At 64.6% G+C, this 56,856-nt stretch carries 50 protein-coding genes and 1 pseudogene; 21 read left to right on the top strand and 30 right to left on the bottom strand.

Translation table 11 applies throughout. The features are described from left to right. Nucleotides 1-130: 130 nt before the first annotated feature. Complete coding sequence (locus YWC_RS0120595) at nt 131-742, top strand: phosphatase PAP2 family protein (RefSeq protein WP_027867091.1); 612 nt, start codon at nt 131-133, stop codon at nt 740-742. Nucleotides 743-870: 128 nt separating this feature from the next. Here the strand turns inward: YWC_RS0120595 and YWC_RS0120590 are convergent, their stop codons facing one another. Together YWC_RS0120590 and YWC_RS0120585 are read right to left on the bottom strand one after the other, a co-directional pair. After that, nucleotides 871-1,308: a hypothetical protein gene (locus YWC_RS0120590; RefSeq protein ID WP_027867090.1), complete on the bottom strand. Its 438-nt coding sequence runs from the start codon at nt 1,306-1,308 to the stop codon at nt 871-873. Nucleotides 1,309-1,403: 95 nt separating this feature from the next. Then, nucleotides 1,404-2,441, bottom strand: a complete 1,038-nt coding sequence (locus YWC_RS0120585) for a lipid A deacylase LpxR family protein (protein ID WP_027867089.1) — start codon at nt 2,439-2,441, stop codon at nt 1,404-1,406. 131 nt (nt 2,442-2,572) lie between these two features. Between YWC_RS0120585 and YWC_RS0120580 the strand changes: the two genes are divergently transcribed. Further along, nucleotides 2,573-3,841: an RtcB family protein gene (locus YWC_RS0120580; RefSeq protein WP_051306618.1), complete on the top strand. Its 1,269-nt coding sequence runs from the start codon at nt 2,573-2,575 to the stop codon at nt 3,839-3,841. On the opposite strand, the gene YWC_RS0120575 is transcribed toward YWC_RS0120580, so the two are convergent. The 9 genes from YWC_RS0120575 to blaOXA all read right to left on the bottom strand — a co-directional run bounded on the left by YWC_RS0120575 (nt 3,831) and on the right by blaOXA (nt 13,540). Further along, on the bottom strand, nt 3,831-4,469 hold the full coding sequence (locus YWC_RS0120575; protein ID WP_027867087.1) for an HAD hydrolase-like protein: 639 nt from the start codon (nt 4,467-4,469) through the stop codon (nt 3,831-3,833). The two genes, YWC_RS0120580 and YWC_RS0120575, sit on opposite strands and share 11 nt — an antisense overlap. A 12-nt stretch (nt 4,470-4,481) precedes the next feature. After that, nucleotides 4,482-5,222 (bottom strand): SDR family oxidoreductase, encoded by a 741-nt coding sequence (locus YWC_RS0120570; protein ID WP_027867086.1) that lies wholly within the window; start codon nt 5,220-5,222, stop codon nt 4,482-4,484. 47 nt (nt 5,223-5,269) lie between these two features. After that, nucleotides 5,270-5,731: a hypothetical protein gene (locus YWC_RS31740; protein ID WP_051306617.1), complete on the bottom strand. Its 462-nt coding sequence runs from the start codon at nt 5,729-5,731 to the stop codon at nt 5,270-5,272. Continuing rightward, on the bottom strand, nt 5,728-6,579 hold the full coding sequence (locus YWC_RS0120560) for a type II secretion system protein (protein WP_036215249.1): 852 nt from the start codon (nt 6,577-6,579) through the stop codon (nt 5,728-5,730). Before YWC_RS0120560 ends, YWC_RS31740 begins: the two co-directional genes overlap by 4 nt. Continuing rightward, nucleotides 6,576-7,049: a type IV pilus modification PilV family protein gene (locus YWC_RS0120555; RefSeq protein ID WP_051306616.1), complete on the bottom strand. Its 474-nt coding sequence runs from the start codon at nt 7,047-7,049 to the stop codon at nt 6,576-6,578. The genes YWC_RS0120560 and YWC_RS0120555 overlap by 4 nt, the downstream gene beginning before the upstream one ends. Before the next feature lie 4 nt (nt 7,050-7,053). Continuing rightward, the gene (locus YWC_RS33395) at nt 7,054-7,521 is read right to left on the bottom strand and encodes a pilus assembly FimT family protein (RefSeq protein ID WP_169728141.1); all 468 of its coding nucleotides are present in this window, start codon (nt 7,519-7,521) and stop codon (nt 7,054-7,056) included. Next, a complete protein-coding gene (locus YWC_RS32965; RefSeq protein WP_156923819.1) occupies nt 7,518-10,541 on the bottom strand; it encodes a polymer-forming cytoskeletal protein in 3,024 nt (1,007 codons plus the stop codon). The genes YWC_RS33395 and YWC_RS32965 overlap by 4 nt, the downstream gene beginning before the upstream one ends. Nucleotides 10,542-10,678: 137 nt before the next feature. Next, entirely contained in the window at nt 10,679-12,358 is a 1,680-nt protein-coding gene (leuA, locus tag YWC_RS0120540) for a 2-isopropylmalate synthase (RefSeq protein WP_027867082.1), read from the bottom strand. A 399-nt stretch (nt 12,359-12,757) separates the two neighbouring features. Continuing rightward, complete coding sequence (gene blaOXA, locus YWC_RS0120530) at nt 12,758-13,540, bottom strand: class D beta-lactamase (protein ID WP_027867081.1); 783 nt, start codon at nt 13,538-13,540, stop codon at nt 12,758-12,760. Between the two features lie 339 nt (nt 13,541-13,879). Here blaOXA and infA point away from each other — a divergent pair, with 339 nt between their 5' ends. The 4 genes and pseudogenes from infA (at nt 13,880) to YWC_RS0120510 (ending at nt 17,459) form a co-directional block, all read left to right on the top strand. Beyond that, nucleotides 13,880-14,143 (top strand): translation initiation factor IF-1, encoded by a 264-nt coding sequence (infA, locus tag YWC_RS0120525; RefSeq protein WP_027867080.1) that lies wholly within the window; start codon nt 13,880-13,882, stop codon nt 14,141-14,143. Nucleotides 14,144-14,234: 91 nt separating this feature from the next. After that, nucleotides 14,235-14,450: pseudogene (locus tag YWC_RS0120520) on the top strand (acyl-CoA desaturase); the annotation flags it as partial. Between the two features lie 181 nt (nt 14,451-14,631). Beyond that, nucleotides 14,632-16,281, top strand: coding sequence for an ATP-binding domain-containing protein (locus YWC_RS0120515; protein WP_027867078.1), 1,650 nt, complete (start codon nt 14,632-14,634; stop codon nt 16,279-16,281). Nucleotides 16,282-16,364: 83 nt separating this feature from the next. Next, nucleotides 16,365-17,459: an NHL repeat-containing protein gene (locus YWC_RS0120510; RefSeq protein ID WP_027867077.1), complete on the top strand. Its 1,095-nt coding sequence runs from the start codon at nt 16,365-16,367 to the stop codon at nt 17,457-17,459. Nucleotides 17,460-17,482: 23 nt separating this feature from the next. On the opposite strand, the gene YWC_RS31730 is transcribed toward YWC_RS0120510, so the two are convergent. Beyond that, a complete protein-coding gene (locus YWC_RS31730; protein WP_027867076.1) occupies nt 17,483-17,983 on the bottom strand; it encodes an NMCC_0638 family (lipo)protein in 501 nt (166 codons plus the stop codon). Nucleotides 17,984-18,124: 141 nt separating this feature from the next. Here YWC_RS31730 and YWC_RS0120500 point away from each other — a divergent pair, with 141 nt between their 5' ends. Next, nucleotides 18,125-18,691, top strand: coding sequence for a flavin reductase family protein (locus YWC_RS0120500; RefSeq protein ID WP_027867075.1), 567 nt, complete (start codon nt 18,125-18,127; stop codon nt 18,689-18,691). Here the strand turns inward: YWC_RS0120500 and YWC_RS32215 are convergent. Beyond that, nucleotides 18,648-19,382 (bottom strand): HNH endonuclease, encoded by a 735-nt coding sequence (locus tag YWC_RS32215; RefSeq protein WP_084416506.1) that lies wholly within the window; start codon nt 19,380-19,382, stop codon nt 18,648-18,650. The genes YWC_RS0120500 and YWC_RS32215 overlap by 44 nt on opposite strands. Before the next feature lie 247 nt (nt 19,383-19,629). Here YWC_RS32215 and YWC_RS0120495 point away from each other — a divergent pair, with 247 nt between their 5' ends. Together YWC_RS0120495 and YWC_RS0120490 are read left to right on the top strand one after the other, a co-directional pair. Next, complete coding sequence (locus tag YWC_RS0120495) at nt 19,630-20,931, top strand: MFS transporter (RefSeq protein WP_027867074.1); 1,302 nt, start codon at nt 19,630-19,632, stop codon at nt 20,929-20,931. A 14-nt stretch (nt 20,932-20,945) separates the two neighbouring features. Then, the gene (locus tag YWC_RS0120490) at nt 20,946-21,233 is read left to right on the top strand and encodes a hypothetical protein (RefSeq protein ID WP_156923818.1); all 288 of its coding nucleotides are present in this window, start codon (nt 20,946-20,948) and stop codon (nt 21,231-21,233) included. A gap of 78 nt (nt 21,234-21,311) precedes the next feature. Here YWC_RS0120490 and gyrB read toward each other — a convergent pair whose 3' ends face one another. The 3 genes from gyrB to dnaA all read right to left on the bottom strand — a co-directional run bounded on the left by gyrB (nt 21,312) and on the right by dnaA (nt 26,724). Continuing rightward, a complete protein-coding gene (gene gyrB, locus YWC_RS0120485; RefSeq protein ID WP_027867072.1) occupies nt 21,312-23,813 on the bottom strand; it encodes a DNA topoisomerase (ATP-hydrolyzing) subunit B in 2,502 nt (833 codons plus the stop codon). Between the two features lie 186 nt (nt 23,814-23,999). Beyond that, the gene (gene dnaN, locus YWC_RS0120480) at nt 24,000-25,106 is read right to left on the bottom strand and encodes a DNA polymerase III subunit beta (protein ID WP_027867071.1); all 1,107 of its coding nucleotides are present in this window, start codon (nt 25,104-25,106) and stop codon (nt 24,000-24,002) included. 217 nt (nt 25,107-25,323) lie between these two features. Continuing rightward, nucleotides 25,324-26,724 (bottom strand): chromosomal replication initiator protein DnaA, encoded by a 1,401-nt coding sequence (gene dnaA, locus YWC_RS30155; RefSeq protein ID WP_036215220.1) that lies wholly within the window; start codon nt 26,722-26,724, stop codon nt 25,324-25,326. Nucleotides 26,725-27,091: 367 nt separating this feature from the next. On the opposite strand from dnaA, the gene rpmH reads away from it, so the two are divergent. The 10 genes from rpmH to YWC_RS32205 all read left to right on the top strand — a co-directional run bounded on the left by rpmH (nt 27,092) and on the right by YWC_RS32205 (nt 39,745). Further along, a complete protein-coding gene (gene rpmH, locus YWC_RS32210) occupies nt 27,092-27,226 on the top strand; it encodes a 50S ribosomal protein L34 (RefSeq protein WP_040378179.1) in 135 nt (44 codons plus the stop codon). Nucleotides 27,227-27,256: 30 nt separating this feature from the next. Further along, complete coding sequence (gene rnpA / locus YWC_RS0120465) at nt 27,257-27,655, top strand: ribonuclease P protein component (RefSeq protein ID WP_084416504.1); 399 nt, start codon at nt 27,257-27,259, stop codon at nt 27,653-27,655. Continuing rightward, a complete protein-coding gene (gene yidD, locus YWC_RS0120460; RefSeq protein WP_027867069.1) occupies nt 27,652-27,921 on the top strand; it encodes a membrane protein insertion efficiency factor YidD in 270 nt (89 codons plus the stop codon). Before rnpA ends, yidD begins: the two co-directional genes overlap by 4 nt. A 10-nt stretch (nt 27,922-27,931) precedes the next feature. Then, nucleotides 27,932-29,608: a membrane protein insertase YidC gene (gene yidC, locus YWC_RS0120455; RefSeq protein WP_027867068.1), complete on the top strand. Its 1,677-nt coding sequence runs from the start codon at nt 27,932-27,934 to the stop codon at nt 29,606-29,608. A 72-nt stretch (nt 29,609-29,680) separates the two neighbouring features. Then, nucleotides 29,681-31,057: a tRNA uridine-5-carboxymethylaminomethyl(34) synthesis GTPase MnmE gene (mnmE, locus tag YWC_RS0120450; RefSeq protein ID WP_027867067.1), complete on the top strand. Its 1,377-nt coding sequence runs from the start codon at nt 29,681-29,683 to the stop codon at nt 31,055-31,057. Between the two features lie 83 nt (nt 31,058-31,140). Further along, on the top strand, nt 31,141-36,546 hold the full coding sequence (locus tag YWC_RS0120445) for an AAA domain-containing protein (RefSeq protein WP_084416503.1): 5,406 nt from the start codon (nt 31,141-31,143) through the stop codon (nt 36,544-36,546). Then, nucleotides 36,543-37,568: a hypothetical protein gene (locus YWC_RS0120440; RefSeq protein WP_027867065.1), complete on the top strand. Its 1,026-nt coding sequence runs from the start codon at nt 36,543-36,545 to the stop codon at nt 37,566-37,568. The genes YWC_RS0120445 and YWC_RS0120440 overlap by 4 nt, the downstream gene beginning before the upstream one ends. A gap of 26 nt (nt 37,569-37,594) precedes the next feature. Next, a complete protein-coding gene (locus YWC_RS0120435; RefSeq protein ID WP_027867064.1) occupies nt 37,595-38,572 on the top strand; it encodes a hypothetical protein in 978 nt (325 codons plus the stop codon). A 136-nt stretch (nt 38,573-38,708) separates the two neighbouring features. Beyond that, nucleotides 38,709-39,227, top strand: coding sequence for a DUF1439 domain-containing protein (locus tag YWC_RS0120430; protein ID WP_229413152.1), 519 nt, complete (start codon nt 38,709-38,711; stop codon nt 39,225-39,227). A 296-nt stretch (nt 39,228-39,523) separates the two neighbouring features. Beyond that, nucleotides 39,524-39,745, top strand: a complete 222-nt coding sequence (locus YWC_RS32205; RefSeq protein ID WP_036215213.1) for a hypothetical protein — start codon at nt 39,524-39,526, stop codon at nt 39,743-39,745. A 19-nt stretch (nt 39,746-39,764) separates the two neighbouring features. On the opposite strand, the gene YWC_RS0120425 is transcribed toward YWC_RS32205, so the two are convergent. Both YWC_RS0120425 and YWC_RS0120420 read right to left on the bottom strand, forming a co-directional pair. Beyond that, nucleotides 39,765-40,379: an Hpt domain-containing protein gene (locus YWC_RS0120425; protein ID WP_229413151.1), complete on the bottom strand. Its 615-nt coding sequence runs from the start codon at nt 40,377-40,379 to the stop codon at nt 39,765-39,767. Further along, nucleotides 40,376-41,332 (bottom strand): CAP domain-containing protein, encoded by a 957-nt coding sequence (locus tag YWC_RS0120420; RefSeq protein WP_027867061.1) that lies wholly within the window; start codon nt 41,330-41,332, stop codon nt 40,376-40,378. Before YWC_RS0120420 ends, YWC_RS0120425 begins: the two co-directional genes overlap by 4 nt. A gap of 142 nt (nt 41,333-41,474) precedes the next feature. Here YWC_RS0120420 and pssA point away from each other — a divergent pair, with 142 nt between their 5' ends. Next, complete coding sequence (gene pssA / locus YWC_RS0120415; RefSeq protein WP_027867060.1) at nt 41,475-42,260, top strand: CDP-diacylglycerol--serine O-phosphatidyltransferase; 786 nt, start codon at nt 41,475-41,477, stop codon at nt 42,258-42,260. Between the two features lie 123 nt (nt 42,261-42,383). Here pssA and YWC_RS0120410 read toward each other — a convergent pair whose 3' ends face one another. From YWC_RS0120410 to YWC_RS34205, 12 genes are all read right to left on the bottom strand, one after another. Further along, on the bottom strand, nt 42,384-42,695 hold the full coding sequence (locus tag YWC_RS0120410) for a metal-sensitive transcriptional regulator (protein ID WP_027867059.1): 312 nt from the start codon (nt 42,693-42,695) through the stop codon (nt 42,384-42,386). Between the two features lie 18 nt (nt 42,696-42,713). After that, nucleotides 42,714-43,640: an aldo/keto reductase gene (locus tag YWC_RS0120405; protein ID WP_027867058.1), complete on the bottom strand. Its 927-nt coding sequence runs from the start codon at nt 43,638-43,640 to the stop codon at nt 42,714-42,716. Between the two features lie 107 nt (nt 43,641-43,747). After that, the gene (locus YWC_RS0120400) at nt 43,748-44,893 is read right to left on the bottom strand and encodes a D-alanyl-D-alanine carboxypeptidase family protein (RefSeq protein ID WP_027867057.1); all 1,146 of its coding nucleotides are present in this window, start codon (nt 44,891-44,893) and stop codon (nt 43,748-43,750) included. Nucleotides 44,894-45,006: 113 nt separating this feature from the next. Continuing rightward, nucleotides 45,007-45,627 carry an alpha/beta hydrolase gene (locus tag YWC_RS0120395; protein ID WP_027867056.1) on the bottom strand — a complete coding sequence of 207 codons (621 nt, stop codon included), beginning with the start codon at nt 45,625-45,627 and terminating at the stop codon, nt 45,007-45,009. 25 nt (nt 45,628-45,652) lie between these two features. Beyond that, nucleotides 45,653-45,985 carry a (2Fe-2S) ferredoxin domain-containing protein gene (locus YWC_RS0120390; RefSeq protein WP_027867055.1) on the bottom strand — a complete coding sequence of 111 codons (333 nt, stop codon included), beginning with the start codon at nt 45,983-45,985 and terminating at the stop codon, nt 45,653-45,655. Nucleotides 45,986-46,036: 51 nt separating this feature from the next. Beyond that, on the bottom strand, nt 46,037-47,215 hold the full coding sequence (locus tag YWC_RS0120385; RefSeq protein WP_027867054.1) for a VanZ family protein: 1,179 nt from the start codon (nt 47,213-47,215) through the stop codon (nt 46,037-46,039). After that, nucleotides 47,212-47,853: an ABC-type transport auxiliary lipoprotein family protein gene (locus YWC_RS0120380; protein ID WP_307176774.1), complete on the bottom strand. Its 642-nt coding sequence runs from the start codon at nt 47,851-47,853 to the stop codon at nt 47,212-47,214. The genes YWC_RS0120385 and YWC_RS0120380 overlap by 4 nt, the downstream gene beginning before the upstream one ends. A gap of 8 nt (nt 47,854-47,861) precedes the next feature. Next, nucleotides 47,862-48,809 (bottom strand): MlaD family protein, encoded by a 948-nt coding sequence (locus tag YWC_RS0120375; protein ID WP_027867052.1) that lies wholly within the window; start codon nt 48,807-48,809, stop codon nt 47,862-47,864. 2 nt (nt 48,810-48,811) lie between these two features. After that, nucleotides 48,812-49,666, bottom strand: a complete 855-nt coding sequence (locus YWC_RS0120370; protein WP_027867051.1) for an ABC transporter ATP-binding protein — start codon at nt 49,664-49,666, stop codon at nt 48,812-48,814. Continuing rightward, complete coding sequence (locus tag YWC_RS0120365) at nt 49,666-50,814, bottom strand: MlaE family ABC transporter permease (RefSeq protein ID WP_027867050.1); 1,149 nt, start codon at nt 50,812-50,814, stop codon at nt 49,666-49,668. Before YWC_RS0120365 ends, YWC_RS0120370 begins: the two co-directional genes overlap by 1 nt. Nucleotides 50,815-50,880: 66 nt before the next feature. Further along, nucleotides 50,881-52,365, bottom strand: a complete 1,485-nt coding sequence (locus YWC_RS0120360; protein ID WP_027867049.1) for a B12-binding domain-containing radical SAM protein — start codon at nt 52,363-52,365, stop codon at nt 50,881-50,883. 102 nt (nt 52,366-52,467) lie between these two features. Further along, entirely contained in the window at nt 52,468-53,592 is a 1,125-nt protein-coding gene (locus YWC_RS34205; protein WP_051306623.1) for an OmpA family protein, read from the bottom strand. Nucleotides 53,593-53,940: 348 nt separating this feature from the next. Here YWC_RS34205 and YWC_RS0120350 point away from each other — a divergent pair, with 348 nt between their 5' ends. Next, nucleotides 53,941-56,352: a penicillin acylase family protein gene (locus YWC_RS0120350; RefSeq protein WP_051306613.1), complete on the top strand. Its 2,412-nt coding sequence runs from the start codon at nt 53,941-53,943 to the stop codon at nt 56,350-56,352. Nucleotides 56,353-56,856 lie beyond the last annotated feature (504 nt).

Below are 56,856 nucleotides of genomic sequence, written 5' to 3'. Positions count from 1 at the left end.
GAGCTGAAGCAGTCGCACGCGACATTGTCGGGGAATTGTCACAATCTGTTGCACTTCTTGAAAAGTGCGTCAGCCGGGCTCGGCTAAGCTACAGGAAAGCTTATCAATATTTTATCTTCGAGCTGGCGCCATGTTCGAGCACCTCAACCTGATCCTGTTCTCCACCCTCAACGCCCAGGCCGGCCTGACCGGCTGGCAGTTGATGGCTGCCATCTTCGCCGCGCAGTGGCTGATCTTCGTGATGCCGCTGTCGCTCGTCATGCTGTGGCTCGGCGGCGGGCCCGGGCGCGAGGTCGCGCTGCGCGCCTTCATCGCGGCCGGCTGTGCGCTCACGCTGAACGCGCTGATCGGCCATTTCTGGTACAGCCCGCGGCCCTTCGTCGCCGAAGTCGGCCAGACCTTCCTGCTGCATGCCCCGGACAGCTCCTTCCCGAGCGACCATGCCACCAGCATCTTCTCGGTGGCCCTGGTGCTGGCGTTCAGCCGGGTGCAGGAAGCGCGCCGCGTCGGATGGATGCTGCTGCTGCTGCCGCTGGCGCTGGTAGTGGCCTGGTCGCGCGTCTACCTGGGCGTGCACTGGCCGAAGGACATGGCGGGAGCGCTCCTGATGTCGGCGTCGATGGCCTTGCTGGTGCAGACGCCGGCCGTGCGCGCGGCATGCGCACAGGTGCTGCCTGTGGTGGAAAACCTGTACCGCCGCGTACTGGCGGTACCGATCGGGCGCGGCTGGCTGCGCCCTTGATGATGTCGATGATGGCCGGGTAGGGCGGCGCGGCCGGCAACGACCTGGTCGCCACCTGCGTCGGGCGAGGAATCCAACGCACGCAGGACGCGTGGACGGTTTCCTGCGCCGGCCGCGCTTTCCTACGCTTATTGTTCCGCAGGAGTACCGGCAGCGGCGGCGGCCTCGAAGACCAGCTTGTCGTGTTCGTCGAGGTGGAAGCTGCCCAGCGCCTGGCCGGTGACCGCATTCGCTTCCGGCGCTTCCAGTTCGGTACAGCCCTGGGTTTCCACCTGCCAGACATCCTCGCCCGAGCGCAGCGTATATACGTCGGGCCCGCTTGCGAACAGCTCGATCTCCAGCCCCGACAATGACACCTTGCCCAGCTCCAGCTGGCGCTGGCAGTCCGGCATGCGGGCGACGATGAGGCGCAGCGTCGCCTCCTTGCGCCAGAAATAATCCTGCAGCACGCGCACGCTGAGCGCATGTTCCTTGCCCGCGATCGGGTAGCTGGCCGAATCATTGACGCAGCCGGCCAGCAGCAGTGGTGCAAGAAGTGCAGGGAGCAGGTAGAAGGGCTTGCGCATGGCGGTTCCGTGGTCAGATGATGCGTAAAGGCATTGCCTGACGGAGTATAGAAGCGGCATGGGGCGGGCGCAACTGCGCGTCCCCTCCCGCCCGTTCAGAAATCGGTACCCAGGGTGAGCGACGCGACGGTATGGCGCGGCACTGGCAGCGACGCGCGGAACTCGGCGCTGCGGCGGATGGCCCGCAGTTGCGCGAACCAGGGACCGTGCTCCCGGCCGCGGGTGCCGGGAAAATCCAGCCGCAGCCCGGCACTCAGCTCGCCGACCCAGCGCCGCGGCTTCACGCCAGGGTCGTCCTTCCACGGCCGGCCTTCGAGGAACAGGTTGTACGCCATGCCGCGCGCCTCCGCGCCCAGCACCAGCGTGCACTGGACCCAGCGCCGCAGGCAGATCGTGTCCAGGGGCCCGAGCCGGTTGACGATGCCCGGCGGCGCTGGCGCGACAGGCGGCAGGTTCTTGCCGATCGTGACGCTCACGGCGCCGGCCGCATAGCTCATGATGCTGCCGAGCGCGAGCCGCCAGTGGCCGGCCGTGCGCAGCTGCACGTCGCCCACCAGGTCGCCCGACAGGCCTGGACAGGCCGAGCGCCGCTCCACCGATACCAGCACGGCCAGGGTGTTGCCGACCTGGTGGTCCCAACCCTGCGGCCGCGGACGGTCGAGGATGCGGTGGAACAGTTTCTGCGCCGGTTCGGCCAGCGACAGCCTGCCGGTCACACCGGCCTGGGCCGTCAGGGTCGTGATCGATGCGCCCTCCGGCGCCAGGAGCAGCCACTGGCGCTCCACGTAGAGCAGGCCGGCCCAGGGGCGGTCGAGGGGCTGGGGCGCGGCCACGGTGATGTCGCCCGGGGTGTACATCAGCTGGCCCAGGCTGTGCTGGGAAAACAGGAAGCGCGCGTCGCCGCAGCCGAACAGGCGGCAGGCGGTACCAAGCAAGCGCCGGGTGAGCGCACCGCGGTCGTCTTCCGTACTACGCGAGACGAACTGGATGCCGTTGGTGTAGTAGCGGTCGGTATTGAAGCGGCTGTCGTTTTCCCAGACCAGAAAGCCTGCCGTGGCTGGCGTTTCCTGGCCGCTGCAGGGAAGCATGACAAGGAAGGCGGAAAATGCGAGAAGGCTGCCGATGGCGCGCATGGGTCGTCCTTTCTTATTCGAAACATCCTCCAGTCTTGTGCTTGCGTTAAAGCGCTTCTTGATCCACGGCAGGAAGCCTGCAGATTCGAGGCGCGCAACGCCGTTTTCGGATTTGCGCGAAGATAGGGCGCATGAAACAGAACGACACCAAGCAAGAGACCAGCACGCCATCCGGCATCGAGCTGCTCTCGCCCGAAGGCGGCAAGCCGGTCAAGATGTGGACGCAGGGCGTGCCCGTCGAGCGTGAAGCCAAGGAGCAGCTGGAAAAGCTGGCGCAACTGCCTTTCGTCTTCCACCACGTCGCCGTGATGCCGGACGTCCATGTTGGCAAGGGCTCGACCATCGGCAGCGTGATCCCGACCCTGGGCGCGGTGATTCCCGCCGCGGTCGGCGTGGACATCGGCTGCGGCATGATGGCGGCCAAGACCACCCTGCGCGCCGGTGACCTGCCCGATAACCTGTCCGGCCTGCGCAGCGCCATCGAGCAGGCGGTGCCGCACGGCATGTTGCCCAAGGTCCGCAACAACAAGGGCAGCCGCGATGTCGGTTCCTGGAACACCCCGCCGCCACCGGTCGATGCCGGCTGGGCCAAGCTCAAGGACGAGTTCGACGCCATCTGCCGCAAGTACCCGAAGCTGCGCGGCACCAACAACTACAAGCACCTGGGGACACTGGGCAGCGGGAATCACTTCGTCGAGGTCTGCCTGGACGAGGAAGGCTCGGTGTGGGTAATGCTGCACTCCGGTTCGCGCGGGGTCGGCAATGCCATCGGCACCCACTTCATCGAGCTGGCGCGCCAGGACATGCGGCGCCACATGGTCAACCTGCCCGACCAGGACCTGGCCTACCTCAAGGAAGGTACGCAGCACTACGACGACTACGTAGAGGCGGTCGGCTGGGCCCAGAAGTTCGCGCGCATCAACCGCGAAGTGATGATGCACAACGTGATCCGCGCGATGCGCGAGGTGATTCCGAAACGCTTCGAGACGCACGTGGAGGCAGTCAATTGCCACCACAACTATGTGCAGAAGGAGAAGCACTTCGGCAAGGACGTGTTCGTCACCCGCAAGGGCGCGGTGTCGGCGCGCGAAGGCGAGCTCGGCATCATCCCGGGTTCGATGGGCGCCAAGAGTTTCATTGTGCGCGGCAAGGGCAACCCGGAAAGTTTCAACAGCTGCAGCCACGGCGCCGGGCGTGTCATGAGCCGCACCGAGGCCAAGCGCCGCTTCACGCGCGCCGACATGGAGCGCGCCACGCAAGGAGTGGAATCGCGCAAGGACGAAGGCGTGATCGACGAGATCCCGATGGCCTACAAGGACATCGACGCCGTCATGCATGCGCAGCGCGACCTGGTCGAGGTTGTACACACCCTCAAGCAAGTGGTGTGCGTCAAAGGCTGACGCTTTTGGCGATGTGCAGCAGCTCGGCCGGCGTGCCGAACTCACGGTCGGGCGCCACCCGCCGCAGCGCCTCGATCGGCGCATAGCCCCAGCTCACCGCGCCGAAGGCCACCCCGGCCCGGCGCGCGGCATCGGCGTCCAGCGCCTGGTCGCCCACATAGAGCGCATGCGCCGCCGGCACCGCCGCGCGTTTCACCACCTTGCGGATGCGCCCGGCCTTGCCGAACATCGACATCCCGCATTCGTAGTGGCCGAACAGGGCGCTCAGCCGCGGGCCAAGCACCAGGCGCACGTTCTGCTCCGAGTTCGAGGACACGATCGCCAGCCGCACGCCTTCGCGGTCCAGCGTGTGCAGCACCTCGCCGATGCCGTCGAACAGCGGGATGCGCGCCGCGTTCTCGCGCATCAGCCCGATGAAGCTGCGCGAGGCCAGCGGCAGCTTCCATGCCGGCATGCCGACGTGACGCATGATCGTGCGGGTATCGTGGTGGCGCAGCTGCTGGGCTTCTTCCGCGGCGATGCGGCGAAAGCCGAGCTCGTCGGCGATCTGGTTGAACACGCTGATGAAGAAGGGGAAGGAATCGGCCAGCGTGCCGTCGAAGTCGAAGATGGCGAGACGGTAGGACATGGGGGGCAATCTTCAGGCGGTTCCGCCGTTGGCGCGCAGCACCTGGCCGTTGACCCAGCCCGATTCCTCGCTCACCAGGAAGGACACGATGCGCGCGATATCGCCCGGCTCGCCCAGCCGCTCGAGCGGCGGCAGCTTGGCAAAGTGATCGATCTGCTCCTGGGTCTTCCCTGAGAAGAACAGCTCGGTGGCAACCGGCCCCGGTGCCACGGTGTTGACGCGAATGCGGCGTCCGCGCAGCTCCTTGGCGAACACCGCGCCCATCGCCTCCACCGCGGCCTTGCTGGCGCTGTAGATGGCGTAGCCGGGCAGCTTCATCGCCAGCACCGTGGTGGAGAAATTCACGATGCGCCCGCCGTCGTTCAGGCGCCGCGCCGCTTCGCGCAGGGTGTTGAAGGTGCCCTGCACGTTGACGCCGAAGGTCTGGGCGAACAGCTCGTCGGAGGTATCGGCCAGCGGTATGGTCTTGAGTACGCCGGCATTGTTGACCAGCACGTCCACCTTGCCCAGCTCGCGTTCGGCAGCGTCGAACAGCGCACGCACTTCCTCCGGGTTCGCCACGTCGGCCTTCACCGCGACCGCCTTGTGGCCGCAGGCATGCAGGGTGGCGACCACGCGCTTGGCCTCGGCCTCGTTGCTGGCGTAGTTGACGACCACCTGGTAGCCGTCCTCGGCCAGCCGCTGGGCCAGGGCGGCGCCGATGCCACGCGAGGCGCCGGTGACGATCGCGACTTGTTGAGCGTCCTTGTTCATGCTGTCTCCTGTGGTGAGTGGATACCTGCATGATGCACCAGGATCGATCAACAGAGCCCGGACTTGTCCATGATGCAGGTTGTAGCCACGCGGCGGCGCTCCACGTAGTCAGGCTGGGTCAGGATGGCCGGATCCTCGCTGGGACAGTCGCCGCCGCTATTGCAGGAGATCGCCTCGAGCTGCACCACCTCCTTCGCGATCGCGGCGCCGGCGCCGTCCTCGCCCTCGTTGAAGCTGCGTTTCGTGCAGCGTACCGTTACCCGAAAGCCGCTATCGGCTGCGAAGTCGGCCAGTGTCGTTGTTGCGCAGTTTCCCTTGCTCAGCTGGTAGAAGCCCCACTCGAGGCCGCCGCGCGCGGCCAGGCTGGCGCGCGCGCCGAGCAGGGCGCTGTCGACCGTGGCCTGCTGCGTGCCGGTCATCCGCAGCAGCGCCACGCATATGCCGGCCACGACCACCAGCAGCACCACCGCCGCGATGTAGGCGAAGCCCGATTGGCCTGTTCGTTTCATGGCACGTTGCTCACATGGGCGCCCAGCGTCAGCGCGACCGATTCGCCGCCGTCGGCCAGGGTCAGCTGCAGCTGGACGAAGCCGCTCTGCTGGGTCGCGCCCTGGTTGGGCGAGTAGACGAAGGCACAACTGGCGACCTTCGAGGCCAGCACCGGCGCGTCTTCCGGTACTGTGCAGCTCTCCGCCTGCGCAAGCGTGCGGGCGACGCGATACAGCACGCCCTGGCCGCGCCCGTCCTTCAGCCCGGCGTCCTTGCACACGTAGCTGACCACCTGCTCGCCGCCAGGCACCACGACGAAGCGTCCATCTTCGTAGCCGAAGGGAATGCGCGTCGGCGTCACGCCCAGGCGGTACGTGCCCTTCCAGGCATCCGGTCCCTGAGCGTCATGGGTGGTGACCGAGGTGATGGACGAGACGTTGCTACCGCCGTAAACGTCCTCCGGGTTCTGGTTGCCGATCACGACCAGGTCGCCCACGGCCGGGCGCGTGGTGAAGGGCGTCATCACGTCGAACTGTGTGGCGGCGATGTCGTGGTCCAAGTAGGCATCGCCGCTGCGCCCCGGCACGACGTCGGGCCCGGCGCGGAAGCGCCCGCCGTCGATGGTCGGGACCAGCTCGAGGCATCGCGCATTGCCGAGCCTGAGCGAATTCGGCACCGCCGCCCGCACTTCCTGCACGATGCGGCGCAGGGCGGTATCGGCCTGGTCGGTCAGCGCGGCGCGCCGGCCCACCGCGAGATAAGCCTGCATGGTGGGAGCGATCTGCAGCGCCAGGATGCCGCCCAGCACGCCGACCAGCACCATCACGATGACCAGCTCGACCAGGGTAAAGCCATGCTGGCGTTTCATGGCGTCTTCCACGGGCGGGTGCGCCAGCCGCTCAGCGACAGCTGCCGGTCGCCATGGGTGACGGTGACCGTGACGCGCAGTGCGTCCCCGGCCGGAATGCCCTCCAGGACCACGCCATTCGATTCGACCCGCACGCTGACGCCATAGGCTTCCAGTCCGTCGATCGGCTCGCCGTCGATGTCGCGGATGCCGCTGCTCGCATAGCCGGGGTTGGCGTCGTCCAGGCGATCGTAATCGCGCACGTCGTTGAACTGGGCGCGGGCCGGTTCCGCGACCTCGTCAGCGGTGACGTCGAAGGGCTTGAGCAGCACCTCTTCCAACATGCTTTCACCGATGGCCAGCATCTGCTGGGTGATCACCGGATCGGCGCTGGCCAGGTTGGCGCGCGTGAAAGCCGCCACCAGGCCGCCCAGCGCGGCGCCGATGATGACGATGGCGACGATCAGTTCCACCAGGGTGACCCCTGCCATGCGCCTATTGAACATAGCCGGTGCTCCCTTCGAACACGATGCGGCGGCGCTCCTTGCCATCGAGGTGGATGAGGACGGCGCCGCGCACGCTGTCGCGGCCGGCCGCGCTTCCTGTTATCAGGCCGTTCGGCTGGAAGAACAGGGTGTGGTCCGATGCCGTCACGCCCGTGGCTGTGGTGGTGGCGCCGTCCGCGTCGAGCGCGATGCTGCACCCGGCCGCCGCAGGCGCGTCGGCCAGCCGCAGGGTGACCGACGCACCGCCGACGGTCGCGCACACCAGCCGGCGCCGCGCCACCGCCGTCTTCTGCGCGCTGCGCAGCGCGCTCGCGACCTCGTCGCCGAAGGCGGCGGCGGCGAAGCTGTTGTCGCCCACGAGCCTGGGCACCCCGATCGCGGCCAGCACGCCGATCAGCACCATCACCATGATCAGCTCGACCATCGTGAAACCCCGTTCGGCACGCGATCGAGTCAATTGAACACCTCGCGCACGTGGATGATGCGGCGGTTTTCCGGCGTGTACACGCCGAAGGTGGCGCGCCCGGAAGGATCCCTGGTCTCGGTTGTGCCGCAGCCGTTCACGACCGGGCGCAACCAGGGCATCCTGGCGCCGGCCGAGTCGACCTGGGTCCCGGCAAGCTTGCCGATGCAGGCATTGTCGCGCTTGTCGCTGCCCAGATTGGCGGCGATGTCGACCGGGCCCGGCCCGCCGGCACTGACGCGCAGGTTGAAGGCGGCGGCGCCCTTGACCAGCTTCAGTCCATCGGACGGGATCGTTTTTTCCAGGCTGACGCCGGCGCTGGCCGGCCTGAAGGCGAACGCGTCTGCCGGGATGACGGTGGCGCTGTCGTCGCTGTGCAGCAGCCAGCTCTTGCCGGTCCAGTATTCGGCCGTGACCGGCACCGACAGCGTCGCCTTGTGACTGCCGAAGCGGTTGCCGATCCGTAGTCGGCCGCTGCGGATGATGGGCATTGCGGCGTCCTCGGCCGTGGCCGGCGCGGCCGAGGAGACGTCGCCCGGCGAGGCATTGCCGTTGCGGGCGCGTAGGCGGATCTGCGCGGGCGCGCGCGGAGACTGGCTGAACACGTAGCTCGTCTCGACCAGGGCAACGCCGTCGACGAACATGGCGTCGCCGATCGTCGCGGCGGACAAGGCGCCGGGAGGCGAAGCGAAGGCGGCGCCGTTCTTGTCGTTCGCTGCCAGCGTCACGGGTTCGCTCAGCTTGCGAAGCGCGCTGTAGTTGAGCGTGACCGCCCCCGCCTTGTTCATGGCGCTGACCCGAAGCGGGAAGGGCTCGCCCGCGTAATAGATGGAGCGCGGCGTCGCCAGGGCCACCTCGAAATAGGCCGGGATGAAGGGGCCGGCCGTGCCGCTGCAGCCGCCGGCGCCGGCGGTGTTGGTGTTGCCCGAGGCGCCCAGGCCCGTGCCGAGGAAGTCGGACAGGCGCGCCTGCAGGTCGATGTTGCCGACGTCGGGCCAGCTGGCGGCTACCTTGGCGACCCCCGAGCGGAACATCGGCGCGGCCGCCGCGATGCTGCGCTTGTTGCCGCCCTGCGCGTGGCACGCCACCTCCAGGGTGACGGCATGGCTGGTTGCCAGCGCGTCGTTCAGGGCCTGGGTGTCGAAGTTCGGCGTGGCCGCGCCGGCGACGTTGCGCGCGGTGAGCGTGAGCGCGAACTCGGCCCCGGCCCGGATCGGCCCGGCGGCAGGCTGGATCAGGAACGACGCCGGCGCCGTGACGGCGCTGCCTTCGCCGCTGGCCTTGCCTTTCGCACCGTCGACGACGGCGTTCAGCCTGATTTCGCCGGCGTCGGCATAGCTGTACGAGAACTGCGCGCTGCCATCGTCCTTGAAGGTGGTGTCGAGCGTGCTCTTCGTCCCCGGAGTGCAGGCCAGCGGGCTGCCGTCCAGCACGGGCGCCAGCGTGCCGGTCTTCGGCTTTGCGTAGCTGCAGGACAAGGTCACCTTGTGCTGCTCGTTCTTGAACGCCGCGATGCATGCGCTGTTCTCGTCGTTCGCCCTGACCGCCTGCAGCGTGGCCAGGATGCCGCCCGTGCCGGCCGCGTGGGGAGGAACGCTCAGCTTGAGCTTGGTCCCGCCGGTGAAGCGCATGAAGCAGCTGCCGGTGTTGTCGCTGGTGCGGTAGCATTGGCTCTCGGGGGTGCCCGTCGCGCCGGTCACGGCCAGCTCGACGCTGCCGGCGGCGATGCGGGTGAGCTCGACCACGGCCGAGCCGGCGTTCTCGACGATCGTGAAGTCCTTTCCCAGCAGCCTGCCCGAGACCGTACCGGCGAAGTGCGGCGCGGTACAGGTGGCGTTGGCGCAGGCGGTGACGGTGATTTTCTCGGGCAGGCAGGTGTCGCCTTCGCCGTCGTGGGTGATCAGGAAGCGCTGCGGGCCTTTGGACGCCGCAGGACCTTCGCAACGCGGGCCATTGGCGGTATTGACGGGGAAGCCGCTGTTGTTGGTCACGCAGTCGCACTTGCCGGTGGCGGTTCCCTTCTTGCAGAAGATGGTGCCGGCGACCCGTCCGGCCCACTCCAGCGTGGCCCAGTTGACGCTGGCGTTGCCTGTGATGAGGGCATTCGAGGATTGCAGCAACAGGTTGCCGGTATCGACGCTGCCCTGGACGGTGTTCCCGGACCCCATGCTGATGCTGGTGGTGGCGTCGACGTTCCCCTCGATCCTGCTGCCCGAGGCTTGCATGTCGAAGACGCCGGTCGCGACGTTGCCGGTCACGGTATTCCCGGAGCCCATCGTGAACGAGGTGGTGGCGGTGATGTTGCCGTTCACGGTACTGTTTGTTGAGAGCATGTCGAATACCGGAGCTGTCACGCTGCCGGAAACCGTACTGCCCGACGCGAGCGTGAACCTGCTGCCGGCGCTCACGTTGCCGGTAATGGTCGTCGACGACGAGGTGGTAATCGATGCGCCGCTGACGTTGCCCGTGATTTTCGATCCGGAACTGATGGAGATCGTCCCTTGCGCCGCCAGCTTGCCCTTGATCGTCACCTGCGCGCCGCCGAGCTGGATGGCGTTGGCGCTGACATCGGCCGTCATCGACTGCGCCGAGCTGCCCATGTAGAAGGTGCCGCCGACGACGAAGCTGCCGCCGGTCACATCGAGCCTGGCGGGATTCAGGTCCGCAAGGCTGAAACTGCCGGTGCAGACCAGCCGCGAACCGGCGCGCATGACCAGGCGCTGGTTCCAGCCGAAGGTGAAACTGTTGTTGAGCTTGAGCGTATAGCCACTGGCGATATTGATTTCGTCATTGCCTTTGATGGCGAAACTCGCGGGACAGTTGTATTCCTTGTCGGTCAGGGTGCAGTCGCCGGCGGGATTGCCGTCGAAGTTGAAGACGGCGGCCTGGGTGGCGCCGCTGCCGAGCAGCCCCGCCAGCGCGAGCGCGAGCACCGGCAGCCAGCGCCGCAAGGCTCGGTAGCCCCGCGGTGCTTGGCTGGGGAACAGCATCGCGAAAAGGGATGGGATGTACACGGTTGGACCTGCACTGAAGCATGGAATCCCAAGTGTGCACCAGAATGGCTGCTTGCAACAACGTATTTTTCCCTTAAGGAAACATTCGTGTATGCATGGACGCAACAGCGGGCGCAGCCCCCTTCCGCGGCAGGCCGTCAGGCGGCGATCGCCGTCTCGTCCGTGCCCGCGATCGCCAGGTGGCGGTTCACCGCCGACAGCACCGCGCGGAACGAGGCCGTCACGATATTGCTGTCGATGCCCACGCCGAACAGGGTCTGGCCGCTGCCCACGCGCAGTTCGACGTAGCAGGCGGCGCGCGCATCGGCGCCGTGGCCGATCGCATGCTCGTGGTAGTCCATCACGCGGATGTCCAGGCCCAGCGCATTCACGAAAGCGTCGATCGGGCCGTTGCCCTTGCCCTGCATGGCTTGCGGCGCATGGTGGCGCGTCAGGTCCAGCGCGATCTCGACGCCGTGCGCGCTGTCCTCCGTCATGCGGTGCGCCACGTACTGCCAGGGGCTGTCGTGTTCCAGGTATTCGCTTGCGAACAGCGCGTGGATGTCGGCGGCGGCGATTTCGCGGCCGGTCGAATCGGCCACGCGCTGCACCGCGCGCGAGAACTCGATCTGCAGGCGGCGCGGCAGCTCCAGGCCGTATTCCTGCTGCAGCAGGTAGGCCATGCCGCCCTTGCCGGACTGGCTGTTGACGCGGATGACGGCGTCGTAGCTGCGTCCCAGGTCGGCCGGGTCGATCGGCAGGTAGGGCACTTCCCAGATCGCATCGGCCTTCTGCACGGCGAAGCCCTTCTTGATGGCGTCCTGGTGCGAGCCGGAGAAGGCGGTGAAGACCAGGTCGCCCGCATACGGGTGGCGCGGGTGCACCGGCAGCTGGTTGCATTCCTCCACCAGCTGGCGCACCGCGTCGATGTCGGAGAAATCCAGGCCGGGGTCGATGCCCTGGGTGTAGAGGTTCATCGCCAGCGTCACCAGGTCGACGTTGCCGGTGCGCTCGCCGTTGCCGAACAGGCAGCCCTCGACGCGGTCGGCGCCGGCCATCACGGCCAGCTCGGCCGCCGCCACGGCGGTGCCGCGGTCGTTATGCGGGTGCACGCTGATGACCAGGGCTTCGCGGCGCTCCAGGTGGCGGCACATCCACTCGATCTGGTCGGCGTAGACGTTGGGCGTGCTCGCTTCCACGGTGGAGGGCAGGTTGACGATCATCCTGTTCTCGATCGTCGGCTGCCACACGTTGCTGACGGCGTCCACGATCTGTTTCGAGAAATCGAGCTCGGTGGTGGAAAAGGATTCCGGCGAATACTCGAGGCCCCACTGGGTCTGCGGATGCTGGGCCACCAGTTCCTTGATCAGCTGCGTGCCCTTGACCGCGATCTGCACGATCTCGTCGCGTTCCATGCCGAACACCACGCGGCGGAACACCGGCGCCACCGAGTTGTAGACGTGGACGATGGCGCGCTTTGCGCCGACGGCGGATTCCACCGTGCGGCGGATCAGCTCCTCGCGCGCCTGGGTCAGCACGATGATGGTGACGTCGTCCGGGATGCGATTTTCCTCGACCAGCATGCGCACGAAGTCGAAGTCGGTCTGCGATGCGGAAGGGAAGCCGACTTCGATTTCCTTGATGCCGATTTTGACGAGCATCTCGAAGAAGCGCAGCTTCTTCTCCGGGCTCATCGGCTCGATCAGGGCCTGGTTACCGTCGCGCAGGTCGGTGCTCATCCAGACCGGCGGGCGGGTGATGGAGCGGCTGGGCCACTGGCGGTCGGCCAGCTGGACGGCGGGGAAAGGACGGTATTTGGCGGCGGGGTTCTTCAGCATTTCGTTTGCTCCTGATGCGGTGACACGACGAGCCCGTGGGGGCGGTGGTGTGGCGGCAGGCTGCCGGACGGGCCACGAACGCTAGGCCCGGCAACCGGTCAGTAGCTTTAGCAGGAGACGAAACTGCGCGCGCGAGCCGACTGCCAGCATGGTGCCGGTGGCGGAGAACGACGGGGTGTAAAACGGAATCTTGGACATCGGTACGACTTTCCTTGACTGCTTGTTCGGCCGGCGGAGGCGCCGGGACCTACGGCTTGATTCAAGCGCGTAGTAGCAGGGCTGCCAGCGATAGCGCGCCGGCGGCAGGTAGGGAAGTCGACAGATGCAGGTGGAAGGACATGCGATCCACTCTAAAAGAGGAATGGATCACCTGTCAAGCAGAAATTTGTGCGGTGCACACTACAACTTCTCGAGCAGCCGCGGCAGCTCCTTGATGAAGGCGTCGCGCACCCGCAGTCCTGCTCGTCCATCGGGCCCACGCTGTGCATCCTGCACCAGGCGCGCGAACACGATCGTGCGCTTGCCGTCGCTGGTCCAGCCCACCAGCCATCCGTGCGGCAGCGATCCCGGCTCCGACCCGGTGCCGGTCTTCGCGTACAGGTCCCAGCCATTGCGCAATATGCGGTGGCGCATGAGCGAGGCTGTCATGTCGATCGCCTTGCCCGAGACCGGCAGCGTGCGGTTGACCAGCTTGCGCAGGAACACCGCCTGCTCGTCGGCCGAGATCTTCAGCGAGCTGCCCAGCCAGGCCTGGGTCAGCCCGTCGTTCTTGCCCGGGTTGCCAGAGGCGTCGCGGTTGCCGTAGTCGAAGCGGTCGAGGTAGGACTGGAAGCGCTCCGCGCCGAGCCGGGTCGTCACCTGCTGCGAATACCAGACCACCGAGTGCTTCATCCACCCGGCCGGGTTGGTCGCGGTGCGCCATTCCGGCAGCCAGTCGACGTAGCCTTCGCGGAAGGGCAGCTGCGGCGTGGCCGTATCGACCAGGATGCCGCTGTCGTAGCCCATCAGGCTGATCGCCACCTTGAAGGTCGAGGCAGGCGTGACGCGCTGCTCGCACTGGCCTTCGCGCACCAGGGCCTTGCCGGTTTCGGCATCGACCAGAAGCGTGCAGCTGATTGCCGCCTGGCCAGCGCCCGGCAGCGCAAAACCGGCCAGCAGGGCCAGCCCCATCAGGTATTTCATGTTTGTTACGCCTCCATCAAAGTGGGCAGTATAGCAACCGGGCAATATTTGAACAGGGCACTTTTCTGCAGCGCAGCGCCATCGCTGGTATACTGGTCGTCTGTCGTCGAAGCAGCGCTTCCGACTTCCCCCGGCTCCGTATCTGCAACATCGCGCTACGCCGCCGCCCAAGCCTCCGCTCCTGCGTTTCCATTTGCAGGCTGCGCGCTTCCCTCTCTCCACCCTGGCCCCCGGTCTGGCCAGCATCAGCACCAACGCCGCCGCACTTTGCTGGTCGGCGCGACCGACGTTTCATCGACCCGTGCGCCGCGCGGGTCGTCAACAGCATAAGGAGCTAGCATGGCAAAAGAAGAACTGATCGAAATGAACGGACTGGTGTCCGAAATCCTGCCCGAAATGCGTTTCCGCGTTGAGCTCGACAACGGCCACAAGCTGATCGCGTACACCTCGGGCCGCATGAAGAAGAACCACATCCGCATCCTGGCGGGCGACCGTGTCACGCTGGAAATGTCGCCGTATGACCTGAACAAGGCACGGATCACTTTCCGCCACATCGAAAACCGTGGTCCTTCGGGTCCGCGTCCGGCGCCGCGCCGCCGCTGATCCCGCTCAAGCCTGTGCAACGCAGGCGTGCGCTTCCCGGGGACGGGAAGCGCGCATACTTCGCTTCCGTAGCTGACCACGGGAGCACGCAATGGATGGATTCCTGCTTTTCCTGGCCGATGGACTGAGCGGGGCATCGCCCCTTGCCATCGTCGCCTATACCCTGCTGGCCACGCACGTCACCATCGTGGCCGTCACCGTCTACCTGCACCGCCACCAGGCGCACCGCGCCCTGTCCCTGCATCCCCTGATTGCCCATTTCTTTCGCTTCTGGCTGTGGCTCACCACCGGCATGGTCACGCGCGAACGCGGAGGCGGACAGCTGCGCGCAGATGTGCTCGTTTGCGGTTGAATTACGTGGCTACTCGTAGGGTGGTCGGCGAAGCCGACCACCCTACGGTTCTGCGGCCATCCGGTTCAACGGTGCTGGCAACAAACATGATCGGCCTTACAATGTTTCTATCTAAAAAACAGGCACCCGACGACCCATGGCCCATATCCATCCTGCCGGCTGGCGCGAGATGTCCGTCACCGGTTCCGCCGCGCGTGAAATCGAAACCCTGACGCTCCTCGAGAAGCGCCTCTCGGATACGCCCTACGAGATCTACCACGGCGTCCACTGGACCAACGTCGAGCACGGCTTCTCGGCCTACGGTGACATCGACTTCATCATCGTCGCGCCGAACGGCAGGCTGCTGCTGATCGAGCAGATCGCCGGCTTCCTGAACGAGAGCAAGGATGGCCTGGTCAAGAACTACCAGGGCAAGCCGCGCAAGATCCGCCACCAGATCCTGCACACCATCGAAGGCTTCGCCAAGCGCTACCAGGGCGAGCTGTCGATCGACTACCTGCTGTACTGCCCCGACTACATCGTGAAGGACCCGCAGCAGGCCGGCATCGACCCCAGCCACATCATCGACGCCACCACCAAGGGCCGCCTGGGCGCGAAGATCAAGGAAATCCTGCCGATCACCGCGCGCACCGAAGACTTCGACCGGGTTACCCGCTACCTCGGCGACACCCTGAGCCTGCGCCCGGACCCGAGCTCGATGATCGGCTGCGCCACCAGCATGGTCACGCGCCTGTCGGGCGGCCTGGCCACCTGGGCGCGCCGGCTCGAATTCTCTCCGTTCCGCCTGCGCGTGGTGGGCACCGCCGGCAGCGGCAAGACCCAGCTGGCGCTGGCCGAATACACCGCCGCCATCGACGCCGGCCTGCGCCCGCTCTACGTCTGCTTCAACCGCCCGCTGGCCGACCACATCGAGCGCCTGGTGCCCGCGGGCGGGCGGGTCGCCAACTTCCATGAGCTGTGCGACGCCTGGCTGCGCGCCCAGGGCAAGACGCCGGACTACGGCGCGCCCACCGTCTGGGCCGAGATCGAGGGCGCACTGGTGGAAGCGGACCTGCCCGAGACCTGGCAGTACGACGTCGTCATCGTCGACGAGGGCCAGGATTTTTCCAGTACCTGGCGCGACATCGTGCTGCGCATGCTCAGGGAGGGCGGCCGCGCCATCTGGCTGGAAGACCCGGACCAGAACCTGTACGGCAAGGAGATGGTGCCGCTGCCCGGCTGGGTGGTGCTGCACTCGAACACCAACTACCGCAGTCCGCGCGAAGTGGTGCAGATGCTCGGCTCGATCGGCGCCGTCAGCCAGCCGGTGGAGGCGGGCAGCCCGTTCAAGGGCGCCGACATCGAGGAGCTCACCTACCCGGAGGGCGACGTGGAGGCCATGCTGTCGCAGACCCGGCGCGCCGTGACCCTGTGCCTGGCCGCGGGCTTCGGGCGCCAGGACATCGCGATCTGCTCCTTCCGCGGCAGGGAAAAATCGGCCATCCTCAAGCTCGATAAACTGAGCGATGCGCACACGCTGCGCTCCTTCACCGGCGCCTACGACCTGTTCGGCAACCCGGTGTTCCGCGAGGGCGGACTGCTGGCGGAATCGGTGTACCGCTTCAAGGGCCAGTCGGCGCCGGCGCTGATCTTCACCGAGATCGACTTCGAGGAGATGGACGAACTCACGCTGAGAAAACTGTTCGTCGGCATGACGCGTGCGCGCCTGAAGCTGGTGCTGGTGATGAGCGAGCGTGCTTCGGTGCAGTTCCTTGATCGCATGAGCGGGGGCACGCAGGACGCTTGATTCATGCGGACGACATGAACATTCGTCCCGTCGCAGCAACCGTCCCGTGCTAGCATTTTGCCCATCGAATCCTGGAGAAGACGATGAAGCGACCGGCGGTGGCAAAGACTGCGCGCATGCGCGTGAAGGTACTGGGAGCGTCGGCACTGGTGCTCCTGCTGGCCGCCTGCGGCGACCATCCGCCCAAGGACGACGATGACGACGATCAGCCGCCCGCGCAGGCCGCCATCAGCATCGTTGCCGGCAGCGCCACGGAATCCGGCAGCACCAACGCCACCGGCGAGGCCGCGCGCTTCAACGGCCCCACCGGCATCGCCATCGACGCCGCCGGCAACCTGTACGTGGCCGACACCGGCAACGACGCCATCCGCAAGATCACGCCGGCGGGCGCCGTCAGCACCTTGGCCGGCGCGCCGGGTACCAGCCAGTACGTCGACGGCCCCGGCGACCGCGCGCGCTTCGTCCAGCCGCTGGCGCTGGCGATCAACAGCAGCGGCACCCTATTCGTCACGGACGAGATGCGCATCCGCAGTGTGAGCAGCGCGGGCCAGGTGGCTACGGTGGCAACTATCCCGGTCGGCAGCAACGTCACCGCAGGCAGCTTACCGGTGCTGGTCCCGAAAGGGATCGCGGCCGACGCGCGCGACCACATCCTGGTGACGAACGGCGTTAGCACGCGCCGCATCGTGGCCGGGGCGACGGGCATGCTGGAAGGTGTCGAGGTGGCCCAGGACCTGATCGGCACCCGCACCGCCGAAGCGCGCGGCGTGGCGGTCGACAGCAACAACAATGTCTACGTGTTCGACCTGCAGCGCCGGATCAGCCGCAGCTTCAATCCCTTGACCGTCAACGCCAACGTGTTGACCCCGCTGGCGGGCGCACCGAACGGTCGCGGCGCGGTCAACGGCAGCGGCACGGCGGCAACCTTCGAGGAAGTGGTGGCGCTGACGGTCGACCCGCAGGGCAATGTCTACGCATCCGACGCGGTGAACAACCTGGTGCGCAAGATCACGCCGGAGGGCGTCGTGACGACGCTCGCCGGCACCACACGCAAGGACACGCTGCAGCCGGGGAACCTGCCGGGCAGCCTGGCGCCGATCCGGGGCATCACCAACGACGGCAAGGGCAACCTGTACCTGACCTCGGGCCACGCAGTGATCAAGATCAGGCTGCCGTAAGCAGCAGCGCCGCGGCGGTGGCTTTAGTGGCCGATCGCCGCGGTAGCGACGCCCTGCGCCACGCTGTTCTTGCTGGTGGTGGTGGTAAGCGCGAACAGCGGCTTGCGCGGCGACTTGTCCGTGCTCCATTCATAGGCGACGGTGCTCTTGACGCCGTCCGGCCCCTTTTCCGAGGTATTGCGCTTGCGCTCGCTGCGGAAAGGCTCGGGGGCCTTGCCCACCGTCTTTTCGAACATCGCCTGGACCGTCGCGGCCGGCACTGTCTTGGCGTACAGCGCGCACAGGTTCTTGTCCGAATGGACGACCATGATGAACTGGCCGTGCTGGCTCGGCACCGACCAGGCATTGCCCTTGGCGCCCTGCAGGAACACGGCCGCGGCCTCGGCGGGGAGCTGGGGGAAGCTCGAGAGCTGCTTGCGCAGGCCGTCGAAGTCGTGCAGGTACTTCAGGCAGTGCATCGAATAGATATTCATGAAGGCCGCGGCCTGCTGTTCAGGCGCGGCGATGGCGATTGTGGAAACCAAAGTCCCTCCGAGGATGATGGCGGCTTGGCGAAGAAGTCGCATTTTGGTCGTGCTCCGGCTGATATCTGATACGTCTTACTATAGCAACTCAGCCCTGAAATCCCGGGTTGCCTCAGGCAAACGTACGCGAGGGAGGAAGGCATGGCACGAACCGCCACCAAGCAGGATGTCCCGCTGGAGAAGATCCGCCGCTACCTAGAACCGGGGCCGATCGTGCTCGTCAGCTCGAGCTGGGAAGGGCGGCGCAACATCATGACCATGGGGTGGCACACCGCGATGGAGTTCTCGCCCTCGCTGGTGGGCTGCGTGATCGCATCGAGCAACCACAGCTTCGAGCTGGTGCGGCAAAGCCGAGAGTGTGTGATCAATCTGCCGACCACGGCGCTGCTGGATGCGGTAGTGGGCGTTGGCACCACGTCTGGCCTTGAGGTCGACAAGTTGGAGCGCTTCGGCTTGACGCCAGAGGCGGTGGAGGGCGTCGCAGCGCCGGCCATCCGCGAATGCTACGCCCACTTCGCCTGCCGGCTGCATGACGACAGCCTGGTGGACAAGTACAACTTCTTCATCTGGGAAGTGATCGCGGCGCGGGCGGCGCGTACGCCCAGGCATCCCGAGACCGTGCACTACACCGGCGAGGGCGTGTTCATGGTGGCGGGGAAGGTGGTCAGCCGGAGGTCGATGGCACTACTTGCAAAAGAGCCGAATTGACTTCCGAATGCATTGGCTCTGCGGCGGCATGGCCATGAGGCTCGGGAACCTCGAGAATCAAGCGTGGAATCCGTTCGTATAGCATGATCTTGAATTCGTCCCGGTCTATCGAATGATGACAGCGGCGGTGGCAGTTTGGACAAAGGGCAGCAGCGTTTGTCGTCCTATCCGAACCGTGACTCGACAATGGCATGACGTGATGGACTTCGAGATATGGCAAGCCATCGGTTCCGATAAACGGAGCTGGGCTGCCGCAAGCTTCGCAGCTGCCGTTAGCGGCTTGTAGAACCCATGCCTTGACTGCGGGATCGCGCACGAATGTCGTGACGGTCGATGTACTCACGCCAGGAGCTATCGATCCACGTGGAATGGCACCCAAGTGTCGCTGTCGTAATTCGGAAACACGCGCCTCAAGCGAATTGCCATCGGCCGTCGGCACGTATGGCTCCAGCGATTCGACGCCGTAGGCACTCAGCAAGGCGCTCATCTTTTCTTTGACATCCGAGCCGATGTTACGAGCTGGCTTATAGCCGGCGATATAGGGCATTTTCAGCTCGTATAACGCGGCAGAGATGTTCTGCATTCGGAACTCGACGGAGCCTTCAGTGCGGGCAGCTAATGCACCGGCACGCAGATCACGATTCACCGCAGCCTTGTTGTAGGCAATCCCACTGAGCTCCTTGTGAAGCATGCCCAGGTATGCCTTGATGGCAGCTCCTAGCTCAGCATCGCTCCATGGAGTCGTGTCTTTTGATTGGGATGGCACGTGGACTTGAAACTGGTCGGATCATTGATCCCCATAGTCTAAATCTTGTTCAATATCTCATCAACAATATTACAGTTGCGTTCTGGCGTCATTGCGTTGGCAAACCTGGGTCAAAATTTTGCCGAATGAAAATTCCTTTCGTTTGATCAATATTCGTTGGTAGCATCACGGGATGAACGCATCCCCTTCCTATGGAGTTACGCCTCCACGCATCCGTCGCCGCCAGACCATCGCACTGGTCCTGCTGGTCGTTACTGGCGTCATTAACTACCTCGACCGCGCAACGCTTGCCGTCGCCAACGAGTTCATCCGCGCCGACCTCGGTCTCTCGCTTGGCCAGATGGGTTTACTGCTGTCGGCCTTCTCCTGGAGCTACGCACTGTGCCAGCTGCCGGTCGGCGCCCTGATCGACAAGATCGGGCCGCGTTGGTTGCTCGGCGCAGGCTTGGTACTGTGGTCACTGGCACAAGCCGCAGGCGGCCTTGTCTCGACCTTCGGCTGGTTCGTGCTTGCCCGCGTCGTGCTCGGTATCGGCGAGGCGCCACAATTCCCGGCGGCTGCGCGGGTTGTGAGCAATTGGTTTCCGATCAAGGCACGTGGGACGCCGACAGGCATCTACAACTCGGCGTCCCCGTTGGGTTTTGCGCTCGCACCGCTGTGCCTGTCGCCCCTGATTGCCGCCACCAGCTGGCACTGGGCATTCTTTGTCACCGGCGCGCTCGGCATCGTGGCGGCAGTTGTCTGGGTGATGCTGTATCGCGACCCGGTGCGCGAGCAGATGTCCGCGGAGGAGCTAGCGTATCTCGATGAAGGCCAAACGGTGGAAGAGGCGCCGAAAGCAGGCTTCGCCTCCTGGCTCGCCCTGTTCCGGCACCGCGCGACCTGGGGCATGCTGCTCGGCTTCTTCGGATCGGTCTATCTCAACTGGGTCTACCTGACCTGGCTGCCGGGCTACCTGCGTGCAGAGCGCAACATGGACGTCGCCTATGTCGGTGTGGCGGCAACGATTCCCTTCCTTTGCGGCTTCGCCGGCGCCTTGACGGCCGGCTGGGCGTCTGACCAGATCACACGGCGCGCATCATCGGTCCTGGCGGGGCGTCGTACGGCGGTGGTGATCGCCATGTTGGGCATGGTAGCGTTCACGATCCCGGCCGCTCTGGTCGAGAGCAATACCCTGGCCATTGCCTGCATCTCGGTGGTCATCTTCCTGGCCAATGCTGCATCGGCCTGTTCCTGGTCGCTGGTCACGGTCGTGGCGCCGCGCAGCCGTATCGCCTCGCTCGGCGCGATCCAGAATTTTGGCGGGTTCATCGGGAGTGCATTGGCGCCGATCTTTACCGGTTACATGGCGCAGGCCTGGTCCTTCGTGCCAGCCTTGCTGGCCGGCGCCGGCATTGCCTTCGTCAGCGCCATGTTGTACCAGTTCCTGGTTGTGCGACCAATTCCAGAGCAAGAGTCAAACCCGGGAGCGTAGAGATGCGTCTAACGATGAAGCTCGAACTTGCCATACTTTGTTTGGGTCTCGGTTCACCAATCGCAGCAGAAGTCCGGCTTCCTGCCGATGTCGCCAAGTATGTGGAACAGCGTGAAGGCTGCGACCACTTCCGCGGCGAGATCCCCGACCCGCCAGACGAGCAGCGCATGAAGGAAGTCGAGCGCGAAATCCGCAAGCTCTGCACGGGCACTGACAGGAAGCTCCAGCAGTTGAAGCGCAAGTACGCCAAGAACCAGGCGGTCCTGAAGCGCCTGAACGAGTTCGAGGAACAAATCGAGTAGTCACCGTCACCAATAGACGCCGGAATAAAAACGGCCTCGTACAAGTACGAGGCCGTTTTAGCTTGGAGCACAGAACGCTTAGACGTCGATATTTCCCGCCTGCAGCGCATTCGACTCGATGAAGTTACGACGCGGCTCGACTTCATCCCCCATCAGCGTGGTAAAGATCTGGTCCGCCGCAATCGCATCCTCGATCTGCACCTTCAGCAGGCGGCGCACGGTCGGATCCATCGTCGTTTCCCACAGCTGCTCCGGATTCATCTCGCCCAGACCCTTGTAACGCTGTTTCGAAACACCGCGTTCCGCTTCCTCGCGCAGCCAGATCATCGCTTCGTGGAAGCCGCGCACCGCGAACTCCTTCATCTTCTCGCCTTCGCCGCGGCGGATGATGGCGCCTTCGCCGATCAGGCCCTGGAAGGTGGCGGCGGCGTTGGCCAGCACGGCGTAGTCGTTGCTCTGCACGAAGTCGGCGTCGATCGAGGTGACGTTCACGTTACCGTGGCGCATGCGCTCGATGCGCAGCGCGTGCTTCTCGGACAGCTCGTCCGAACGCACGATCACCTTCACGGCCGGATCCTTGATCGCCGCTTCCATCGCCTTGGCCGAGGCTTCCGCCTTCTCCAGCGTGCTCATGTCCAGCGTGACGCCGGCCGTGATCGCGGTCAGCGCGGCGCGGTCGATCACACGGGTCAGGCGCATCATGATGGCGTTCGACAGGTTGTACTGGCGCACCAGTTCGCCCAGGGCTTCACCGCTGATCGGCTCGGCGCCTTCGCGCGGGATCAGCGAAGCGGCATTCAGCGCGAACGTCATCATGTAGCTCGCTTCCTCGACGTCGTCCTTCAGGTAGCGCTCGTCGCGGCCGGCCTTTACCTTGTACAGCGGCGGCTGGGCGATGTAGATGTGGCCGCGCTCCACCAGCTGCGGCATCTGGCGATAGAACAGCGTCAGCAGCAGGGTGCGGATGTGGGCGCCGTCGACGTCCGCGTCGGTCATGATGATGATGCGGTGGTAGCGCAGCTTGTCGACGTTGAATTCGTCCGGGCCGATCGAGGTGCCCAGGGTCGCGATCAGGGTGGTGATCTGCTCCGACGACAGCATCTTTTCGAAGCGCGCCTTTTCCACGTTCAGCACCTTGCCGCGCAGCGGCAGGATGGCCTGGAACTTGCGGTCGCGGCCCTGCTTGGCGGAGCCGCCTGCCGAGTCACCCTCGACGATGTACAGCTCGGCCAGCGCCGGGTCGCGTTCCTGGCAGTCGGCCAGTTTGGACGATAAGCCCAGCCCGTCCATCACGCCCTTGCGGCGGGTCAGGTCGCGCGCCTTGCGCGCCGCTTCGCGCGCGCGCGCCGCTTCCACGATCTTGCCGCAAATGATCTTGGCGTCATTCGGCTTCTCCATCAGGAAGTCGGTCAGCGTCTTGGCCACGATCTCTTCCACCGGGCCGCGCACTTCCGACGACACCAGCTTGTCCTTGGTCTGCGACGAGAACTTCGGCTCCGGCACCTTCACCGACAGCACGCAGGTCAGGCCTTCGCGCATGTCGTCGCCCGAGATCTCCACCTTCGCCTTCTTGGCGAATTCGTTCTCGTCGATGTACTTGTTGATCACGCGGGTCATCGCCGCGCGCAGGCCGGTCAGGTGGGTGCCGCCGTCGCGTTGCGGGATGTTGTTGGTGAAGCACAGCACCTGCTCGTTGTAAGCGTCGTTCCACTGCATCGACACGTCCACCGAGATGTTGGTGCCCTGGTCGGACAGGCGCTCGCCGGTGGCCTGGAACACGGTCGGGTGCAGGACGGTCTTGGCCTTGTTGATGTACTCCACGAAGCCGCGGGTGCCGCCTTCAAAAGCGAACACTTCTTCCTTGCCGCTGCGCTGGTCGGAGAGCTTGATGTTGACGCCGTTGTTCAGGAACGAGAGCTCGCGGATGCGCTTGCTCAGGATCTCGTAATGGAACTCGACGGTGGTGAAGATTTCCTCGTCGGCCCAGAAGTGCACTTCGGTGCCGCGCTTGTCGGTGTCGCCCAGGACCTTCATCGGCGAGACTTCGACGCCGTCGACGACTTCGATGAGGCGGTCGATCGGGACGCCGCGCGAGAATTCCAGCTGGTGGATCTTGCCTTTCTGGCGCACGGTCACGCGCAGCAGCTTCGACAGCGCGTTCACGCACGAGACGCCGACGCCGTGCAGGCCGCCGGAGACCTTGTACGAGTTCTGGTTGAACTTGCCGCCGGCGTGCAGTTCGGTCAGGGCGATCTCGGTCGCCGAGCGCTTCGGCTCGTGCTTGTCGTCCATCTTGACGCCGGTCGGGATGCCGCGGCCGTTGTCGGTGATCGAGATCGAGTTGTCGGAGTGGATTGTGACGTGGATCTCGGTGCAGTAGCCGGCCAGGGCTTCGTCGATCGAGTTGTCGAGCACCTCGAACACCAGGTGGTGCAGGCCGGTGCCGTCCGAGGTGTCGCCAATGTACATGCCCGGGCGCTTGCGCACCGCTTCCAGGCCTTCCAGGATCTGGATCGAGGACGCGCCGTATTCGTCCGCCTTGGCGGCGGGAGTCATTTCTGGTTGGGTATTCTCGGACATGGACTGCTTTCTATAAAACGGGTGATTCAAGGCTGCATTCTTTTAAGAGCTGCAGCTTGAATCGTCATCCCGGCGCAGGCCGGGATCCAAGTTCGCCAGTGTTCACGCAAACTTGGGTTCCGGCCTGCGCCGGAACGACGGGTTAAGGCTACTTCCTTAATCGCGGGCCAACGATTTGCTGACTGATCAAATCCGCATCGGCATGACGACATACTTGAAGTCGCCATTCTCGGGAATCGAGATCAGCGCCGACGAGTTCGAATCGCCCAGCGCGATGTTCACCTGGTCGCACTTCAGGTTGTTCAGCACGTCGAGCAGGTAGGTCACGTTGAAACCGATGTCGATGGTGTCGCCGCCGTAGTCGATCTCGAGTTCTTCCACCGCCTCTTCCTGGTCGGCGTTGGTCGAGCTGATCTTCATGACGCCCGGCTCGATGATGCAGCGCACGCCTTTGAACTTGTCGCTGGTCATGATCGCGGCGCGCTGCAGCGAACGCAGCAGCTCATCGCGGCCGATCGTGAACTCGTTCTTGTAGCCCTTCGGGATCACGCGGGTGTAGTCAGGGAACTTGCCCTCAACCAGCTTCGAGACCAGCTCGATGTCGGCGAAGGTCAGCTTCACCTGCGAGGCGGCGATATCCAGGCGCACCTCTTCATCGCTTTCTTCCAGCAGGCGCTGCAGTTCGATGATGGTCTTGCGCGGGATGATCACTTCCTGGCGCTCGAAAGCCTGCTCGGTGGCCACCTGGCAGAAGGCCAGGCGGTGGCCGTCGGTCGCCACGGCGATGATGTTGTTCCCGTCCAGCACCAGCAGCAGGCCGTTCAGGTAGTAGCGGATGTCCTGCTGGGCCATCGCGAAGTGCACCATGTTGAACAGGTGCTTCAGCGTCTTCTGCGGCAGGGTGACGCTGGCGTTGTAGCTGTCGGCCACCGACACGGTCGGGAATTCTTCCGCGGCCAGGGTCTGCAGGGCGAAGCGCGACTTGCCGCTCTGGACGGCCAGGCGCTTGTTTTGCAGGGTCATGGTGACGTCGCCCGACTCCGGCAGCGCGCGCAGGATGTCCAGCAGCTTGCGCGCCGCCACCGTGGTGCCGGTCACGTCGTCGCCCGAACCGATGTTGGCAAGCGTGGTGATCTGGACTTCGGTGTCGGTCGAGAGGAACGAGACGCTTTCGCCGTCCTTGCGAATGAGGATATTGGCCAGAATCGGCATAGTGTGCCGACGCTCGACAATACCGCTCACGATCTGCAGTGGCCGGAGAAGCGTGTCTCGGGTGGTTTTGACCAGTTGCATAGATATCCTCAGTTAAGTATTAATTATTTATTGCTCTAACACTATTTTGCCAATTGCCGGGAGATAACACAAACCTCTCCGAATATTGGGGCGGCGACTGTTTTTTGTAGGGTGGGCGGGTTCCCCGCCCACGCGTCCAACTATTTCTTGAACAGTCGCACCGTGTTTAATCACCTGCTGGTTGAACGCGTGGGCGGGAGACCCGCCCACCCTACATTTATCCCTTCAGCGTCTGCTCCAGCACGTGCAGCTCGTGGTTGCACTCGGCGTTCTTCTGGCGGTCCTGGGCGATCTTGCGGACCGCGTGCAGCACGGTGGTATGGTCGCGGCCGCCGAACAGCTCGCCGATCTCCGGCAGGCTCTTCTGGGTCAGTTCCTTGGCCAGGTACATGGCGATCTGGCGCGGGCGGGCGATGTTCGCCGGGCGGCGCTTGGAGTACATGTCCGCCACCTTGATGTTGAAGAAGTCCGCCACCGTCTTCTGGATGTTCTCCACCGAGATCTGGCGGTTCTGCACCGACAGCAGGTCTTTCAGGGCTTCCTTCACCACGTCGATGGTGATGTCCTTGCCGTGGAAGCGCGAGTAGGCCAGGATCTTGCGCAGCGCGCCTTCCAGCTCGCGCACGTTGGAGCGCAGGTGCTTGGCCACGAAGAACGCGACGTCGTCCGACAGGGTGACGTTCTCGGACTGCGCCTTCTTCAGCAGGATCGCCACGCGCATTTCCAGCTCGGGCGGCTCGATCGCCACCGTCAGGCCGGAGTCGAAGCGCGAGATCAGGCGGTCGTCCATGCCGGTGATCTCCTTCGGATAGGTATCCGAGGTGATGATGATCTGCTTCTTGGCGGCGATCAGCGCTTCGAACGCATAGAAGAACTCTTCCTGCGTGCGGCTCTTGCCGCCGAAGAACTGGATATCGTCGATCAGCAACATGTCGAGCGAATGGTAGTAGTGCTTGAAGTCGTCGAAGCCTTTGCGTTGATAGGCGGTGACGACGTCGCGCACGTACTGCTCGGCGTGGATGTAGCGGATGCGCGCGTTCGGGTTGTCGGCCATGACCTGGTTGCCGATCGCGTGGATCAGGTGGGTCTTACCGAGGCCCACGCCGCCGTAGAAGAACAGCGGGTTGTACGAGACGCCCGGGTTGTTGGCGACCTGGATCGCGGCGGCGCGCGCCAGCTGGTTGGCCTTACCGGTGACGAAGCTCTCAAAAGTCAGGTCGGTGTTGATGCGGCTCTGCTCGCGCTTGGGCGAGTTGGCGATGTTCACGTTGCCCTGGGACGGCTGCGCTTGCTGCTGTTCCGGCTGGCGCGGCGCGTCGAAGTTGGCCGCGCCGCCTGTCGTCGCGGCAGGACCCGCCGGCTTCCTGGCCGGGTTGTTCTTCGGGTCGAGCACGAACTGCACTTCCACCGGCGCTTCCCAGTACTGGCAGGCGAGTTCGGTGATGCGCGTGGCGAACTGGGTCTTGACCCAGTCGAGCTTGAACCGGTTCGGCGCGGCGATGCGCAGCTTGCCGTCCTCGTAATCGAGGACGACCAGCGATTTGATCCACGCACTGTATTGCTGCGGCGTCAGCTCGAGTTCCAGCTGCGCGGAACAGGTCTGCCAAAAATTTTCCATACTTCGCTAATTGATACGTAACACGCTATTTTACCTGTCTCGGCCGAAGTTATCCACAGGTTGGGCCCACTATTTTCAACCGAAACCAAGGTTTACGCAGCAGTGCCGGCGCGACAGTATGTACGGGCAGCTGCTCATCAGGAAACAACAGCGTTCTTGACAGCTGGACTGGAAATCGAGTCTAATTCAGGGTTCCCCGTCCGTGCACCCTGTCAGGCTGATAAATCAGCATGAGGCTGCGTAGGCGAAACGAGTATCTGCTGAGGCGTGACGCTGGCTTAACCATCTGCGAACTGTCATCGGCGACGAATCCTGACACGACGTCAGACCCGATTTTGCACTTTCTTTTGCTTTAAGCGAGACCACCATGAAACGTACTTACCAACCTTCCGTCGTCCGTCGCAAGCGCACGCACGGCTTCCGCGCACGTATGGCTACCCGTGGTGGCCGTCAAGTCCTGAACGCACGCCGCGCCAAGGGCCGCAAGCGCCTGGCTGTCTAAGTTTTTTAGACCAGATCGACGCGGTCGGTGATGACAGGCGAAGGTTCGCACGACTTCGCGCGCGTTCGGCGTATCGTTAAAACGGATGAGTTTTCATCCGTTTTTCGTTTGCGCCCGGCGCAAAAATCCGCGCATTTCGTGCTCTACACCCGACCCAACGGCCTGCCGCATGCGCGGCTGGGCGTCGTTGCGGCCAAGCGTTTCGCGCCGCGCGCCGTCACCCGCAATACGATCAAGCGCGTCACGCGCGAGCTGTTCCGCACCAGCCAGCTGCAGCCCTTCGACTGCATCGTGCGTTTATCCCGGCCGGTGAACGGCAAGGACGGGCCGGCCACCACGCGCGCCCTGAAGGCCGAGCTGCGCGCCGAGCTCACCCGCCTGTTCGCCTCCCAGCGCCCGCGCCGTCCGGCGCCCTCGCCGACATCATGAAGACGCTGCTGGTCTGGTTCCTTCGCGGCTACCAGCTGCTGCTGTCCCCGTTGCTCGGGCAGAAGTGCCGTTTTTACCCGACCTGCTCCAATTACGCGATCGAAGCGCTGCGCGTGCACGGCGCCGCCCGCGGCTCGCTGCTGGCCGCGCGCCGCGTGTGCCGCTGCCATCCGTGGAATCCGGGCGGCGTCGACTTCGTCCCGCCGGCGCGCGAGGCCAAGGACCAGCAACCTCCACCAGCCGCTCGCGGTTGTAACCACTCCTGACTAGACTCCAATGGAACTCAATAAACGTACCGTCCTGTGGATCGTGTTCGCCATTTCCCTGATTGTTCTCTGGAACAACTGGATGGTGGCCAACGGTAAACAGTCGCTGTTCTCGCCGGCGCCGCCGACCGCCCAGGTTGCGCAGCAGCAAACCAAGCCGAGCGACGTGCCGGCCGCCCCGCAGCCGGGCGCCACCGCCGTGCCGGGCGGGCCGGGTGCCAGCCCGGCCGGTGTCCCGGGCGCCGCTCCGGCTGCGCCGTCGACCCAGCGCATCACCATCACCACCGACGTGGTGAAGGCCGACATCGACACCCTCGGCGGCGTCATCAAGCGCCTCGAGCTGCTGAAGTTCGCCGACGAAATCGACAAGACCAAGAACAAGGTGCTGTTCAACGTGGGCGGCAACAGCGTCTACCTGGGCCAGACCGGCCTGGTCGGCTCGACCCCGGCCGGCGTGATGCCGAACCACGCGACCCCGTTCGTGGCCCGTCCGCTCACGCGCGGCGCCGACGGCACCGTGCAGCTGGTGATGGATGCGGAGCAGGGCGGCGTGCGCCTGACCAAGACCTTCACCTTCCGCAAGGGCGACTACGTCATCGGCATCCGCCATGACGTCACCAACCTGACCGCCGCGCCGGTGCAGCCGTCGCTGTACCTGCAGCTGCAGCACGACGGCAACAAACCGGCGACCGATTCCTGGTTCATGCCGAGCTACACCGGCCCGACCCTGTACACCCAGGAAGACAAGTACCAGAAGCTGACCTTCGAAGACATCGAGAAGGGCAAGGCCGATCACGCAAGCAAGGCCAACAACGGCTGGGTCGCGATCTCGCAGCACTTCTTCGTCTCGGCCTTCATCCCGGCCGACAAGGCGCAGCGCGAGATCTTCACCAAGAAGATCGCGACCAACCTGTACGCCATCGGCACCATCCAGCCGCTGGGCACCGTGGCGCCGGGCGCGACCGTGTCGAACGACACCCGCCTGTACTCGGGCCCGCAGGACGAGCAGACCCTGGAAACCATCGCCCCTGGCCTGGAACTGGTCAAGGACTACGGCATGCTGACCATTATCGCCAAGCCGATCTTCTGGGTGATGACCCACCTGCACTCGCTGCTGGGTAACTGGGGCTGGACCATCGTCGCGCTGACCGTGCTGATCAAGCTGGCCTTCTTCCCGCTGTCGGCGGCCGGCTACCGCAGCATGGCCAAGATGCGCGTGGTGACGCCGAAGATGCAGGCGATCCGCGAGCGCTACAAGAACGACCCGCAGAAGATGCAGCAGGCCACCATGGAGCTGTACAAGACCGAGAAGATCAACCCGCTGGGCGGCTGCCTGCCGATCCTGGTGCAGATGCCGGTCTTCTTCGCCCTGTACTGGGTGCTGCAGGCATCGGTCGAGATGCGCGGCGCGCCGTGGATCCTGTGGATCGACGACCTGACCCGCCCGGACCCGTACTTCATCCTGCCGGTCATCTACGCGGTGTCGATGTACATCACCACCAAGCTGAACCCGCAGCCGACCGACCCGGTGCAGGCCAAGATGATGCTGTTCATGCCGCTGGCATTCTCGGTGGTGTTCTTCTTCTTCCCGTCGGGACTGGTGCTGTACTGGGTGGTCAACAACATCCTGTCGATCGCGCAGCAGTGGGTGATCACCAAGAAGTTCGAGACCGGCGCGGCGAAGTAAGCGGCCTGGTTTTAGTGGAAAGCCCGCGCTTGCGCGGGCTTTTTCTTTTCCGTATCCCTTACAATCCCCTCCATGAAACTCGACACCTCCCCCATCGCCGCCATCGCCACCGCCCCCGGCCGCGGCGGCATCGGCGTCGTGCGCGCCTCCGGCAAGTCGCTGCAGGCGCTGATCGACGCCCTGTTCCCCGGCGTGAAGCTCAATCCGCGCCACGCCACCTACATTCCGTTCAAGGCCGCCAACGGCGACGTGATCGACGAAGGCCTGGCCCTGTACTTCAAGGGCCCGCATTCCTATACCGGCGAAGACGTGCTCGAACTGCAGGGCCACGGCGGCCCGGTGGTGCTGCAGATGCTGCTTGCCCGCGTGCTCGAAGCCGGCGCCAGACACGGCCTGCGCCTGGCCGAGCCGGGCGAGTTCACCCGCCGCGCCTTCCTGAACGACAAGCTCGACCTCGCCCAGGCCGAGGCCGTGGCCGACCTGATCGACGCCTCCACCGAAGCCGCGGCGAAGTCCGCCTCGCAGTCGCTGTCGGGCGCTTTTTCCCAGGTGGTGCACGGGCTGGTCGACCAGACCATCAATCTGCGCATGCTGGTCGAGGCGACCCTGGACTTCCCGGAGGAAGAGATCGACTTCCTGGAAAAATCGAACGCGCGCGGCCAGCTGGCCGGCATCATCGAGGCGCTGGAAAACGTGTTCCGCCAGGCGGCGCAAGGCGCATTGCTGCGCGAAGGCCTGAACGTGGTGCTGGTGGGCCAGCCGAACGTGGGCAAGTCCTCGCTGCTGAACGCCCTGGCCGGCGCCGACGTCGCGATCGTCACCCCAATCGCCGGCACCACGCGCGACAAGGTCACCGAGACCATCCAGATCGAAGGCATCCCGCTCAACATCATCGACACCGCCGGCATCCGCACCCTCGACGACATCGACGTGGTGGAACGCATCGGCATCGAGCGCACCTGGGGAGAGGTCGGCAAGGCCGACGTGATCCTGCACCTGCTGGACGCCAACCTGGGGCCGAGCGCGGAAGACGAGAAAATCGTGGCCGCCTTCCCGGCCGGGGTGCCGGTGGTGCGCATCTGGAACAAGATCGACCTGTCCGGCCACAAGCCCTCGATGGACGTGTCGCCCGACGCCACCCACCTGTACCTGTCGGCCCACGAGAAGCTGGGGATCGACCTGCTGCGCGCCGAACTGCTGCGCATCGCCGGCTGGCAGCAGACCGGCGAGTCGCTGTACCTGGCGCGCGAACGCCACCTGATCGCGCTGCGCGCCGCCCGCGAGCACCTCGAGCTGGCGCGCCAGCACGCGATGCAGGATGACCAGTCGCTCGACCTGTTCGCCGAGGAGCTGCGCCTGGCGCAGGATCAGCTCTCCAGCATCACCGGGCAGTTCACGCCGGATGATTTGCTGGGGGTGATCTTCAGCCGCTTCTGTATCGGGAAGTAATATTTATCAAGCTGAGCTGGCTTGAACCGGTTACGCTGCTTTGTTTGGGAGCTGATAAGCCCATGTTCGGATTGATTCGCTAAATGTTCGGCAAAGTCTGGAAGAAAATCACGGGTGTGGTGAGTGACGCACTCGCTAGCGGTGCACCTCCTGGCACGGGAGGCACCGTCACTGCCGGACAAGCGAATGCCGAAGCTCCGCGAAAGCCCGTTCCTCCCGTAGTCGTCGCTCCCGCGGCGGTTCCCGTCGTGGCACCCGTGATTGACCAGCCGGCACAGGTAATCCCGGCTGCGCAGCCCCAGTCCCAGCCCCTGAGTCGTCCTGTTCCCGTCTTGAACGAGCAGGTGCTCAAGTACTGGCATGAGACCTTGATCGCGGACGATGTGTCGGGAATGGGGCGGGCCGATATCCAGATCGCGCTTCATGACCCGACATCGTTATGCTGGGGCACGTTTAACCTGGGTTTTGGCGGGCGTCAAAAGGAAGCCTTGCGCAGATTGCTGGAGCGGGCAGGGCAAGCCGGAGCAGGCGATAACCGGAAAATAGACACTCCTGTGAACTCGCCTGCGAGCGGCGCTGGCGATAACGAAGATAGCGACGACGAAGAGTCCGAGTGGGAAGATGAGCCGGCTTTCATCGATGATCGCTTACCGATGGCGCTTGTGTATCACCATACGACCAGATCGACCTCTGCTACCGTGTGGCCGGAAGATAACGGCACCGATCAAACGAAACGTTCATACTCCGCACCGCTTGACATCGTTTTTTGGTTCCCGTTCGAGGTGGACAAGGATGGGAAAGTCTCACTTCCCCGGGACCACATGGATCGCTGGCCCCGCGTGGTCCGAAAATGGCTTGACCCTCAGCCTGCGATGGAACGTAAGGATCTGCCCACGCCCATCAGTTATTTTTCTGCTTATCAGGGCGCGTTGAGCAGCTTTTTTGCTGCAACAACGCGGGGCACGCCGTTTCCCGACTATGTAACAGCCTGCTTAAAGGTATTCGATAGCCTGCGGGAAGCGGCCGTGTTGGATAAATATATTCCAGTAAAAGGCCACTGGGTCGCAGTCCCGCGTACGCTCGGATATGCAGTGAGGGCGCTGTCGGAAGTTTACAGAGCGATGCCAGAGCAACGCAAGCCAAGCGCTCTCGAACAAGTGCTTGGCGCATTGGGGCCTTCTCACCCACTCGATCCCGATCAGCCTATCAGTAGCGCTACGAGCGTGCGGCATATGGCAATGGTCGACAAGGGGGCGAAACCTGATGACCCGGACAAGGATCGAAGCGCGGATCCCTTGAATGATTCCCAGCGCCGTGCAGTGCATGCATTGATCGAGCTGGATCACCCTGGCGTCATCGCGGTCAGTGGCCCACCAGGGACAGGGAAGACGGCGATGCTGCGTGCCATGATTGCCAACCAATGGGTGAGCGCTGCATACGATGGGCGCCAGCAGTGCCCGGTGACGCTGGTGTGCGGCGCGACCAACCAGAGCGTGGAAAACGTCATGGGAACCTTCGATGGCGCCGTCGGTAATCGCCACAAGCTGTCGAAACGGTGGTTGAAGGGAACGGGGAAGGTGCGTCTAGGATTGACAGCAAGCATGCCGTCGAAGAAGAAGCAGCCTGATCACAAAAAGAGGTTCGCGATCATGGCAGTCCGCCGGAACGGCATGTTGAAGTTGGGAGGGGTAGGCACGTCATGCACATACCTAAATGCTTCACATTTGCCAGCGGCCGCGTTGCATTGGGGGCGCGAGTTTGAATACGCATTGACATCGCTTGGCAAGCAATCTGAGATCTTTACCGATGAACAGTGCGTCAAGGCGAAATCGCAGATCAAACATCTTTATTTTGTTGCGCAAGCCGTCGGCCAGTCGGATCGGCAGCAACCGTACAAGGAGATGGCTCTCAACGGAGTAACCCAAGCGGTCATCGCCCAGGCCGCCGCGGCCCTGGCCATTCTTGCATCCATCCTGCAAGAAGGCTTGCGCCGGGCAGTCGACGAGCAGGACAAGGTGCGAAGCGCGCTGCTCGCCGAACCAGAGACTGCAATGGAGAGACTGTTTCCCGAGGCCGGCGAGAGTTCGCACTGGCTGAAATCGCTGCGTCAGGAATTCGCAAGCGCCGGCAGTGCCGAACAACGTCGTACTGTCGTCGAAAAGATCCTCGACGTCGAATGCCGGCCGCTGGCGTTTCACCTCGCTGCCCGGTATTGGGAGGCGCAGTGGTTGATCGGTCTGGCGTCCCCGGAAACGAGCAGGGAGGCCGAACTAAGGCGCCTCGCCATGCTCTTCCCTTGTATGGTATCGACGCTGCACAGTGCGCCGAAACTGTTGAGCGAATCCCGTACACCCATGTTCGGGTTCGCCGATCTCCTGATCATCGATGAAGCGGGCCAGGCCGCCCCGGAACTTGGCGCGGCAGTCATGAGCCTGGCCTGCAAGGCGGTTGTGGTTGGCGACATGAAGCAGCTTGCTCCTGTGCCGTCCGTGACCGAAGAACTGGACGCACGGTATATTGCCGACCGCTGGGGCGGTGATGCCGTGCTTGAACAGTGGCGCAAGCGCGGGGCGGACGCTGCAACCGGCTCGATCATGAAGCTGGCAGCGACCGGTGCATCGCGTGCGGAGCGCGCCCTTGACGGCACGATGCGTGACGGGCTGCTGTTGAGGGAACACTATCGCTGCGCTGAATCGATCATCAACGTGTGCATCGATCTGCTTTACCACGACCATGACCGGGATGCCGACGGAGGCTTGAAGGCACGTGAGCTGATACCGATGAAGACGGACCCGGCCATCGGCTCATTGGACGACGCGGACCTGCCCATTCTGCAGGACGAGGCGGCCGAGCAGGCGCTGCGCAAGCGAATGAAGGCAAGCTATCCGCTTCCTCCGCTCGCCTTCTATCAGACTGGCGGGCCAAACGACGAACCGGTCAAGCAAGACTCATGGCTGAATCCAGGTGAAGTCCAGGCGGTCGTGCATTGGCTGAAGACGACAGGGCTGCAACTTTGCAAGTGGCTTGCGCGTGCCGATGGGCGGGTAGATAAACCCGAGGATCTTTCCAGTGTGGTCGCCATCGTCACGCCGTTCCGCGGACAGGCGAACGCGATCCGGCAGGCGGTGAAAGAGCACCTGGATGGCGACTGGGGGATAGTGGAAGGGGAAGCGTTAAGCGAGCGCATGACTATCGGTACCGTACACACCTTGCAAGGGGCGGAGAAACCGGTTGTCCTGTTCAGCGCGGTCAACAAGGAGAGTCCCGCGAGGAAGCGCACGCCGGACAACCATCGGGAGCGTGTATTCATCGATCGCGACGACGGACGGTTGCTCAATGTGGCAATCAGCCGGGCACAGAAAAGTTTTATTCTGTTCGGCCATTCGGATCTGTTTTTCTCTCCTCAGGCGCTGTCTGCCGACAATGATCTGCCGTCGGCAATCGTGGGGCGCTGCCTGGCCGGCGTGAACGAGCGCGAGCGCGAGGTGCGCACCGGTGCGCCGCGCAAGCCGGCAGTCAAACTCGGGCCGACCCGGTTGATGGTAGTGGAGTCGCCGCACAAGGCGAAGATCATCCAGTCCCTGCTACCGCACTCGGTACAGGTGTTCGGGTCCGGAGGGCATATTCGCGATTTGTCGGGCCCGGGCGCCATCCGCTTCGACGATGGGTTGCGGCCTGGCTGGCAGTTGTGCGAGCGGGATGGGCAAAGTGAGGTGGCGCAGCTGTTGCGGCGTACTGCGTCGCGGCTGCTGCAATGTGAAGAGCTGATACTTGGCACGGATAATGACGCCCAGGGAGAGGCGATCGCCTGGCACATTCTCGATGTAATCAGGACGGCGCCCTGGTTCGCGCACGTGAAACAGGTCCGCCGTGTCCGCTTTCAGGCGCTCACATCGGAAGCCCTGCAGCAGGCGTTCAACGATGCCGCGGTGGTGAGCCTGTCGGAAGGTACGCCCGGGGAACGTATGCTTCAGGCCTGTCAGGCATTGAACATGGGCGTGGCTTATGGCGCGCTCGCGACGCGCGTACTCGACAACCTGATCGGTTCGGTCTACGCGTGGCGCCGTGTTCCCGGTGGGGGACGCATCAAGGGGCCGCTGTTGCGGGTCTTGGCGGGCGAAGGGGATGCAGCCGATGCACCGGGCGGTAATTATGGGCTTCACATTGGCCTGAAGATCGGTGACAAGCTGGTTCCCGCACGGCTGATGACGAGCTGTGAGAAGGGGCCGTGGAAGGCTTGGGCCAGCTCGGATCGCGAGGACGCCGGGCGTTGTCTACAGCAGCTTGGCCAGGCCCGCCTGTCACCCGTTTCATGCCTCGTGTCCGAGGAGACCCGAAGCATGCCGAGTGACGAGCAGCTGGGCACGAACATGATATTGCGTGAGGCATACCGGCGTTTTGGAATGCTGCCGACAACAACAACGGAGGTGTTGCAAACCCTCTACGAACACAGGCCCGAAGAAGACGCCGATCGCGAAGCTGCGCTGACGCAGCCGTGTATGTCGCAAACAGCGTGGGCGTTCATCGACGACACAGGAGTGCTTCGCTTGACGGCTACAGGCCAGCAATTAGCCAGCACCTTGCTGAACGATCCGTGGCTGGAGAAAATCAGCTCGAGCGCATTCCTGAGCGAATTCGATCACGCACTGTCGCTGCTCGCCCACAAACCTGCAGCAACTGTCGGCGATTATCAATCGTTCGTGTCCGAATGGGCCGGCCGTTTCGCCGATCGCCGCGGCATCGTGGTGGAGGATCCGTCCGGTCCGATCCTTGACGAGGCGGGCGAAGCGTATCTGCTGTTTCAGGAGATGCCCGAGGTATCGCGTCCCACATGGGCTCCCACAAGCGCTCTCCCCGCCACGCATCGTGAGGTTGACAGTGACGTCGTTCAAAGTGCCGAAAGCGAGAAGGCGCCACAGTCCGATGATGCCGGCAGCGATAGCGCGGCGCGCAATGGTGCGCACGGCGCTTTGGCGCCGCTTGACGTGAGAATCGGCGCAGACAGCGAGCTGTTCGCACAGTTTTCGGAGCGCCAGCGCCAGGTCTATGCCATGATGCGCGCGCTGACCGTGGCCTCGATCGTCTCGGATGTCGAGGTGCGCTTGGCCCGCCAGGTGTTCCCACTCCAGCTGCCGGATGGCATGAACGACGCTGTCGAGCTGGGTGTCGAGGTGGTGACGCTGGACAGCGTCACGCATCGTGGATGGTCCGATGTCGATCCTGTTGGATGGGACTGCGAATCCCGGCAATGGGGGACGGCCGAGGTGGCGTCGTTGCTCGCAGCCGGTACGGCAAACCCGGAGTTGCATGTTGACCCCCACATATACACACGTTCCTTGCCGGCGCCAACCGTCGACCGTCTGCTCGGGTGGATGGAACAACGCGGTCTCGGTCGCCCTTCAACCTTCAGCACCCACGTCACCAACTTGTTGAATGACGACGCCGGCAATGCGCAGGCGGCTGGTGCAACGGGTTTGGAGGCCGAATGAGCGTTGTTTTCCAGACCATGAAGGCGGTGCGGGACGCCTTTGATGCCTGTCTTCATAACCCTGCCGACGCTGCTGCACGCAAGGATTTCGCCGCGATGCATCAGAAAAATATGGGCAGCTTCGTCGAAGCATTCGATGTCGGTGGCATCACGTATCCCCGCACCGATGGCCATCGGCTTAGCGAGACGCAGGCGCGACAGACGATCAGCGCCTTTCTCGCCGGAGGCGGAATGCCGTCGCAACTCAAGCCTGGCGTCGTGGCAATCGCCTATCCCCTGCCGGACGAAGTTCTGCGGAACGAGATTCAAGCCGTCGTACAAATCGCGCAGAAGGTCGAAGGACTAGATTGGAAGGCAGATAGCATTGCCCCAGCGGAGGCCGCGGCGCTGCGTGACCTGCTGCGAATGCCGACGACAGCCGCTACCTATGCGGAACTGAGAAAGGCAGTCCAGCAGGGTACGACAGGCGGTATAAACCCATATCGCGGCTACGATGCCGACCACCTGATTCCGGATAAAGCAATGCGTGGCATCTCCACGGTTCGCAGCGCCTCTACAACGAAAGCCGAAGGATTCGCAACGTTCTTGCAGGACGGGCAGAACAAAGGTTCTCAGCACAAGTTCGCAACGGATGCGCAGAATGCAGTACGCCAGCACTTCGAGGCACTAAAGCGTAATCCGACCGTTGGCGAATATCTCGAGCATGTACGTGTCTGGATGACGAACATCTATACCCGTGCCGATCTCGCGGTGGACAGCGTGGTCAATAACGACTCGATGCGCTCAAGGAGCGCTTTTGAATCCAGGCACGTCAAGGGCTTTGCAATCGCTCAAGCCGGTTTCATGACATGGCCTGAGCGGCAGTCGGTAGGGCGCGCAATCGCAACCGCATTGCTGATGGAGGCGCGAGACCATTACAACGCGATCGGGTGGACAATGAACAAGGAATTGCCTTTGATAAAAAGCGCTGCCCTAGTCGCGCCCGTTATCGTGCAGCCGCCACCGCAGTTGAACAATACGTAACAGCCCTACATGGATCCAGGAGAATTATGACGAACTGCTATGCGTCGGCCGATATAGCCGTTGTGCACGGCACGCCCTACTGGGCGATTCATGCACTCGATGACAATGGGGACAAAACCTCGTGGCTTGTGCATGGTCTGTTCGACGGAAATGGTTTCTCCATCGGGCTTGATGCCTGGATTCCTGGCGCGCTCCAGGCAATCGCCAGCGATGGAGCTGGCTACCTGTGGGGCATGACAGCTGACGGCGAGCTCGTTACCAATGCTCCGATGGAGGGGCGCCCCGCATGGTTCGCACTGGCACCTCATCCTGGGTTACCGGACCGGCCTGTCTGGTATTTGCACCGGCTGGTATTCGTATCGAACGGACAGGAGAGTGCGGAGCTTGGCGTTTGCATGCTCTGGGTTTCCGATGAACTGCTGGTTGGAACCTTTAGTCGCCGTATCTATTGCTGGGATGGCGAAACTGCACGTCTCGAGTACGATGGCAGGGCACCCGAGCTGAGCGGAGGAATCAACGACCTCGTACAAACGTGCGATGGCGTATTCGCCCTTGGGTATGGGGGCACGCTGGTTCAACGCGGTGGCGACCGCACCTGGTCCCAGCTTACTGCGCCATGGTCGCCGGACGATGCCCCCTATATCAACATCGTTGCAGGCACGGAAGGTGCAGATGGCAGACTGCGCGCTGTTGTTGACGATGGCTGGGTCTTGGCAGCGACTGGCGGTAGCGCTACCGCGACCCATAAGCTTGCCGCCAAACCGCTGGGCATCGTGACATTCCACGAGCAACTCTATGTAGCGACATTGGATGGATGTTACGAGCTGTTTGGTGCAGGAGATGTCAACCTGGTGAAACGCGGCATTGCCATGGGAAAGGCGGTCTGCACGGACCAAAGTCTGTTTGCCGTCGACGCAGCGCCCGACGATCCGGACCGGGCTGGACTGCATATCTGGACGCGCACGAGAGAAGCCGACCAGTGGGCCACCCGGACCATCGGCTGAATTTGCAAGATCGTACCGTGACGCCTCAGCCTGCAACCACATGCTAGGCTAGCAATTACTCAGGATAGGGAGAAGCATGGTAATCGAACGGTTCGGGCGGCAAAGGCGCCTGGTGTCTACAGGCTTGGCATTGACCATGTGCGGTTTTCTGTCTTCCTGCGCCAGCCTCACCGGCCCGCGAACGGTCGAAATCCCCCTGCACAAGCTGCAGGCCGGCCTCGAGCGCCGCTTCCCGCTCAGCCATCCCCTGATGGGCCTGTTCGACATCCGCCTGCAGCGCCCGCAGCTGGCGATCCAGCCTGAGCTTGATCGGGTCGCGCTGGCGCTGGAAGCCTCGGTATCGCCGCCGTTCGCGCGCGACACCTGGAGCGGCAGCCTGGCGTTCTCGGGCCGGCTCTACGTCGATCCCGGCCGCCCCGCCGTGATGATGGCCGAACCGCGCGTCGACCGCGTGACGATCGGCGCCAACCCGGAAGCCGAGCGCCAGATCGCGCGCATCGCCAGCTCCCTCATCGATACCGTCGTGCGCGACACGCCGGTCTACACCTTCGACCCGCAAGACCTGCGCTATGCCGGCGTCCAGTTCATTCCGACCCGGATTGAAACCACACGTTCTGGTCTGCTGGTCACGCTGGAACCCGCGAATCGGCGCTAAGCGCGCGTCCAGTCGCATTTCCGCCACGCATGCGTTGCGTGCGTACAAAAAATTAGCAATACGCTATTATTTTTGCGCGCACGAGCGCAAGTCCTTGGAGGTGTGTTGTTCGCAAGCCTAATCGGCATGTGACGATTGCAGAGCCAGTCCATTCGGCGCACACTGGTACGGATGGAATGGCACTGAACTGCCGTGGCGCGACTCCGCCGCGGTCCGCGCTTGAGGTTTCTCATGGGCACGATGTTCTGCTGAAGTAATCTTGGTTGGACTTCAGTCTGTCGTGTAGGGGGTAGATCTTGGAAACGACACAGGAAAGCTTTCCGGACAGTGGGCTGGCCACCGAGCCAGTCCTGGCCGCGGTCGCCGTCGCCGTAGGTAGCCCGGGGATGCCCGCGCGGGCGAGCCTGCCTGCGAAAGGCTCATGCTGGTATTGCGAGAAACCGCTCGACAGCGTGCGCCGTTTCTGCGGCAAGAGCTGCGCCGCTTCCTTCGACGAGGAAGCGGAATTCACACGCTAGGCGCTTGCGGCCGGCGCCCTCACAGGGCGTCGAGCACCGAGAGCGCCCGTTCGTAATCGAAGGCCGCCACCGCCGACTCCAGTTGCGCCATGCGCGCCGCGCCCAGGCGTGCGCGCAGTCCGGCGCGCTTCTCCGCCATGAGATCCTGGGCGCCGCTGTCGCCGTGATCGAGCAGGCTGCGCAGGTATGCCAGATCGGCTTCCGCCAGCGCCGCCTCGCCTGATGCCGGGATGCCTGCGGCCGGCGCAAGCAGCAGCGCCACTTCCGCGATTACCCGCGCCAGCTCCGCGTCGAGCCGGTCGAGCAGCAGCGCATCGGCCGGCGCGCCGGCACGCAGCACCTGTTCGACCTCCAGCGCCAGCGCACGCAGGCCGCGCGCCTCGACCATCGCGGCCGCGCCTTTCAGCGTGTGGGCAATGCGGTGCGCCAGCGTGGCGTCGCCGCCGGCCAGCGCGGCGCGCAGGCGCAGGGCGGTGTCGGCGTAGTCGGAACGGAAGCGGGTGAGGACACGCAGGTACATCGCCTCGTCGCCCATCATCCGATCGCGGCCGGCGGCGCAGTCGAGGGCCGGCATGGACACCTGTGCGGGCGCCGGTGGCGAGCCCGGTCCGGCCGGGGAGGAGGACAGGCTCACCGGGTAGTAAACGACCAGTCGCGGCTCACCGGGCTGCCGTTCACCGTGCCGGAGAAGCTGACGTCGTAGGTGGTGGCCGCCGCCAGCCGCGCCAGCGGAATGATCGCGATGGCGGTGCGCTGCGAGGCGGTGCTTGATGAGTTCACGACCAGTACCTCCAGGTTGGCGCCGCCGCGCGGGCGCACCGTGAAGGTCTGCATCGTCAGCGGGGCGTCGATGTTCGCGTGCACGCTGATCGGGTAGCCTACCTCGTTGCGGTCCGGGACCGGATCCGGTTCTTCGGTGTCGCTCATGAAGTTCGGCACCACGGCGGTCTGGCCGTTGAACGGCCAGGTGACGACGGCGTTGGCGGCGATGCCGGGACCGAAGCCGCCGCGGCTCGCGAAGTCGGCGGTGAAGTAGCTGTAGCCACTGGAGGAGGTGGCGGCGCCGGTGCCGATCTCGCGGAACTTCGGCTCGAACATCACGAAACGGTGGTAGATCGCGGTGACCAGCTCTTCGGCCATGACGAAACCGGTGCCCCTGGTGACGCCGGAGATCACTTCGCCATAGGCGTAGCCGCTGGCCGGAATGGTGTAGCCGGCCGCGTTGAGGCGGTCCTTCAGGGTGGCGCCGGTGAAACCCGGCTTGCCCGCGGCCTGGTCGTGGCTCATCACGTTGTTGGTGCGCAGGTATTCGGAGTGGCCCAGCGCCGCATTGTTGATCAACACGTTTTCGGTCACGACCGGCACGCCCAGCTGGGTGCGGCGGTAGTTGATCCAGTTGCGGCCATCGACGGCGATGCTGCCGGTCGCCGTGGGCGCCGCGGTATCCGGCACGATGGTGGGCGGAGGTGTCACGCCGACCGGGGTCGCCACGGCGTCCGTGCCGCCGCCTCCGCCGCCGCACGCGACCAGGGTCGAAGCGGCCACCAGTCCGGCGATGAGGGAACGCCAGCGAGGCACATAGCTCATGTTGCAACTCCTGTCAATACTGGGGAACGACATCACATTCTAGAGCAAAAAAGAGGCACACGACGCCCGTGGCGTTGCGCGACGGCCAGCATATTTCACTCCCCTGTAGAATATGCTATCGATCTCATTGCCGAGTCATCAATTGTCGACCAAGCCCACCAGCCGGCAGCGCCTCGCGCGCGCCAAGTTTGCCCTGCCCAGTTTCGTGACCCTGCTGTCGATCGCCTGCGGCTTCGGCAGCATCGTGATCTCGGTGGACAATGCGCACATCGGATCCCCCGCCGACTATCGCCTGGCGGCGATCCTGCTGGTGCTCGCCGGCGTGTTCGACGCCCTCGACGGTTTCGTCGCCCGTCTCACCAAGACCCAGTCCAGCTTCGGCGTGCAGCTCGATTCGATCGCCGACGTGATGAACTTCGGTTGCGCCCCGGGGCTCCTGCTGTATTGCTACGGTTTTGCACAGATGGGCGCCGCGCACCCGACCCTGGTGCGCATGGGCGGCCTGGCCTGCTTCGTGTTCGTCACCTGCGGGGCGCTGCGCCTGGCGCGCTTCAACGTCATGGTCGGCCGCACCGACCCGCGCTATTTCGTCGGCATGCCGATCACCGCCGGCGCGGCCTGCGTGGCCTCGGTGGTGGTGGCCTGGCCCGATCCTGCTACCACCATGGCGCAGTGCTTCGCCATCATTGCGCTGATGATCGCGGTCGGCACGCTGATGGTGTCGACCATCCGCTTCCCGAGCTCGAAGCACCCGCGCGGCAAGGTGATGCTGGCGCTGCTGGCGGTATGCGCCGTGCTGCTGGCGGTCCTGCAGACGCGCTTCTTCGTGCTGTTCTTCCTGCTGTATGTGTCCGCGACCCTGCTGCTGAACATCGCCTGGCGCATGGGGTGGACCCGTATCGCCCCGCCAGTCGTCTACGAAGATTGACGTAGGGTGGGCGGGTCTCCCGCCCACGCGGTGATAGTTGGCTAGTGAAGGCCGCTTCCGGATGATCTTGCAGCCGGTTGAACGCGTGGGCGGCAAAGCCGCCCACGCTACGTAAAGCCAGGTTTAGGCAAACTTGTCCAGCATCGCCGCCAGGTGGGCGGCGCGTGCCTGCGCTTCGTCGAGGTCGGCCGCATTGCCGGCCTGGGTCTGGATCGACCCCGCCAGCAGCTGCACGAAGGAGCGGTCGAGCGCCTTGCGCGCCGCCGCCATCTGCTGGGCCACGGCGTCGACGTCCGACGGCTCCGCGGCCAGCGCGATCAGCTTCTGCACCCCGCGCAGCTGGCCTTCGATGCGCGCCAGCCGGTTCAGCAGGTCCTTCTTCTGCTGCGCGGTGAGGGCGCTGCCCTCGACGATCTTCAGCGGGCTCTCGGCCATCGTCGCCTGCCTTTGGCCTTATGCCACTTCGTGCCCGCGCGCCGCGCGCAGGATGCGGAACCAGTCGCCGCGTTCGAGCTGGAAGGAGGTAGCAGCCACCGCTTCGCGGATCGCCTCGAAGCGTCCGGTGCCGGTGAGCGGGATCGGGCGGCTCGGCAGCTGCATGATCCAGGCGAACAACACGCTGGCGAAGGGCTGTTCCATGCGCTCGGCGACCTGCTGGATGACCGAGCGGACCTCCACCGCGCGTGCGTCGCCTGAGGTGAACAGGCGCCCGCCGCCCAGCGGCGACCAGACCATCGGCGCGATGCCCAGGTCCTGCAGGCCGTCGAAGGTCTCGTCGAACATCGGTGCGACGAACATCGGCGAGAACTCGACCTGGTTGGTGGCGAGCGGCACGCGGCGGTTCAGGCATTCGAACTGGTGGCGCGTGAAATTCGACACGCCCACGTGGCGCACCTTGCCGGCCTGCTGCAGGCGGGTGAAGGCGTCGGCAACCTCGTCGAAGTCCATCAGCGGATCGGGGCGGTGGATCAGCAGCAGGTCGAGGCGATCGGTGCCCAGCAGGCGCAGGGATTCCTCGGCGGAGGCGATGATGTGGCTTGCCGTGGTGTCGTAGTGCTGGATGCCGTGCTGCGGGCGTTTTTCGGAAACCAGCTTGATGCCGCACTTGCTCACCAGCTCGATGCGCTCGCGCAGCGAAGGCTGGGCGCGCAGGGCTTCGCCGAACACGCCTTCGACGCCGTAGTTGCCGTAGATGTCGGCGTGGTCGAAGGAAGTGACGCCCAGTTCGATGCACTGCTCGATGAAGGCCACGCGCTGCTGGACCGACATGCCCCAGTCGTTCATGCGCCACATGCCGGCCACGATGCGGGACAGCGCGAGCCCGCCCTCACGGGTGGCGATGCGCGGGCAGTGCAGGTCGGCGGGGAGCGGGTCGGTCATCGTGCGCTTTCGTGTGAACAGGGTTGCACGATTATAGCGGTGCGGCGAAACAAAAAGCCCGCCCGGCTTGCGCACGGACGGGCTTTTCGGATGGGCTCAGGCGAGGATCACTGCATCCACAGGCGCAGCGAGTCCCAGGCGCGGCCGAAGATGCTGGCTTCCTGCACCTCGTCCAGCGCCACCACCGGCAGCGCGATCAGCGGCTTGCCGTCGACCATCATCTTGAGGGTGCCGACCTGTGAGTTGCGCGCCAGCGGGGCGACCAGCGGGTCCTTGCGCTCCAGGACCGGTTTCATCTTGCCCGCCACGCCTTTCGGCACGGTCACCAGCACGTCGCGGGTGAAGCCGAGCTTCACGTTCGATTCCGAACCCTTCCATACCGGCACGGTCGATACGGCCTGGCCCTTCGAGTACAGCTTGACGGTGTCGAAATTCTGGAAGCCCCAGTTCAGCAGCTTCTGGCTTTCCTGGGTGCGCACCGAATCCGAAGCGGTGCCCAGCACCACCGAGATCAGGCGGCGCTGGCCGGCGTTGCCGTTCGGGCGGCGCGCCGAGGCGATCATGCTGTAGCCCGAGGAGTCGGTGTGGCCGGTCTTCATGCCGTCCACGGTCGGGTCCAGCCACAGCAGCCGGTTGCGGTTCTGCTGGGTGATCTTGTTGTAGGTGAACTGCTTGATCGAGTCGATCTTGTAGAACTCGGGGAAGTCGCGGATCACGCTGGCCGCCATGATCGACAGGTCGCGCGCGGTCGAGTAGTTGTTCGCGTCCGGCAGGCCGTGCGGGTTGCCCCAGCGGGTGTTCTTCATGCCCAGGCGCTCGGCTTCGCGGTTCATGAGGGAGACGAAGGTGCCTTCATCGCCGGCCACGGCTTCGGCCAGGGCCACCGCGGCGTCGTTACCCGACTGGATCATCAGGCCGTGCAGCAGGTCGTTGACCGACACCGGGACCTTCGGGTCGATGAACATCTTCGAGCTGCTGGGGTCTACTTTCCAGGCGCGGACCGAGACGTTCACCATCGTGTCCAGGGTCAGGCGCTTGTCGCGCAGCGCGGCGAAGGTCACGTAGGCGGTCATCACCTTGGTGAGGGAAGCCGGCTCGATGCGGGCGTCGGGGTCTTGCGCTGCGATGACCTGGCCACTCGTCGCGTCGAGCAGCAGCCACGACTTGGCTGCGACGGTCGGCGCAGGCACGGTCTGTGCGCTGGCCGAGGCCATCAGCAGGCTGGCGGCCACGGCCGCTAACAGTTTTTTCATGGGAGTGTTCGCTGTAAAAAAATGCTAATGCAGAAGTGCGCAAGGCAACACCCGAGAGTATTGCCTCGAAAGAAGGGACTAATTATTGCACAGCGACAGCGTCAAATGTCACGTCATCGCCACATTTCGACGACAAGATTCTTAATGTGACCAAGCTTGCGGTGGAAAAAGTGGTCGGCGCCCGGGATCACGGTTACCGGGATGTCGAGCGGGCGCGCCCAGTCGAACACCTCCTGCAGCGTGATCGTATCGTCAAGTTCGCCGTGGATCAGGATGGTGTCCGCCGGGACCGGCGGCATCGGCCACTTGCCGGCCGCGGTGCCGACCAGCACCAGGCGTTCGGCCGCGCGGCCCTCCGCGATCAGGCGCTGCTGGAACTGGGCCTGCACGAAGGTGCCGAAGGAGAAACCGGACAGGGTCACCGGCAGGCTCGGGTACTGCTCGGTCATGTGCTTGTACATGACGTCCATGTCGTCCACCTCGCCGCGGCCGTCGTCGTGCACGCCTTCCGACTCGCCCACGCCGCGGAAGTTGAAGCGCGCGGTGGCGTAGCCGAGGGTGACGAAGGTGCGCGCCAGCGTCTGGGCCACCTTGTTCTCCATGGTGCCGCCGTACAGCGGGTGCGGGTGCGCCACCAGGGCGATGCCGCGCGGCGGGCCTTCCGGCAGGTCGAGGATGCATTGCATCTTGCCGGCGTGGCCGTCGAGGGTAAACTTGTGCGAATACTTGTTCATTAATCTAAAGCGCTTGCAGGAGTGATCAGATTTTCAGGCGTTCGACGACCTTGCCGCCCACCAGGTGGGTGTCGATGATGTCGTCGATGTCGGCGTTGTCCACGTAGGTGTACCAGGTGCCTTCCGGGTAGACCACCAGCACCGGGCCTTCCTCGCAGCGGTCGAGGCAGCCGGACTGGTTGACGCGCACCTTGCCCTGGCCGTTCAGGCCGAGTTCCTTGATGCGCTTCTTGGCGTGCTTCTGCGCCTTCTCGGCGCCGCACTTGCCGCAGCTCTGGCGGGCATCCTTGCCATCGCGCTCGTTCATGCAGAAGAAGACGTGGTGCTTGTAGAAGGGTGCGTCGTTGGTGTCGCTCATGTCGCTCTCGTCATAGATGGTCGCCAGCCGCCATGATACGGCAAATGCTCATTAGTCCCCGTCCGCCGCCCCGGGCCGCGGCTCCGGGCGGTTGAGCTGGTGCGAGGGCAGCAGCAGGAACCACAGCGCCAGGAAGGGCCATGTCAAGGAAAGGAACTGGGCTGCGCCGTTAAAGTTCAGGAACTTCCCCTGCACCCAGCCCTGCAGGGTGGAAACGAAATACGGGTTCACCGGCACCGTATTGACAACGATAAGGCTCAGCACCAGCGTGACCACCGCCAGCCGGCGCTGCGCCACCTGCGGCGCGAACACCAGGCCGGCGAGCATGATGATGCCGATGATGAAACCGCCTTCCGCGCCGGGCGTCACCCAGACAAACGCGTTATCGGGCCGGAACAGCAGCGAGCTCGCCAGCGCCTTCACCAGCAGGGCCGTGGCCAGGAAGACCACCATCAGCAGGAAGCGCGGCGCGCTGCGGCGCACCAGGCACATGAGCGTCAGTACGGCGCCGGTCATGCCGCAGGCGGTAATGATCGTCTCCGAGAGCCAGTACTGCTCCACGCTCATCGCTTCGCCCGGACGCAGCAGGTTGACCAGGTCGATGTCGGTATCGAACCAGCGCGACAGCCAGCTTGAAACGATGGGCAGCACCTGGCCATGGCCGAACAGGTAGCTTTGCGGGTAGATCTGCGCCAGCGGCCACAGGGCCACCAGCACCAGGCCCTGGCTGGCGTAGGGCGCGAACCAGCGGCGCCGCAGCTGGAACAGGCGGCTGCGGTCGAGCAGGCCGGGCGCCCACCAGGCGCCGAGCAGCGCGCCGGCCAGGCAGCCGCCGGCATTGGTGATCAGGTCGAGGTTGGACGGCACGCGGCTGGGCAGGAAGTTCTGCACCGTTTCCATGGTGAGCGTCACCAGGATGCCGGCAAGCGCCGCCAGCAGCACCGCCCAGATGCCGCGCACGCGCGGGTAGACCGACAGCACCAGCAGCACCCCGAGCGGCATGTAGCCGACGATATTGACGCCGACGTCGAAGCCGGTCCAGTAGCGCGGCATGACTGTATTGAGGAAGGTGAATACCGGCACCCCGCTGTTGCGCCAGCCAGTGAACGGGTACCAGCTGGCGTAGATGATCAAGAGCAGGTAGGCCAGCAGCGCCGCGCGTGCGATCGGCGAGCCGCGTCCTTCGCGCGGACGTTCGCGCTGGTCGACGGCGACGGTGGGTTTGGTCATCGTTTTCGGGTATCGACCGTCGCCAGCCAGGCCAGGATGTCGCTTGCTACGGCGTCGGTGCTGGCCGCGAGGGCGCGCGCGCCGCCCGGCGCATCGGCGCTCGGGGCCGGCGTCGTGCGCGTGAATGTGCGCTGGTCGAGCAGGCGGTGGTCGTTGAACAGCGAGGCGCGCAGGGTGATCTGGCCTTCGCTCTGGCTCACGCCGGAAAACGCATGGACGAAGTCGTCCACTTCCACGCGCAGCAGCGGCACCCCGGTGGAGGCGTCGGTGGCCGACAGCACCTTCATGCCCGACTGCGCCAGGCGCGCCTTGACGCGCTGGGTGAGCATCTGCAGCGGCTCGTTGGCCCAGCGCGCATGGGCATAGGTGCGGGCCTGCAGCGCGTCGGCGTAGGCCAGGCGGTAGAACATGCGCTCGTTCTCCAGGGCCGACGGGCCGGTGAAGTCCATCACCACCAGCGCGGCGATATTGGCAGGTGCGGAGGCCGGCGCCGCCCCTTGCAGCGGCGCTGCCGCGGTGACGACCGCCGGACCGAAGTCGTAGGTCATGCTTTCCTGGATCTTGTTGCTGGCGCAGCCTGCGAGGAGGAGGCTCGAGGCGGCAAGGGCGAACAGGGCGCGGATCGGAGTGGCGGTCACGGTGGTCCTCATTTGGTCGGTGGCACGAAGCCCGGTTCGCCCGGACCCGGCTGGGCGCTCGGGGCGCCGAACAGGATGCTTTGCGGGCGGTCGGACAGCGAGGTGGCGGTGCGCTTCACGGCGCGCAGCGCGCCGCGCGCCTCGTCGGTCATCTGGACGACGTGCGGCAGGGTTTCGAGTTCGAGTTCGCTGGTGGCCGACTGCAGCGAGCCGACCGCGCCGTTCAGGCGCTCGAGCGGACCGTCCGGCGCCTGCAGGCGCGTGGCCAGCTGGCCGTAGCTGTCGGCGGTGGCCTGGATGCTGGCGGCCGTCGTGTCGAAGGAGCTCAGGCTGCGGTCGATTTTTGCCGTGAGCGCCGGCAGGCGGTCGATGGTCGGCTCGAGCTTGCGCGGAATGGCGGCATAGGCGTCGGCCGCCTTGCCGATGCTGTCGAACGCGCCGACGATGGTCTGCTGGTTCTCGTCGGTGACCATCTTGGCCAGGCTGTCGGTGATCTGCTCGGTCTTTTCGAGGATGGCCAGGCCGCGCTTTTCCAGGATGTCGAGCAGCCCCGGGCGCAGCGGGATGCGGGCCGGCTGGTCGTCGCGCACTGCCAGGCGCGGCGAGCCGGTGCGGTCGTCGTCGAGCTGGATGAAGGCGATGCCGGTCACACCCTGGTAGCCGAGCGAGGCGAAGGTGGTGGTGGTGATCGGCGAATTCTTGTCAACCGACAGGCGGATCAATATCTGGCCGGTGACGCGCGGGTCGAAGACGATCTGGTCGACGCGGCCCACTTCCAGGCCGCGGTAGCGCACCGTGGCTTCCGGGTTCAGGCCCGGGATCGACTGGGTGGTCACGATCTCGTAGGGCACCAGCTCGGTGCGGTCGCGGTTCAGCCACAAGCCCACCAGCACGGCTGCGACCACCAGGGCGATCGTGAAGACGCCTGTCATCAGGGCATACGACCTGTTTTCCATATTCAGTTCTCCGAATCGTTCTGGGCCTGGCGCTCTTCGAGCACTTCCAGCGCCCGCTGGCCGCGCGGGCCCAGGAAAAAGTGTTTGATGAAGGGATGCTGGACGCGCAGCACGTCACAGGCCGGTCCGACCGCCAGCACGTGCTTCTCTGCCAGCACGGCGATGCGCGACGACAGCGCGAACAGCGTGTCGAGGTCGTGCGTGACCATGACCACGGTGAGCTTCAGTTCGCTGTGCAGGGTCTGGATCAGCGACACGAATGCATCCGACAGGTCGGGGTCGAGGCCCGCCGTGGGTTCGTCCAGGAACAATAACCGCGGTTCCAGCGCGAGGGCGCGCGCCAGGGCCGCGCGCTTGACCATCCCGCCCGACAGGTCGGAGGGCATCTTGTTGGCGTGCTCGGGGCCGAGGCCGACCATGTCCATCTTGAGCAGCACGGCGTCGCGGATCACGTCCTCGGGCAGCGAGCGCAGCTCGCGCATCGGGAAGGCGATGTTGTCGAACACGCTCAGGGCCGAGTACAGCGCGCCCTGCTGGAACAGCATGCCCCAGTGGTTGCGCATGTGCTGCAGCTGTTCCGGTTCGGCCTGGCTGATGTCCTCGCCGAACACCTTCACGCAGCCTTCCGAGGGGCGCTCCAGGCCCAGCATCTGGCGCAGCAGCACGGTCTTGCCGGTGCCGGAGCCGCCGACGATGGTGAGGATCTCGCCCGCATAGATGTCGAGGTTCAGGTCCTGGTGCACCACGGTGCGCCCGAAGCGCGTCCACAGCTTGCGGATTTCGACCACCGGCGGCCCGACGTCTTCCTCGGGGCGCTTGTTCAGGCGCTGCGGTTCGCGTGGTTTGGTGTCTGCCATCAGAACCCCACGTCGTTGAAGATGATGGCGAACACCGCGTCCGCCAGGATGACGACGGTGATCGCCGTGACCACCGCGGTGGTGGTGCCGCGGCCCAGGCTTTCGGTGTTCGGCTTGATGCGCAGGCCGAAGTGGCAGGACACCAGCGCGATCAGCATGCCGAACACGCAGCCCTTGAGCAGGCCGATCGTGTAGTTCACCACCGGCACCGCGTCCGGCAGCTTCTGGATGAAGTAGCGGAACGACAGGCCCAGCTCGATCTTGGCCGAGACCATGCCGCCGATCAGCGCCATGGCGTCGGTCCAGACCACCAGCAGCGGCATCGAGATGGCAAGCGCGATCACCTTGGGCATGATCAGGCGCTGGCCGTGCGAGATGCCCATCACCAGCATGGCGTCGAGTTCCTCGGTCACGCGCATCACGCCCAGCTGCGCGGTGATCGAGGAGCCGGAGCGGCCGGCCACCAGGATCGCCGCCAGCAGCGGGCCCAGCTCGCGGATCACGGCCATGCCCAGGATGTTGACGATGTAGATGTCGCCGCCGAACATGCGCAGCTGCTGCGACGACAGGAAGGACAGCACGATCCCGATCAGGAAGCCGACCATCGCCGTGATGCCCAGCGCCTGGAAGCCGGAATGGTAGATGTTGGCCGAGATCTCGCGCCAGGGCCCGGCCTGCGGGCGGCGGATGAAGCGGCCGAAGTCCAGGATCAGCTGGCCGATCAGGCTGACGAAGCCGCGCAGGTGCTCGAAAAAGGACAGGATGCCGCCGCCCAGCACGATCAGCCAGTTCAGCGGGCTGACTTTATGACGCGGCAGCTTGATGGCGCTGGCCTTCTCGATGCGGCCAAACAGTTCTTCGTGCTGCGGATCGAGCTTCAGGCTCGGGGGACGCTGCTTGCCCCAGGCGTTCCAGAACATCTGGGCGCCGACGTGGTCGAGGCGCTCGATGCTGGAGAGGTCCCAGGCGAGGCTTTGCCTGTTCTTCTTGAGCGTGTTCAGGGTGCGCGTGATCGCCTTGAGCACGCCCTTGCGCGACAGCGTATGTACCTGCCAGACGCCGCTCGCCATGACCGATGGGGCCGCGCCGGTACCCGAGGCCTGGTCTGGATGCTGGATGGTTAATATTGGCGCATTTTCAATCTGCATTGCGCCAGTGTAAAAGAGAATCGTTATCGCTGCTACACGGTTTCTAACGTAGCGCGCTATGGCGCCCTATGCCGCAAGATGGCGAACCTGGCGCTCGGGCGCGGCGGCCACGGGCTTGTGCACCGGGGCGGTATCGAGCTTGCCCGCATAGTCCGAGGCCAGCAGGGCCGCCGCTTCCTCGCGCGCCATGCCGCGCAGCTGCAGCCATTCCTGCACCAGCTTGGCCAGCTTCTCGAGCGCGATGCGGTGGGTCGCATCGGTCTTGGTGTAGATCCAGCTTGAGAAAGCCATGAAGTTGTCGAACGGGGCCTCGCCCAGCAGCACGCGGGTGGTGTTGGCGAAGCGGCCCGAGTTGGCCACCAGGTCCCAGTAGCGGGCAAAGCGCACCAGGCGCTGCATGGTCGGGAAATCGACCTGCTTCGTCGCCAGCACGGTGTAGGGCGGGTAGGGATCGTAGACCATGCCGAACGGCTCGGTATGGCGGATGATCGGGGTGCCGCGCAGGCGCTTGAGGATGCCGAACTGGATCTCCTGGGCGCCGAGTTTGACCAGTTGGTCAAATCCGCGCGCGAAGCTGGCCACGTCCTCGCCGGGCAGGCCGGCGATCAGGTCCACGTGCAAATGGGTCTGCGAGTGTTCGGTCAGCCAGCGGATGTTGTCGGCGGCCTTGGCATTGTCCTGGCGCCGGCTCACCAGGGCCTGCACCTCGGGGTTGAAGCTCTGGATGCCGATCTCGAACTGCAGCGCGCCGGGCGGGAACCTGGCGATCGTCTCCTTCAGGGCTTCGGGCAGATGGTCGGGGACCAGCTCGAAGTGGGCGTAGACCGGGTCGTCCGGATTCGCTTCCAGCTTGTCGAGGAAGAACTGCATGATGCGCAGGCTGGTCTTGACGTTCAGGTTGAAGGTGCGGTCGACGAACTTGAACAGGCGCGCGCCGCGTGCATGCAGCGACTCCATCTCGGCCAAAAAGGCCTCCAGGGGAAAGGGCCAGGCGGTCTTGTCCAGCGAAGACAGGCAGAACTCGCACTTGAACGGACAGCCGCGCGAGGCTTCCACGTACAGGGTGCGGTGGGCGATGTCCTCGTCGCTATATAAAGAATAGGGCAGGGCGATCTCCGGCATCGGCGGCTGCACGCCGGCGTGTACTTTCATCAGCGGCTTGGGGCCGTTCAGGATCTCGCCGCACAGCTTGGGGAAGGTGACGTCGCCCCAGCCGGTGACGACGTAGTCGGCCAGCCGCACGATCTCCTGCTCGCCCGTCTCGTGCGAGACTTCCGGGCCACCCAGCACGATCGTCACCTGCGGCGCGACGCGCTTGAGCAGCGCCACCAGCCGGGTGGTTTCTTCGACGTTCCAGATGTAGACGCCCAGGCCGAGGATGCGCGGCTGGTGCGCCAGGATGCGTTCGACCAGGTCGCTGGTCTTGGCGCCGATGACGAATTCGTGGATGCGCGTCTGCGCCTGCAGCGGCCCCATGTTGGCCAGCAGGTAACGTAATCCGAGGGAAGCGTGGGTGTAGCGCGCGTTGAGCGTGGAAAGCAGGATGGTCATCCCGCGCATTGTACCGAATGCCGGCGCCGGGCCTGCGGCGTCGGCGCCACAAAAAAGAAAAGCGCCCGGCTTGCGCCGGACGCTTTGTCATTCAGCCAATGCTTACTTAGTGACGGTACGGGTACCGACCACTTCGATGGTCACGCGGCGGTTCTTGGCGCGGCCTTCGGCGGTGGCGTTGTCGGCGACCGGCTGGGTCTCGCCCTTGCCTTCGGTGTACAGGCGGGCCGGATCCAGGCCTTTCGAGACCATGTAGGCCTTGACGGCTTCGGCGCGGCGCAGCGACAGCTTCTCGTTGTAGGCGTTGGTGCCGACCGAGTCGGTGTGGCCGACGGCGATCATGACTTCGGTGTTCAGGCCTTCCAGTTTCGCCATGAACTCGTCCAGTGCCGCCTTGCCTTCCGGCTTGACGATCGCCTTGTCGAAGTCGAACAGGGCTTCAGCCGCGATCGAGACCTTTTCCGAGGTCGGGACCGGTTCCGGTGCCGGTGCCGGTGCGACGACCGGTGCCGGTGCCGGCGCCGGCTCAGGTGCGGCGACCGGTGCCGGTGCGACGTAGGCGACCGGGGCCGGACGGCCGAACTTCCAGACCAGGCTCACGGTGGCGGTGTCGATGTCGCCGCGGTTCTGGACCGCGTCGGTCACGCGGTAGCGCTCCACTTCGCCGCGCAGTGCCATGTTTTCGCTCAGCGCGTACTCCAGGCCCAGGCCGTACTTGCCGTGGCGGCGGCCTTCGTTCGGCGGGTTGGCGACGGTCACGGCATCCAGGCGGCTGCCGGTGAAGTGGGTCTTGGCCTTGGTGTACTGGACACCGCCGCGCGCCAGGAAGGTCAGGCGTTCGGTGATCGGCAGGCGGCCGACCAGGTCGAGGTTCACGCCGCGGAACTTGGTCTCGCCGTTCAGGTTGCCACGGTTGGTCCAGGCTTCGAAGTCGAAGTTTTCCAGCTCGAAGTAACCGGCTTCGATAGCGAAGTAGCGGTTCAGCTGCTTGCCGACGAACAGCTTCCAGGTGACGTCACGGTCATCGGTGCTGAAGCTGCTCAGGGTCGAGCCGTTCGAGTTCAGGGTGCGCTGCAGCGCGCTCTGGTCGATGTCGGCGCGCGAGCGTCCAGCGCCCACGCCTGCGTACCAGGCGCTGTTGGCCCAGTCCGGATTCACGTAGGCCGAATCAGCTTGCGCGGACTGCTGGGAAGCTGCCTCTTGCGGTGCCGCGTGGGCGTTCACCATGGTTGCGCAGGCCAGTGCGATCAGTGCGGCGAGTTTGTTGGATGCTTTCATTGTTCTGCTTTTCGTCAATTAAAACATTAGTCTGTTACCTGGGCCTCGAAGGCCTCGGCTCTCGGGGAGTTACAGGGCGAAGTATTACCTTTTGGCATCTTGCGCACTGTTCGCTATCTCGCATAAGAGAAGTATTCTCGAAATAACAACACATCGTTTCTACAGTGCGCCGGTAAGTACCCGCTCTGTGTGAACCCATCACTTTCGCCAGTAGGCATGGCGTAGAAAATTGTTTAGAGTTCAACTGTGCGATTTTAACATTCTCTGCCGCGTGCCGCTGGCCGCAGAAAGTTCTCCATGCCAAGCCTTGTCTTTCCTCGCGCCCGCCTGCTGCCAGCGGCGCTGGTCACCATGCTGGCGCTGGGCGCCTGCAGCAGCGACAAGGACGATGTCGCAGCCCCGCCACCGCCGCCGCAGACTGCCGCGCGCATCCAGGTCGAGGTCGCGCGCACCACGCACGGCATACCGCACGTGCGCGCCGAGGATTATCGCAGCCTGGCCTATGGGCTGGCCTATGCCTACGCCCAGGACAACGTCTGCATGTTCGCCGACTCGGTGCTGACCGTGCGCGGCGAGCGTTCGCTGTTCTTCGGCGCCGACGCGCGGCCGCGCCAGCGCACCGGCGACGAGTACGGCGGCGGCAGCGGCTTCATGGACCTGAACAACGAAGAGAGCGACTTTTTCTTCAAGGGCTACCTCGACATCGAACAGCTGCGCGCCAACTACGCCGCCGGCACGGCCGAACCGCGCCAGCTGCTCGAAGGTTTCGTCGAAGGCTACAACCGCTACCTGAAGGACTACGCCGGCAAGCTGCCCGCGGCCTGCTCGGACGCCAAGTGGGTGCGCCCGATCACGCTCGACGACATGTACCTGGTGGTGGCGGAAAAGGCGCTGCATGCCTCCGGCCAGGCCTTCGCCCGCGACTTCGTCGCCGCAGGCCGCGTCCCGGGCGCCACGGTGAGCCTGGCCAAGGCGGCGCCGCGCCGAATCGACGCGTCCACCCTGGTGGCCCAGCTCGACAAGCTCAATCGCCAGGGCTTCGGCAGCAACGCGCTGGGCGTCGGCAAGGATCTGTCGGCGAACGGGCGCGGCCTGCTGCTCGGGAATCCGCACTACCCCTGGACCACCGCCGACCGCTTCTACCAGGCCCACCTGACCGTGCCGGGGCGCTACGACGCGATGGGCGTAATCATCGGTGGCGTACCGGCGGTAGTCATCGGCTTCAACAAGGATGTCGCCTGGAGCCACACCGTCACCTTCGCCTATCACTTCACCACTTTCCGGCTGGCGCTGGATCCGACCGACCCGACCGGCACCACCTATCTCTATGATGGCGAGCGCCGCAAGATGACGTCGAAGACGGTCACCGTCGACGCGCTGCTGCCGGACGGGCTGGTGGGCCGGCGCAGCAAGACCTTCTACTTCAGCCACCAGGGCGCCGTCATCAGTCGGCCGGCCGCAGGCATGACCTGGACCGCCGGCGCTGCCTACGTCCTGGCCGACCCGAACCGCTACAACACCCGCATGCTCGAGCAGTGGCTGGGCATCGGCACGGCCGGCAGCGTGCGCGCGCTGAAGGATTCGCTCGACAAGGTGGTGGGCCTGCCCTGGGTGAACACGGTTGCGGCCGACCGCGAAGGCAATGCGCTGTATGCGGACGCCAGCGTGGTGCCGCACATGAACGCGGACAAGTTCGTGAACGGCTGCCTGCTGCTGCAGGCGGCGCTGCTGTTCGACGGTTCGAGGAGCAGCTGCGGCTGGGGGCAGGATGCCGGCGCGCCGCCGGGCATCTACGCGCCGGCGAAGGCGCCGTGGATGATGCGCACCGACTACGTCGGCAATTCGAACGACAGCTACTGGCTGACCAACCCGAAAGCGCTGTTGACGGGCCCGGCGCCGCTGGGCTTCTCGCCGCTGTATGGACGCACCGGTGTCGAGCAGACCCTGCGCACCCGCATCGGTTTCCGCCAGATGGAAGACCTGCTGGCGCAGCGTAGCAAGCTGACCCTGGCCGACATGCAGGCGCTGGCCTTCTCGAACCGCGTGTACGCGGCCGAGCTGGTGCTGCCCGAACTGCTGACCGCCTGCGCGGCCCTGAGCAATGAGCTGTCGCGCCAGGCCTGCAACGTGCTCCAGGCGTGGGACCGCCGCGCCAATGTGGACAGCCGCGGCGCGGTGCTGTTCCGCGAATTCTGGAGCGTGGCGTCGAGCATTCCGAACAAGTGGGCGAATCCCTTCAATCCGGTCGATCCGGTGAACACGCCCAATGGCGTGGCCCCGGCGGCGATGCCGGCCATGCTCGCGGCGCTGCGGGACGCGGCCGTGAAGCTGCAGTCGCTCGGCATCCCGCTCGACGCGCGCCTGGGGGATGTTCAGGTCGAGCCGCGCAATGGCGTGCGTATTGCGCTGCATGGCGGGAACGGCAACCAGGAGGGCACCTACAGTTCCCTGACGATGCGCACCGGCCTCACCGCCAACGGTTATGTCGGCGCCCACTGGGGACAGAGCTATATCCAGACCGTCGGCTTCGACGAGCAGGGGCCGGTGGCGCAGGCGATGCTGACCTATGGGCAGTCGACCGATCCCAAGTCGCCCTGGTATGCGGACCAGACCCAGGTGTACTCGCGCAAGGAGTGGCCGGTGCTGCCATTCACGCAGGAGAAGATCAAGGCCGATCCGAATTACGCAACGATGAGCCTGCGTGAATAAGGCGTGCAAGAAATGGCGGCTTAAGGCAGGCTGAAATGTCTCAAAAACTCACACTGCCTACTTGCGCGACGGCGGCCGGCTTTGCTATGATTCGTGTCTTCCGGAGCTGCTTCGATTCGCAAAACGAAACGACAGCGAAAGAAAAAAAGAGGGGCTTGACGATAAACGCAAAACGCCGCATAATCTCGCTTCTCTGCTGCTGACGAACACAACGCTTCGTACGGTGCAGCAAGGTAGTACAGAACAACAGTTCTTTAACAATCAACAGTCGATAAGTGTGGGCGTTTGATGAAGGTGCCAGCTGGGTTCGCTCAGCTGCATACTTAAATTATCAAATGTTCACAAAAGTATTAAGCGTTGTCTCAGCAATGAGATAACGGTCAGTATCTTGAGTGAGCGAAATCGATCCAGTGGATCGATTTCGAAAGCCGTAGCAATGCGGTTTTCGACAAACAGAGATTGAACTGAAGAGTTTGATCCTGGCTCAGATTGAACGCTGGCGGC

Origin of the sequence: Massilia alkalitolerans DSM 17462, from assembly GCF_000427785.1 — a bacterium.
GTDB lineage: Bacteria > Pseudomonadota > Gammaproteobacteria > Burkholderiales > Burkholderiaceae_D > Telluria > Telluria alkalitolerans.
The sequence above is the reverse complement of the archived record's forward strand: the minus strand, read 5'-3'. Positions and strand labels throughout refer to the sequence as shown.

Excerpts from the sequence above, each read along its gene's own strand:
- YWC_RS0120500 (WP_027867075.1), top strand. The coding sequence starts at position 18,125 with ATGGCACGAACCGCCACCAAGCAGGATGTCCCGCTGGAGAAGATCCGC.
- YWC_RS0120495 (WP_027867074.1), top strand. The coding sequence starts at position 19,630 with ATGAACGCATCCCCTTCCTATGGAGTTACGCCTCCACGCATCCGTCGC.
- mnmE (WP_027867067.1), top strand. The coding sequence starts at position 29,681 with ATGAAACTCGACACCTCCCCCATCGCCGCCATCGCCACCGCCCCCGGC.
- YWC_RS0120595 (WP_027867091.1), top strand. The coding sequence starts at position 131 with ATGTTCGAGCACCTCAACCTGATCCTGTTCTCCACCCTCAACGCCCAG.
- YWC_RS32215 (WP_084416506.1), bottom strand. The coding sequence starts at position 19,382 with ATGCTTCACAAGGAGCTCAGTGGGATTGCCTACAACAAGGCTGCGGTG.
- YWC_RS0120490 (WP_156923818.1), top strand. The coding sequence starts at position 20,946 with ATGAAGCTCGAACTTGCCATACTTTGTTTGGGTCTCGGTTCACCAATC.
- blaOXA (WP_027867081.1), bottom strand. The coding sequence starts at position 13,540 with ATGAAATACCTGATGGGGCTGGCCCTGCTGGCCGGTTTTGCGCTGCCG.
- YWC_RS31740 (WP_051306617.1), bottom strand. The coding sequence starts at position 5,731 with ATGAAACGAACAGGCCAATCGGGCTTCGCCTACATCGCGGCGGTGGTG.
- YWC_RS0120515 (WP_027867078.1), top strand. The coding sequence starts at position 14,632 with ATGGCCCATATCCATCCTGCCGGCTGGCGCGAGATGTCCGTCACCGGT.
- YWC_RS0120350 (WP_051306613.1), top strand. The coding sequence starts at position 53,941 with ATGCCAAGCCTTGTCTTTCCTCGCGCCCGCCTGCTGCCAGCGGCGCTG.
- YWC_RS0120360 (WP_027867049.1), bottom strand. The coding sequence starts at position 52,365 with ATGACCATCCTGCTTTCCACGCTCAACGCGCGCTACACCCACGCTTCC.
- dnaN (WP_027867071.1), bottom strand. The coding sequence starts at position 25,106 with ATGCAACTGGTCAAAACCACCCGAGACACGCTTCTCCGGCCACTGCAG.
- YWC_RS0120385 (WP_027867054.1), bottom strand. The coding sequence starts at position 47,215 with ATGACCAAACCCACCGTCGCCGTCGACCAGCGCGAACGTCCGCGCGAA.
- YWC_RS0120370 (WP_027867051.1), bottom strand. The coding sequence starts at position 49,666 with ATGGCAGACACCAAACCACGCGAACCGCAGCGCCTGAACAAGCGCCCC.
- YWC_RS0120445 (WP_084416503.1), top strand. The coding sequence starts at position 31,141 with ATGTTCGGCAAAGTCTGGAAGAAAATCACGGGTGTGGTGAGTGACGCA.
- YWC_RS0120435 (WP_027867064.1), top strand. The coding sequence starts at position 37,595 with ATGACGAACTGCTATGCGTCGGCCGATATAGCCGTTGTGCACGGCACG.
- YWC_RS0120395 (WP_027867056.1), bottom strand. The coding sequence starts at position 45,627 with ATGAACAAGTATTCGCACAAGTTTACCCTCGACGGCCACGCCGGCAAG.
- YWC_RS0120405 (WP_027867058.1), bottom strand. The coding sequence starts at position 43,640 with ATGACCGACCCGCTCCCCGCCGACCTGCACTGCCCGCGCATCGCCACC.
- YWC_RS0120410 (WP_027867059.1), bottom strand. The coding sequence starts at position 42,695 with ATGGCCGAGAGCCCGCTGAAGATCGTCGAGGGCAGCGCCCTCACCGCG.
- YWC_RS0120430 (WP_229413152.1), top strand. The coding sequence starts at position 38,709 with ATGTGCGGTTTTCTGTCTTCCTGCGCCAGCCTCACCGGCCCGCGAACG.
- YWC_RS0120585 (WP_027867089.1), bottom strand. The coding sequence starts at position 2,441 with ATGCGCGCCATCGGCAGCCTTCTCGCATTTTCCGCCTTCCTTGTCATG.
- YWC_RS0120420 (WP_027867061.1), bottom strand. The coding sequence starts at position 41,332 with ATGAGCTATGTGCCTCGCTGGCGTTCCCTCATCGCCGGACTGGTGGCC.
- YWC_RS0120590 (WP_027867090.1), bottom strand. The coding sequence starts at position 1,308 with ATGCGCAAGCCCTTCTACCTGCTCCCTGCACTTCTTGCACCACTGCTG.
- infA (WP_027867080.1), top strand. The coding sequence starts at position 13,880 with ATGGCAAAAGAAGAACTGATCGAAATGAACGGACTGGTGTCCGAAATC.
- YWC_RS0120510 (WP_027867077.1), top strand. The coding sequence starts at position 16,365 with ATGAAGCGACCGGCGGTGGCAAAGACTGCGCGCATGCGCGTGAAGGTA.
- yidD (WP_027867069.1), top strand. The coding sequence starts at position 27,652 with ATGAAGACGCTGCTGGTCTGGTTCCTTCGCGGCTACCAGCTGCTGCTG.
- YWC_RS34205 (WP_051306623.1), bottom strand. The coding sequence starts at position 53,592 with ATGGTGAACGCCCACGCGGCACCGCAAGAGGCAGCTTCCCAGCAGTCC.
- YWC_RS0120570 (WP_027867086.1), bottom strand. The coding sequence starts at position 5,222 with ATGAACAAGGACGCTCAACAAGTCGCGATCGTCACCGGCGCCTCGCGT.
- YWC_RS0120575 (WP_027867087.1), bottom strand. The coding sequence starts at position 4,469 with ATGTCCTACCGTCTCGCCATCTTCGACTTCGACGGCACGCTGGCCGAT.
- rnpA (WP_084416504.1), top strand. The coding sequence starts at position 27,257 with ATGACAGGCGAAGGTTCGCACGACTTCGCGCGCGTTCGGCGTATCGTT.
- YWC_RS0120555 (WP_051306616.1), bottom strand. The coding sequence starts at position 7,049 with ATGGCAGGGGTCACCCTGGTGGAACTGATCGTCGCCATCGTCATCATC.
- rpmH (WP_040378179.1), top strand. The coding sequence starts at position 27,092 with ATGAAACGTACTTACCAACCTTCCGTCGTCCGTCGCAAGCGCACGCAC.
- YWC_RS0120400 (WP_027867057.1), bottom strand. The coding sequence starts at position 44,893 with ATGAAAAAACTGTTAGCGGCCGTGGCCGCCAGCCTGCTGATGGCCTCG.
- YWC_RS0120560 (WP_036215249.1), bottom strand. The coding sequence starts at position 6,579 with ATGAAACGCCAGCATGGCTTTACCCTGGTCGAGCTGGTCATCGTGATG.
- YWC_RS0120375 (WP_027867052.1), bottom strand. The coding sequence starts at position 48,809 with ATGGAAAACAGGTCGTATGCCCTGATGACAGGCGTCTTCACGATCGCC.
- YWC_RS0120365 (WP_027867050.1), bottom strand. The coding sequence starts at position 50,814 with ATGCAGATTGAAAATGCGCCAATATTAACCATCCAGCATCCAGACCAG.
- YWC_RS0120440 (WP_027867065.1), top strand. The coding sequence starts at position 36,543 with ATGAGCGTTGTTTTCCAGACCATGAAGGCGGTGCGGGACGCCTTTGAT.
- YWC_RS0120390 (WP_027867055.1), bottom strand. The coding sequence starts at position 45,985 with ATGAGCGACACCAACGACGCACCCTTCTACAAGCACCACGTCTTCTTC.
- leuA (WP_027867082.1), bottom strand. The coding sequence starts at position 12,358 with ATGCTGAAGAACCCCGCCGCCAAATACCGTCCTTTCCCCGCCGTCCAG.
- gyrB (WP_027867072.1), bottom strand. The coding sequence starts at position 23,813 with ATGTCCGAGAATACCCAACCAGAAATGACTCCCGCCGCCAAGGCGGAC.
- YWC_RS0120580 (WP_051306618.1), top strand. The coding sequence starts at position 2,573 with ATGAAACAGAACGACACCAAGCAAGAGACCAGCACGCCATCCGGCATC.
- yidC (WP_027867068.1), top strand. The coding sequence starts at position 27,932 with ATGGAACTCAATAAACGTACCGTCCTGTGGATCGTGTTCGCCATTTCC.
- dnaA (WP_036215220.1), bottom strand. The coding sequence starts at position 26,724 with ATGGAAAATTTTTGGCAGACCTGTTCCGCGCAGCTGGAACTCGAGCTG.